The sequence below is a fragment of the Bacillus sp. S71 genome, from assembly GCF_016625265.1.
Lineage (GTDB): Bacteria > Bacillota > Bacilli > Bacillales > Bacillaceae_G > Bacillus_A > Bacillus_A cereus.
Genome location: NZ_JACVUW010000004.1, coordinates 345858 through 401405, shown reverse-complemented (window position 1 = coordinate 401405; position 55548 = coordinate 345858). Strand labels below are relative to the sequence as shown.

Below are 55548 nucleotides of genomic sequence, written 5' to 3'. Positions count from 1 at the left end.
CAAGACATAATAAATGAAACTACAAATTATTTTGTATTAGAAGAGATAGTGGAACCGAAGGCAGTTGAAAAGATGAAAGAAGTAGACGAAAAATCATATTACTATTTAAATACGAATCCACATTTTCTTATCATAAAAGCAACTAATAAATAGCTAGTAAAATAACTTTATTTTACTAGCTATTTACAGTTATACATTATATATTAGGAGACTTTAAAATGAATACGAAACGAAATAGAGTATTATATGCACTATTTACTATAGTTGTTATTATTTTAGGTCTTAGCTCAAGAAAGTTTTCTTTTGCACTACCACATCTATTAAATGATTACTTAGGCGATGCTTTATGGGCATTAATGATTTTCACTGGCTTTGGATTTTTGTTTCCTAAAACAGAGACGAAGAAATTGGCTTTTATTAGTTTAATGTTTTGCTACGGGATTGAAGTGAGCTAATTGTATCATGCGAAGTGGATAGATAGCATTCGTGCAACGACTTTAGGCGGACTCGTGTTGGGATACGGTTTTTTGTGGAGTGATTTAGTGGCTTATACAATTGGTGTTGGAGTGGGAATACTTTGTGAGTTTATGTTACGGAGGAAATAATCGATTTTAAAAAGGAGCCCTTTATGAAAAAAATAATATTAATTGGTTCTGGTGGTTCAGGAAAATCTACATTAGCAAGGCAGTTAGGGAATAAATTAAATATTAAGGTGCATCATCTTGATGCATTATTTTGGAAACCGAATTGGGAAGGTGTTCCGAGAGAAGAACAAATAACAGTTCAAAATAACTTAATTAAAGATGAGAAATGGATTATTGATGGGAATTATGGCGGGACGATGGGTATAAGACTGAATGCAGCTGATACAATTATCTTCCTTGATATTCATAGAACAATTTGTGTTTATAGGGCTTTTAAAAGAATTGTAAAATACCGAAATAAAACAAGACCAGATATGGGCGCGGGATGTGAAGAAAGATTTGATTTGCAATTTTTTAAATGGATATGGGAATATCCTAATGCTAAACGACCTACAATTTTAAAAGGGTTAGAGCAATTGCCCGAAGAGAAAAAGGTTATTGTTTTAAAATCTCCAAATGAGGTTCGGAAATTTTTAGAGCACATATAATAATAGAATGTAACACAAAAATTCTTTGTAGATCTTACCGATTAGTTTAATAAAACTAATCGTTTTTTATTATGAAAAATTTAACGCTTTTTGAAAATTGTATTTTGTAATGAGTATATGACTATAAGTTCATATAAAATGAACGTTTGGAGGAATAGAAAATGACTAACGATTTAATTCAACTAATCGATTCATTAATGGTCAATATTCCAGCTGGAGAGGTAGTATTAAGAGATGATCGAATAAAAAAAGAATGGCTAGTACAAATTCAACCATTTCTTCTTGCAAAGTATGCTGTAACAATGGAACAATATGATGCTATTACAAATAGTACATTAAATAATTTTGATAAAAATCATAAACCAGTTGTCAATATTTCATGGAACGATGCCATTGCGTTTTGTAATGTACTTTCAAAAAAAGCGGGATTAAAAGAATATTATTCTATTAGTGATGGTGGTCAAATTGTGAAATGTAATTTAGGTTCAAATGGCTACCGATTACCATCTGAGGCGGAGTGGCAATATGCATGTAAAGCAAGTACAACCGGATATGCATACGGGAAACTTCATGATATAGCGTGGTATAATGAAAATTCAAATGGAGAGATTCATGACGTTGGCCAAAAAGAACCGAATGTATGGGGACTTTATGATATGCTAGGGAACGTTTGGGAATGGTGTTATGATTTGTATGATGAAACAGTGTACGGATCATACCGCATTTTTCGTGGTGGTAGTTGGGCTGAAACAGCGAGAGGGTGCGGAGCTACTTGTCGTCGTCGAAGCCATCCTACATTTCATATAGATGATCTCGGTTTTAGACTCGCTAGGTCAATTTAGTAGGAACATGATACGAACAGCTAGGAAAAGAGTATGGAGAGAATCCGTACTTTTCCAACATAGAAATGATTTAACGTAAGGAGTGTTTATTATGGCGCGTGTTTTATTTATTAATGCTGGATCAGAAGGACATATAAATCCAACTTTACAGGTTGTAGATGAATTGATTTCTCGTGGTGAAGAGGTCGTTTATTTTTCAATAGAAGCTTTCAGGGAGCGGATTGAGAAGACAGGTGCTACTGTACGAACGATTGATGATCAAAAATTTATAAAAGCGTTTCTATCTGGAGGCAGAAATTATTTACAGGAAAGAATAAATGGCCTTCTACATACAGCGGATATTGTAATACCTAGCGTTTTAGAACAAATTGAAGGTGAACATTTTGATTACATAATTCATGATTCTATGTTTGGCTGTGGCCATTTAATTGCTCAAATCCTTAAACTTCCAGCCATAAATTCATGCACATCTTTTGCGCAGGATGAAAAATCCTTTGAGAAAATGTTAGGTCATCTATCAAAAAATATCCCAGTAGAAATTTATGATAAAATACAGAATGATTTTCAAAACTTAACGAAGGGAATTGCTGAAAAATATGGTGTTGAAATAAAATCATCGTATGAAGTTTTCTGTAATCCTGCACCCCTTACTATTGTATATACAATTAAGGAGTTCCAGCCTTTTGGTGATACGTTTGATGAAACATATAAATTTGTAGGACCATCTATCTCTGCACAAATGAAAAACAGAGACGTTGATTTTACTTCAATTGAAGAAAAAAGTCCGATTTATATTTCATTAGGTACTGTTTTTAATGAAGCGATTGACTTTTATAAACTGTGTATGAAGGCCTTTGAGAATAGTGAGCATACAATTGTTATGTCTATTGGTAATAAAACAAAAATAAGTGATCTAGGCGAAATTCCTAAAAACTTCATTGTGAAAAACTATGTACCCCAAACTGAGCTGCTTACATATACGAAACTATTTATTACACATGGCGGGATGAACAGTGCGCATGAAGGACTGTATAACGGGGTTCCGCTCGTTGTAATACCGCAAAGTGCAGATCAGCCAGTAGTCGCAAAGCAAGTGGAGAGTCTTGAGGCGGGAGTTCAGTTACATATGAAGGAATTAACTGAAGAGCAACTACGTGAAAATGTGGAACTAATTTTAAATAATCCTTCATATAAAGAAGTTGCTTTGAATTTGAAGGAATCTTTCCAAAAATCAGGTGGATATAAGGAAGCTGTTGATGAAATTTTTATATTTGTAGGTCAGTGAAAAAAATGAAATTCTACATTAGAAAAGCATCTAAATAGGATGCTTTTTATTTAACTTTATAATTCTTATTTTTAATATCTAGTATGGTTAAAACTAAGGCACTGAGAGATATAAGTATAAGAATAAAAGTTAACCAGTTAAATGTATTTTCAATTATGAAGTAAAGATGATAGATAAATATATTCAAATTGTATTTTAAAATGTTAGGACTTAGTTTTACATGTTAGTAATAATTTCACTATTTCTGCACAACTTCTGCACATACTCAGGTAATTTCTATGTCATGATATATTCATAAAGTGAAATATTTCACAAGAAAAATATAATTTCACTGCGGTGTATGCATAATTAACACATACATCGGTACAAGTTTGTCTCTTGTTATTCTTTTACATCAAAGCCCACATTCCACTACAAAGTATAACAAGAAGGAGACATGAACATGAATAATCGATTTTTAAAACAACTACAAAATATGAAAATGAACAAAAAAAGTTTAGGAGCTGTAGCATTAACAGCTGGAATTATTAGTACGACACTTATTCCTCAAAATGCTTATGCGCACGGTTTTGTTGAAAAGCCCGGTAGCCGATCCGCTTTATGTAGTTCAACTTATGGTGCGCTAAATGTAAACTGTGGAAGTGTTATGTATGAACCACAAAGTTTAGAAGCTCCAAAAGGGTTCCCACAAAGTGGTCCAGTAGATGGACAAATTGCTTCAGCAGGCGGAAAATTTGGTGGTATTTTAGATCAACAAACAGCAAATCGTTGGTTTAAAAATACAATCACTGGTGGGGAAAATACATTTACTTGGAAGTATACTGCGCCTCACTTAACGAGTAAGTGGCATTACTATATTACTAAAAAAGGATGGAATCCAAATAAAGCGCTAACAAGAGCAGATTTTGAACCAATTGGAACTGTACAACATGATGGTTCTGCAGCTTCAAATAATTTAACTCATAAAATCAATGTACCTACTGATCGTAGTGGATATCATGTGATTTTAGCAGTATGGGATGTAGCTGATACAGCAAATGCATTCTATAATGTAATTGATGTTAATCTTATTAATGATGTGAAACCAGACATAGAAGCGCCAAGTATTCCAAATGGACTTCAGACGCAAATAGTAACAGCAAATAGTGTAGAACTAACATGGAACGCTTCTACGGATAATGTAGGGGTAAAAGGATATCAAATCTTCCGTAACGGAGAGATGATTGATACAGTAATAGGCACTCATTTTATTGATAAGAAATTACAACCAAGCACAGAATACTCTTATACTGTAAAAGCAATTGACGCAGCTGGCAATGTATCGAAGGAAAGTACAGCGCTTACAGTAAAAACAACAGTTGAGATTCCTGATACAGAAGCACCAACACAACCAAAAGGATTACATAGTATGGGAACGACAGCGTCAAGTGTGGATTTAATGTGGAGTCCATCTGACGATAATATTGGTGTAGACCATTACGATATTTATAGAGAAACAGAAGGATCAATGAAAAAGATTGCAACATCCAATACAACTTCTTATATGGATAAAAATCTGCTCGCTAATACTACTTATAAATATGTAGTAAAAGCTGTTGATGTAGCTGGAAATGAATCCGTACAGAGTGATATATTCACAATTACTACAAAAACCGAAAGCGCTTCATATGAAGCGTGGGATGCAAAAAAAGCATATAAAAAGGGAGATAGAGTTCTACACGAAGGAAAAGTATATGAAGCAGTCCAGAGTTATCAAGGAAATGGTGATCCGAACTGGATTTATGCATTATCATTATGGAAAACAGTGTAAGCTTTACCTAAATATGAACTAAGAGATGATGGGCTTTGATTTCAAAAGAGAATCTTGAGAATTCACTTTTCTATTAATAATAAAGGGTAGTGTATGAATGCATAAGATTCATACACTACCCTTTTTATTATGATAACATTTTCGTCATAAGTATATGCGGAATGCCATCTTCCATAAATATATCAGAAGAAGTTTCATAACCTAATTTTTTATAAAATCCTTCAGCTTGTGTTTGCCCGTGTAGTTTCACTTTTTTAGCTTGTTCGTTACGAGCAATTTCTTCTAACGTTTGAATGATAACTTTACCTAATCCGTATGTACGATAATCTTTTAAAATGCAAATACGTTCTAATTTTCCGACGCCATCAACAAATCGTATACGCCCTGTACCTACAGGAAGCTCATTATAATAAACTAAAATATGTTTACATTGCTCTCCGATTTCATCGAATGTATCGAATTCATCTGCAAGAGGGACACCTTGTTCTTTTACAAATACTTCTTTTCGAATATGAAAGGCAGTTTCTAAAACAGCAAGTTCTGTTATAAGTTTGGATTGCAAAATGTTCAGTCCTTTCTAGTGTAATCAGCTTGTGTTTTCATAGTATATCATAATAAAGCGCTATTAAGAGAAGAACATACTAAAAAGCCAACTTTAAAAAGTTAGCTTTTATTACAATTCCTTTATCCCATTTTTAGCGCCGATAATTACTTTACTCGTCATACTTATAAACAACCCTGTTTCAACTACACCAGTAATCATTTTTAATTGAGTGTGTAAATGGGCAGGATTAGAAATATGATTAGGGAATATACAATCGATAATCATGTTATTGTTATCGGTTATATAGGTTTCATTATTTTTCAAACGTAATGTTGTTTGACATCCTAAAGACTGAATTTTATTTTCGGTTTGTTTCCATGAAAAAGGGATGATTTCAATAGGTAATGGAAAAGTACCTAAATGTGTTACAAGTTTCGATTCATCAGCAATGATAATTAGTTCTTTAGAGGAAGAGGCAACGATTTTTTCGCGAAGTAATGCACCGCCACCGCCTTTTATAAGTTGTAAATTTGAATCAATTTCATCCGCTCCATCAATTGTAAGATCTAGACTTTGTACGTCGTTTAACGAAATTAGGGGGATATTTAGTTGATGTGCTAATGCTTCAGTTTCTTTTGATGTCGGTACAGCTTGAAATGATAATCCTTCTTTTACACGCTCACCTAATTTTTGTATTGTCCAATATACAGTAGAACCTGTACCAAGCCCAATCTTCATGCCATCATTTACAAAGTTAGCGGCATATTCGCCAGCGAGCTGTTTTAAATTCATCGCTTTACTCCGCCGGACGCGGTCCGGCATCAAGACCTGAATTTTCAACTGTAAGTACCGGACGAACGACTATATCTTTATGTACACGCATTTGACAAGATAATCGTAAATGGTCTTCCATCCCTTTTTCCGTCATTGCATGTTTCTCATTCGCACTCGCTTCACAGAAATCACCTGCTAGTATTTCTACTCTACAAGTTGTGCAACGTGCATTCCCGCCACAACGATGAAGAATGTTGACACCGCTATCTTCAATTGCTAATACTAACTTCGTTCCTTCTTTTACATCAAATGTTCCCGCACCTTCAATTGTTAATTTTGGCAAATTTGTTCCTCCTCACGTAAAATTGTACATAACATATTTATGACCGCGAATTATTGAACATAAACATTATTTTTTTATATCCCCGTAACTTTTTTTAATGTTGAATCGTTTATTAAGTAAGCGCTGAAAAGGAGTGGTTATTTTGTGCACAAAAGTAACTCATGTTTTAAAGAACCGTATCGATATGAATCATTCAAATATAAACTTTTTAATTGAACAATATGGAGAGTTAAAAAGATATTGTACTTTTTTAACGAAAAACAAATGGGATGGGGAAGATCTCGCCCAAGAAACAGTGTGTAAAGTGCTTCAAAAATATAGAAATAAAGATATTTGTATGACACTCGTCTATAAAATAGCAAGAAATCGTTGGTTAGATCAGATGAAGTCTAAGTCTGTTCATGAAAAAATAAGAGAACAAATCACTTTTGAAGAACCACATGAGAACATTGCAGATTTGCATGAAATGGTAGGGAAAGTATTGTCTTCATTAAATGTACAGCAATCCGCAATTTTATTATTAAAAGATGTTTTTCAATATAGTATCGCTGATATTGCTAAAGTGTGTTCTGTATCAGAAGGTGCAGTGAAAGCTTCTTTATTTCGGAGTAGAAATAGGCTGAAAACTGTAAGTGAAGAAGGGGTCGAGATAGTCGAATTCACAGATGATATGGAAGTTGTAGTAACGTCTATTCGAGAAGAGAGACCGGAATTATTAACGAAACTGCTTCCGTCAATAGATTTTACTAAGTTACCATCTAAACAGCCAGTCTTATTATTTAATGTGAAACAACCTTCTTCCTACAGTTGTATGCTTTGCGCAGCATAACAAGTATTGGAGGGATTTAAAATGAATGCAATTCCATATGTAGTAGAACAAACAAAATTAGGAGAACGTTCCTATGATATATATTCAAGGTTATTAAAAGACCGCATTATTATTATCGGTTCAGAAATTAATGATCAAGTAGCGAGTAGTGTCGTAGCTCAATTATTATTTTTAGAAGCAGAAGATGCAGAGAAAGATATATTCTTATACATCAATAGCCCCGGCGGTTCAACGACAGCAGGTTTTGCAATATTAGATACGATGAATTTAATTAAACCAGATGTGCAAACGCTGTGCATGGGCTTTGCGGCATCATTTGGTGCATTGCTATTATTATCTGGAGCAAAAGGAAAACGGTTTGCGCTCCCTAACAGTGAAATTATGATTCATCAGCCGCTTGGTGGTGCACAAGGGCAAGCAACAGAAATTGAAATAACTGCGAAAAGAATATTAAAGTTAAAGCATGATATTAATAAAATGATTGCAGAAAAAACAGGCCAACCGATTGAAAGAGTAGCACATGATACAGAAAGAGATTATTTTATGACTGCAGAAGAAGCGAAGGAATATGGGATTGTAGACGATGTTGTTACGAAAAAATAAGATGAAAAAGGCTAGAGGACATATTAATTCTCTAGCCTTTTTATTAATCCTTTACCCATTCATCAACTAATGCTTGATTTTTTTTAATCCATTTTCGCGCAGCTTGTTCAGGATCTTTTGTTTTATTTAACATGACCATTAACGTACCGAGCTGTTCATCGTTCATTTTCCATTTATCAAAGTATTTTATAACATCTGGGTGATCTTTTTCGAAACCTTTACGAACGGAGTAATAAATGTCATCTTTTTCACCATATACTTTCTTAGGGTCTTTTAAATATTTCAAGTCAAATTCTGAAAAACCCCAATGCGGATTCCAAAGCGTAACAGCGATTGGTTTCTTTTTTGTATATGCTTTCTTTAGTTCACTCATCATCGCAGCTTCAGAGGATTGGACAAGTTTTAGTTTTATATCATATTCTTTCATTGCTTTATTCGTTAAATTCATAAGACTACTACCGGGTTCGATACCGACAATTTTATTATCTAGTTCATCTTTATGAGCATTTAAATCTTCGATACTGTTTATGTTTTTCATATAAGAAGGGACGACTAAACCTAGTCCAGTACCTTCGTACCATTTTGATTTTAAGACAATATCATCTTTATAACGATCGTTTAGCGGTTTATCTGTAACTGGTAGCCATACTTCTAAATTCGCATCAACATCGCCACGAGCAACACCAGTCCAAATTGCGGCTTTTTCTAAATACATAAGCTCAACTTTGTAGCCTTTTTCTTCTAATAAAACTTTCCACATGTTTGCAGTTGCAATATTTTCTTTCCAACTTGTTACACCAAGTTTAATTTTTCCTTTCGAATTTGCATTTGTTGCATTACATGAAGTGAAAATCATAGTAATAAATAATGCAAGGCATATAAACCAAATTTTCTTTCGCATCGAAAACCTCCTAAGTAACGTTTGCCTTATAAAATAAATGTATAAGTAAGCATTCTTATTATGAACGGAAACGAGAATTTTAAAGAAATCTTATGAATGTCATTTTTATGTAATATTTCTTTGTAAAATCGCAACACTATGTGAATAGATGGGTAGAAAAGGAGTAGTGACATGGATAATACAAAGGTGCGTGTTGAAAACGTAACAAAAGTATTCGGGAAACATCCGCAAAAAGCCCTTTCCTTATTGAAAGAAGGAAAAAGTAAATCGGAAATTTTAAAGGAGACAGGAATGAACGTTGGTGTGAAAAAAGCAACGTTTGAAGTATACTCTGGAGAAATTTTCGTTATTATGGGTTTGTCTGGTAGCGGGAAATCTACGCTAGTTCGTATGTTAAATCAATTGATTAAACCAACCGCAGGTCATATATACATAGATGGTGAAGACATCGCAACGATGGGAAAAGAAGAGTTACGGAGAGTAAGAAGAACGAAAATGAGTATGGTATTTCAGAAGTTCGCTCTATTTCCGCATCGTACGGTTATACAAAATGTTGCATATGGTTTAGAAATACAAGGAGTTCCGGTTGAAGAGCGAGAGAAAAAAGCGTTAGAATCGCTACAGTTAGTAGGGCTCGATCATCATAAAGATAATTATCCAAGTCAACTTAGTGGTGGTATGCAGCAGCGCGTTGGAATCGCAAGGGCACTAACGAATAATCCAGATGTATTACTAATGGACGAGTCATTTAGTGCATTAGATCCACTTATTCGAAAAGAAATGCAAGATGAATTGTTAGAGTTGCAAGATAAAATGGAAAAAACGATTATATTTATTACGCATGATTTAGATGAAGCGCTTCGAATTGGAGATCGTATCGCATTAATGAAAGATGGAGAAATCGTTCAAATTGGAACGCCAGAAGAAATTATGATGAGCCCCGCTAATGAATTTGTAGAAAAGTTTGTTGCGGACGTGAATTTAGGAAAAGTAATTACGGCGGAGTCTATTTTAAAACGACCAGAAACTTTATTAATTGATCGTGGACCTCGTGTAGCCCTTCAAATTATGAGGAATGCTGGTGTTTCAACTGTATATGTTGTAAACAAAAAGTATGAGTTTTTAGGTATATTAACTGCGGATGATGCGAGTAAGGCAGTACAAAAACAGTGGCCGATTGCTGATTTATTACTTAATGATATTCCGCATGTGTATTTAGATACTTTACTGGAAGAGACGTATGCAAAAATGGCGGAGATGAAATATCCGTTACCAGTAATCGATGAGAAGAAAAGGCTAAGAGGAATTATTAAACGTGAAAGTGTCATTCAAGCTCTTGCAGGAAACATTGAGGAAGAGGTGAAAGACGATGAATAGTATACCGCGTATTCCATTAGGGGAATGGGTAGACTCATTTGTTGCAAGTTTATATGAGCACTTTGAAGGCTTATTCCGAGGATTCTCTTATATTATTGGTGGATTCGTTGATTTACTCACTAATTTTTTAATAATAATTCCTGCCATATTGATGATTATTATCTTATGTTTCCTCATTTGGTACACAACGAGAAAACTATCTTTAGTCATTTTTACGCTTATTGGATTATTATTTATTTTGAATATTAACTACTGGGCACAAACGATGCAAACATTGGCACTCGTACTTACGTCAGTTATTATTTCAATTATTGTCGGAATTCCAATTGGTATATTAGCATCTCAAAATGAACGTTTCTCAAAATTTTTAAAACCAACATTAGATTTTATGCAAACAATGCCTGCATTTGTATACCTTATTCCAGCGATCACATTTTTCGGAGTAGGTGTAGTACCTGGAATTATTGCATCAGTAATCTTTGCAATGCCACCGACAATTCGTTTTACTGACTTAGGAATTAGACAAGTTCCAGAAGATTTAATTGAAGCAGCGAATGCATTTGGATCCACTGCATCACAAAAACTATTTAAAGTACAATTACCACTTGCAACCGGAACGATTATGGCTGGTGTGAACCAAAGTATTATGCTTTCGTTATCGATGGTTGTAACAGCGTCACTTGTAGGAGCTCCTGGACTTGGAGTTGATGTATATCGCTCGGTAACACAAGTTAATATCGGAATGGGATTTGAAGCTGGATTAGCTATCGTAGTAATCGCAATTATATTAGACCGAATTACACAAGGGTTCCATACGAAAAGAAAATAATGACCAAAAAACACACTTTTATACTACAAAGTGTGTTTTTTATTGCATCCAGTTTACATACGAACGATAACAGAACCTCCAGCTGGTGCACAAACTTGGTTTTGCTGTTGTTCCATGGATTTAATTAATTGATTATTTTCTTCGATTAATGAGATTAATTTAGCTAACTGACTTTCAAGGCTAGCGATGCGCTGCATCATATATTGTGAATCATGATGCAATGTATTCCTTACAGGATGGGGGGAATAAACATACTGTTGATTTATATTTGGATTCCAATGAGGATACATTTGAATCGTTCCTCCTTCAATAAATTACGGATCTTTCTTATAGTAAATGCCTATAAATATTTAATGGTTACTTGAAATTTTTTCATTATAAAAGGAGTATGTACAGAAAATGGAAAATATTATATATGAAGTTAAAGTGCATTATTTGAAAAGATTCAAGCGAGATAATGCGTATATTAATACATTTAAGTGAATGCATGTTGTTTAGGGAGAAATAATGGGAGGAGATGCAATTTTGGCTAAAAATAAAAAAAGAAATGATGCTTTGGTAATAGGTGTCGGTATAGGGGTTGTAATCGGTGTATTTCAAGGGCACTTTACAAATAATTTAGTAATCGGAATTGTGATTGGGATTATAATTGGGATTTTGTTTTTGAAGAAATAATGAGGTGTAAATTCATTTCAAAAATTGTTGTATCAAAAGAATGAAAATTCGGAATATGAAACCTGTTTTTCCTTTTTTTGTGCTATTATATATGAAAAGGAAGGTGATGGATATGTCAACAAACAATCAAATAGAACAAAACTGTTTCATTTGCGAAAAACATAAAGGAAATATTATAGTTCCAGGTGGAGCTATTTACGAAGATGAACTCGTTTACGTTGGACATGTCTACTGGGATAGTGAAGAAACATACTTAGGTTATGTAATGATAGATATAAAAAGACATGTACCTGGCCTTGCTGAACTAACAGATGAAGAAGCGAAAGCGTTCGGACTTATAACAAGTAGAGTAAGTAAAGCGCTAAAAGAAAGCGAAGGTGCAGAGCATATTTACACTTTTGTTTCAGGAAATGGTGTACCACATATGCATATGCACATTATTCCACGTTATCCCAATACACCAAAAGAATTTTGGTCACCAACCGAAGTAGCGAAATGGACTGGTGCACCATATGGTGATGAAGAAAAAATAAAAAAACTATGCGAAAGAATACGTAAGTATATGGTAAATGAGTATGCATAAAACAAATAATACACAATATTCATGGGTTGGAAATATAGAAATGTGTTTAGGAGAAATTTCAGTTAAGCAATATGGTGATATTGTACTTGGTAAATATGGCGGGAATATAAGTGCTGGAGCGAAAAAGAATGAAGATGGTGCATTAGTTTGGTCAAATGGTGAATGGGAATTTGCAGCTATATTAGATGGACATAATAGTGCAGAAAGTGTTGATTTAGTAGTAAATACAATCGAAAAAGAATATGAAAATATAAGAGTAATTTTGAATGAGCCAATTGATACAGTATTTCAGTCTGTTGAAAATCATATACTTACAATTTTTCAGTCATCTTCATTTAAGGAAAAGTGCAAAAGAATACAAGGTGAAACAGCTTGCTTACTATGTGTAAGAAAAGAAAATTATATATGGTGGCTTTCTATTGGTGATTGTTTAGTGTATGTATTTCATGAAGAGTTACATAAGTTAGGACAATATGCATTAAATCAACGTCATTTTTACGAATGGATTGGAAATGTAAACACATTTGATTTACCTGTTCCTTGTTATTCATCAGGTATTCGTGAATTACGTACTGGAAAGAACCGAATTGTAATGGTGACAGATGGAGTATTAGAATGCGGGGAACGCCGATTTGAAACGCCAGTAAATCTGTATAATAATATGAATAGAAATAATAAAAAACTTGAAGAAAGTGTTCATCATGTATTAGAGCACGTTCATCATCAATTCGGACGCGATAGTGCGACTATAATTAGTTGGGACGTTGAAAATAAAGAGAGTGCTACGTATCCGAGTGATCAGCCGGAGAAAAGGTAAAGGAGGAGGCCTTTCTGTTTCTTTTGAAACTAATTGTCTTATTGTTATGGATTATAATTTTATTCTTTTTAGAAAAAATTGTGAGGAAGAAGTTAAATATACCGAGACAAACTGGATGGAATAGTAAATATGTCAGCCAATCACATAAATGGGGGCAATGGATTATCATTATTTCTTATGTAGTACTTATGATGATAGGTTCAATTTTGAATCCAATATACATGACTTATATACCAATTTTCTTTTTTATGACGTTGTACATTTTTCAAGGATATATGCAGTGGAAATATGATAGGAAAGCAAAAGAATATATTATTTCGTTTGGAATTGTTCCGTTACTAATAATTACAGGTTTTATTTTGAATGTATTCTATAATACGTATTGGTGATGAATGGTCATACAAATAAAGGGTGAGAAAAATGATAAGACCACGTTTACGTGCTGAAATAATGATTGTAAACGACGAACATTCAAAAGTACTTGTACAATGTGATGAGAATGAATCATTTTACCGTTTTCCAGGTGGCTCTATTGAATTTGGTGAAACGTCAAAAGAAGCAATGATTCGAGAGTTAATAGAAGAATACGATTTGAAAGTTGATGTTCAAGAGTTAGCAATTGTAAATGAACACATTTTTGAGTGGGGCAACGAAAATGGTCATCATTGTACATTGATACATTGGGGGACTGTTGAAAAAATCATTACAAATGAAATAAGGCATAAAGAGCATGAGGATATTATATTAATTTGAAAAAGTCTAGAGGAATTACAGGAGAAGCCGACATATCCTGAAGGCATCATAAGTTATTTAGAAGGGGATAACCGTAATATAGTCCAATTTATTTCAAGTAATTAAATGAAATAATAGGAGGGGTGAAAATGGGAGCTTCTACTTTTTGGATTATAACTATTGTTTTTTGTATAGCTGTCTACTTTCTCGATAAGTTTTTAAGAAAAAAATTTAATATGCCCAAGGGTGGTTTTTGGGGATATAAGAAACATGTAAATAGTTTACATAAAAAATTGGAAATAGGACTACTTTTTATTTATTTAATAACTAGCTTTATATTTATCTTTAAATTTGAAAGTGTTAATATCGCTTATGTCATTTTTTCTTATTTAGGTGGGACGTTAATCTTAAGAGCATTGATGGAATGGAAGTATGATAAAGAATCGAAAGAATATATATTTTCGGTAATTGGGGTATTCACGTTTATTTTTATGACTTCGATACTATTTTACTTCTTTCCACCTGCTGTATAATAAAAATTTGATAGTACAAATAATGAAATAACTAATAAACAAGAAACCATTTACTACTAAATGGTTTCTTGTTTATTTAAGCATTTATTTTAGTTAATATAGATGTAATGAAATTAGTTTTATCCTCTGCATACTTATGTTTATCAGTAGGATTAGCTTGTGAAAGTTGAATCTTTAACTGTTCATACTGCATGCGTGCAGTTTTATTGTCTATTAAGTAATCACGAAATTGTAATTGTTCTATTAAATATGTATTCCCTTGTTCATACATATGAATTTGATGAGTTCTTGGTTCACCTTTATTAAAGTAGTATCTTTCGGGTAATACTTCTTTTCTATATTTATAGTTTAGTAGTTCTAACTTTTTAATACAATGTATACCGTCCGTATAATTTTCTAATTCAATTGCTATATCAATAATTGGCTTTGCACTTAAATATGGAATAGAAGTACTACCAATATGGTGTATCGCTAAAATATGTTCGCCAATTTGTTCCTCAATGATTTGTTTCTCTTTCATAAACTCAATTTCCCATTCTTCAGTCCACGGCACTAAAAACACTTCCCCATACGGTAAACCTAACATTTAATTAGCACCTCTTTCAAAATAGTTTTCAAAAAGTTTATTACATCTTCTTAAAGCTTCTCAAAACAAGGTATTCCCACAATCTCCAAGGAAGAATCTTCTTCGTAAAGATCATAAATTTTACACCTTTTCCAATAGGATATCGTAAAGTAGTACGCTTTTTTTCAGCAATTTCAACGATTTTATTAGCAACATCTATCGGATTACCAAATGTATCACTACCGCTATTAATATGTTTTTGTATTTTATCCATATATTCTTTGTAAGGAGATGTTGTATCAGATTGGTTTTCAGCTAGTTGTTTACCAACCTCCCATATATTTGTGTTGTAAGAACCAGGTTCAATTAAAGCGACATCTATTCCGAAAGGTTTTAATTCTAAGCGAAGCGATTCACTCCAGCCTTCTAATGCATATTTTGAAGATACATAAGGAGATAAACCAGGAAATCCAACTTGGCCGCTAATGCTGCTTATATTAATGATTTTTCCGCTTCTTTGTTCTCTCATATATGGTAAAACAAGCTGAGTGATTGATATAGCTCCAAAAAGGTTCGTTTCAAATTGCTTTCGATATTCGTCTACTGGGATTTCTTCTACAAAGCCCCCATTTGCATATCCTGCATTATTTATAAGGAGATCTATTCTATTAATTTCTTTTAAAAACAATTGGAAATTATGTATAGAATTTTGATCTGTTACATCTAATTGTTGAACTTTTATATTGTGCTGTAAGTTAAGTTGAGTAACTTGGGATAGTAAGGTTCCTTGTTTTTCAAGGTTTCGCATTGTAGCGATAACTAAATAATCTTTTTTTGCGAGTTCGAGTGTAGTTAATAGTCCAAATCCACTTGAGGCTCCAGTAACTATTGCGATTTTTTTATTCATTTTTCGCCAGCTTTCTTTTTCTTTTATCATAACGAGTTATGATAAGAAAATCTATTATTCTTACATTCAGTATGAAATGAATTTGTATGTAAAAAAGGAGATTATAGGGAATCAGCGTATATAGAGTAGTGTATATTAATATGATAATGAAATGAGGGAAGAAAAATGGTCCATGTAAAAGCTGTATTAGCAGATCAGCTATTAGCGAATGCAAATGATCCCAGTTGGTATATGCCATTTTCAGATGCAGTTAAGGATTTATCTGAGAGGGAAGCTTTCTGGAAACCGAATGAAGAGAGTAATAGTATAGCTGAAATCGTACAACATTTACTGTATTGGAACTCTACGTGGCAAACTAGGTATAAAGAATCAAATGTGAATGCAGTACCCGCTATAGGAGATAATAACAAAAGTTTTATGCTCTCAGATAATCAAACTTTCGATGAATTACGGGAAAAACTACTAGAAAAACTGTTACAATGGCAAAATCTCATAAATGAAGAAAAGGTTGAAAGTGATGTAGTGGGATTTCCTGTTTCTGCAAAGTGGTGGGAAGTGCTAGCGAATGTAACAACTCATAATGCATATCATATTGGTCAAATTATTTACATCCGAAAATTACAGAAGAGCTTTGATAATGAATAAAGTAACAATTCTCTTATTAAGGGAACAAAAGTGGACAAAACGAGACAAACGTCTCATTTTGTCCACTTTTTTATTGTTAAAAGATAGAGAAAACCTATTAAAACAAGGATTCGAAATTGGCACAATACTTGCAATATAAAAGACGAACAAGAAAATAGGAGGGCTGGACATGTTAAAAACAACTGAAAGTAAAGGGAATGAAATTACGAAAGAACAAGCTCGTTGGATGTACGAAAAAATGTTAGAAATTCGTAAGTTTGAAGATAAGGTGCATGAATTGTTCGCGCAAGGCGTTTTGCCAGGTTTCGTTCATTTATACGCAGGTGAAGAAGCGGTAGCAGTTGGTGTATGTGCCCACTTAACGGATAGTGACAGTATTACAAGTACACATAGAGGTCATGGACATTGTATCGCAAAAGGTTGTGATTTAAATGGTATGATGGCTGAACTTTTCGGGAAAGCGACAGGATTATGTAAAGGAAAAGGCGGTTCCATGCATATTGCCGATTTAGATAAAGGAATGCTAGGTGCGAATGGCATTGTAGGCGGCGGTTTCCCACTTGCTTGCGGTTCAGCATTAACAGCTAAATATAAAGGAACAAAAGATGTAAGTGTTTGCTTCTTCGGTGACGGAGCAAATAATGAAGGAACATTCCATGAAGGGGTTAATTTAGCGGCGATTTGGAAGTTACCAGTTATTTTTATTGCAGAAAATAACGGTTACGGTGAAGCAACTACATTTGAATATGCTTCAAGTTGTGATTCTATCGCTGATCGCGCAAAAGCTTATAATATTCCAGGTGTTCAAGTAGATGGAAAAGATCTTCTAGCTGTATATAAAGCTGCTGCAGAAGCAGTGGAACGTGCGCGTAATGGGGATGGTCCAACAATTATTGAATGTATGACATATCGTAATTATGGTCATTTCGAAGGTGAAGCGCAAACATATAAAACATCAGAAGAAAAAGAAGAACATTTAAATGAAAAAGATGCAATTGTGAATTTCCGTAAGCATTTAATTCATGAAGGTTTATTAACGGAATCTGAACTTGTTGATATGGAAAAAGCAGTAGATGATGCAGTACAAAGATCCATTGAATTTAGTGAAAATAGTCCATACCCAGACGATGAAGAATTATTAAAAGATGTATACGTTTCTTACAAATAAGAGGAGGGTGAAAAATTATGACTAGAACAGTAAGTATGTCAACTGCAATTAATGAAGCAATGAAAATCTCAATGCGTCGTGATGAAAATGTAATTTTAATAGGTGAAGACGTTGCAGGCGGTGCACAAGTTGATCACCTGCAAGATGATGAAGCTTGGGGCGGTGTGCTTGGTGTTACGAAAGGACTTGTACAAGAGTTTGGCCGAAATCGTATATTGGATACACCAATTTCTGAAGCGGGTTATATGGGAGCTGCGATGGCCGCTGCTGCAACTGGGTTACGTCCGATAGCTGAGTTAATGTTTAATGATTTTATCGGTAGTTGTCTTGACCAAGTATTAAACCAAGGTGCGAAATTCCGTTATATGTTTGGAGGTAAAGCAAAAGTACCCGTTACAGTACGTACGATGCATGGCGCTGGTTTTAGTGCAGCAGCTCAACATTCACAAAGTTTGTACGCATTATTTACGAGCATACCAGGTATTAAAGTTGTTGTTCCTTCCACACCGTATGATGCAAAAGGCTTATTATTAGCGGCAATTGAAGATGATGATCCAGTAATCTTCTTTGAGGATAAAACACTTTACAATATGAAAGGTGAAGTGCCAGAAGGATACTATACAATTCCATTAGGAAAAGCAGATATTAAACGGGAAGGTTCTGATGTAACAATTGTCGCAATCGGAAAGCAAGTTCATACAGCGCTTGCAGCTGCAAAGCAATTATCGAAAAAGGGGCTTGAAGTAGAAGTAATTGATCCACGATCTTTATCACCACTTGATGAAGATACTATTTTATCATCTGTTGAAAAAACAAATCGTCTTATCGTCATTGACGAAGCGAATCCTAGATGTAGTATTGCAACAGATATTGCGGCAATTGTAGCGGATAAAGGTTTTGATTTGTTAGATGCACCTATTAAACGAATTACAGCACCACATACACCTGTTCCGTTCTCACCACCACTTGAAAAGTTGTATTTGCCAACACCAGAAAAAGTAATTGAAACTGTATCAGAAATGATCGGAGACCAATCTTTATTACATGTGTAATAAAACGATGAGAAGGGAGAGAGAGACATGGCTGTAGAAGTTGTAATGCCGAAGTTAGGTATGGCGATGAAAGAAGGTATTATTACGAGCTGGAATATTAAAGCAGGCGATAATGTAGCAAAAGGAGAACTAATTGCTAGTATTAATTCAGAAAAAATTGAAACGGAAATTGAAGCGCCAGCTGATGGTACGGTACTTGATATAGCTGTAAGTGAAGATGAAGGAGTGCCGCCTGGTACTGTAATTTGCTACATCGGTAAACCGAATGAAAAGGTAGAAATGCAGGAAAGCACACATGTTGTAGAAGAAAAAACATCTAATATAGAAGTACAAAATGTACAAAATCAAGAAGCAAATGAGAAAGAAGTATCGAAGCAAAGAATTAAAATTTCACCTGTAGCCAAGAAAATTGCAAAGTCTGAAAATCTGGATATCAAGGCATTAGTTGGTACAGGTCCTGGCGGAAGGATTACAAAGGCAGATGTATTAAAAGTACTTGAGGTAAGAGTAAACGTTCCGGAAATATCTGAACGAGAAGAAAGTAAAGCGATTCCTGTTACTGGTATGCGTAAAGCAATCGCAAATCGTATGCACGCAAGCTTACAAAATAGCGCACAATTAACGTTAACGATGAAAGTAGATGTAACAGATTTAGTTGCTTTACATAAAGAAATAGCGGAAGTTGTACAAAAAAGATATGATAATAAATTAACTATTACGGATTTCGTCTCGCATGCTGTTGTATTAGCACTTGGAGAGCATAAAGAAATGAACAGCGCTTATATAGATGATGCAATTCATCAATTTGAACATGTGCATTTAGGCATGGCAGTCGCATTAGAAAAAGGGTTAGTCGTTCCAGCTATTCGCTTTGCAAATAATTTATCTTTAGTAGAGTTGTCTAAAGAGATTAAGAATGTGGCACAAAAGGCACGAGCAGGTAGCTTAAGTAGTGATGATATGCACGGAACGACATTTACAATTAGTAATTTAGGTAGCTTTGGTATTGAATATTTCACACCGGTATTAAATACACCTGAAACTGGTATTTTAGGTGTAGGTGCAATTGAACATGTCCCTGTATTTAAAGGGAAAAAATTAAGAAAAGGAAGTATGTTACCTTTAAGTTTAACATTCGATCATCGTGTATTAGACGGTGCACCAGCAGCTGCATTTTTACGCACAATTAAACATTATTTAGAAGAACCTATAACAATTCTTTTATAAAGAGAAGGTGAGAGAATGAGTAAATTAGTTGTTATTGGGGGCGGACCTGCTGGCTATGTAGCAGCAATTACTGCGGCTCAAAATGGCAAAGATGTCACTCTTATTGATGAAGCTGACCTTGGCGGAACATGTTTAAATGTTGGGTGTATGCCGACGAAATCACTGTTAGAAAGTGCTGAAGTACATGACATTGTGAGAAAAGCGAATGATTATGGGGTTACGCTTAATACAGGAAGTATATCAATTGATTGGGATCAAATACAGGCGAGGAAATCACAAATCGTAATGCAACTCGTCCAAGGAATACAATATTTAATGAAGAAAAATAAAATTAAAGTTGTAAAAGGAAAAGCGAAATTCGAAACGGATCATCGTATGCGAGTTGTACAAGGAAATAAAGAAGAAGTAGTTGATGGAGAGAGCTTTATTATCGCAGCTGGTTCCGAACCTACAGAATTACCATTCGCTCCGTTTGATGGGAAATGGATTTTAAATAGTAGCCATGCCATGTCTCTTGAGAGTGTACCATCTTCATTGTTAATCGTTGGTGGTGGTGTAATAGGATGCGAGTTTGCAAGCATTTATAGTAGACTTGGCACAAAAGTATCGATAGTTGAAATGGCACCGCAATTAATACCTGGTGAAGATGAAGATATCGCGAATACTTTAAGAGAGAAATTAGAAAAAGATGGGGTGAAAATTTTTACGGGAGCAGTTTTAAAAGGTTTAAATAACTATAAGAAGCAAGCTTCATTTGAATACGAGGGAATTACTCATGAAGTAACTTCAGAATTTGTTCTTGTTTCTGTAGGAAGAAAACCACGAGTGCAACAATTAGGATTAGAAAAGGCAGGGGTTCAGTTTTCAAATAAAGGGATTGCTGTGAATGAACATATGCAAACGAACGTATCGCATATTTACGCAGCTGGTGATGTGATCGGTGGAATTCAGCTTGCTCATGTTGCCTTCCATGAAGGAACGACAGCAGCATTACACGCAAGCGGAGAAGACGTGAAAGTAAATTATCACGCTGTGCCCCGTTGTATATACACAGCTCCAGAAATAGCTAGTGTCGGGTTAAGTGAAAAAGGTGCAAGAGAACAATATGGTGATATTCTCATCGGAGAATTTCCTTTTACAGCGAACGGAAAAGCTCTTATTTTAGGAGAACAAGTAGGTAAAGTAAAAGTCATTGTAGAACCTAAATACCAAGAAATTGTAGGGATTTCTATTATCGGTCCTCATGCAACTGAACTTATTGGTCAAGGAACCATAATGATTCATACAGAAGTTACCGCTGATATAATGAGAGATTATATTGCAGCACACCCTACTTTATCAGAAGCAATTCATGAAGCGTTAATGCAAGCGGTAGGACATGCTGTACATGCTTAAATGGAAATATAATAAACCACTATTCTCTAAACAAATAAGAGAATAGTGGTTTGATTTTTTATTAATAGAATATCCTATTATTTTTTAATTTCAATCGCTGAAGTAATATCGTTCCAATCAGGAGCTAAATTAGCAGTTTTACCATACCAATCAGCGTGTTTAAATATAACACCTTTTCCTAATCCTTGTGTAGAAGTATGCTCCCAAAGTGTCGTTGAATAACTTGCAGAAGGTGACGCTGTACTTACAGAAGAAATTCTGTCATTCCAGCTAGATGGTAAGTTTTTAAAGCCGCTGCTCCAGTAAATATATTGGCCACCTTTATCTTTATGTTCATAAAAATCAGTACTACCAGCACCGCTACCTAAAGGATAAATATTATTTTTAATTGCTTTTTTATCCTTTTCAATATACGCATCTAATGTTTCGCGGCTAGTAAAACCATAAGCTAGCCAATCTCCATTTTCATTTTGCTCTGGTAATACCATAGTAATTTGGATATCTTTCTTATCCTGATCACTTAATTTTGCAAATGAATTAACATTTTGTTCATCCACTTTTAAATAATCAAATGACTTAATTGTGTTACTTTTTTCTTCAGCACTTACCGCACCTAGTCCTCCAGTTAGTGCAAAACCCGCTACTAATGTCCCTGCTACTAATTTCTTCAACATATAACCATCCCTTTTTGTTTGAATTTTTGTACAGGTGAATCTTGTACAGCTAAAATGTATTCTAATTTTATACTTTTGTAAATATTCTGAAGTTTTAGAAATAATAGGCGGAATATTTACATTTTTACATTATTTCTTTAGAAAAAATGGTTATTGGAATGATATAATAAGTGGATGTATTGCTTTTACTGGATGTAAAGATATTTTAGGAGAGGTGTCATTGAAATATTTTACAAGAGAATGGTATAAAAAAATGCAAGTTTTAGAATTTGTAAGTTTTATAGAGTCTGTAAAAGAATGGTCGGAAATGGATATACAAAGTTTAAAGGAAGAAATAGAGGAAAGGAAAATAGATTTATTAAAATTCCTTCCTGAATCGATATACTCAATTATACAAAACATCACAATTAATTCAGAATATCCATCAGGTGAACTGAAAAAACGTATGCAAGAGTGGACAACAGATTATGAGAAAAGAATGGCACAATTAGATCAATCATACGTAGAATATTTTAATTCCATTGAGAAAAAACTTCCGTCAAATGTCGCTCAGTTACACAAGACATCACTACACGATAGTGTAATTAAAGTAATAAAGAGAGAATCAGAAGATACTTTGTCTATCGTATTAGATTGCAGTGGTACTTTTAGTGAATTTGATAAACTTGAAGTAACCTTTATAGGAGTAACACAGTGTTCTATGCCGGAAAACTTTGACAGTGCTTGGTGGTTATATCATGAAATAGCTCTTACTGAAGATGGTTTTGAACTAGGTGTTTTATTTGACTCTCCATTTAGAGAAGTGACGATTTGCGCAGCAGATGTATTACTTGTGAAGAAATAATGTTGTATGGAGTATTACAAACGTTTGACATAATAAAAAAATAAAGTTATTGTAGATACATGAAGTCTACAATAGGAGCTGTACTATGAAATATTCTAAAGCTACAAATTATGCTCTTCATACAATGCTTTTTCTGGCAAAGGCCACACCAAATAAGTTAGTTAGTGTTCACCAATTAGCAGAAATGCAAAATGTTTCACCAACGTACTTGTCTAAAATACTAACTAAGTTGACGAAGGAAGGGATGATACACTCATCATCTGGTCCAAAGGGCGGTTACTCGCTTAGTAAGAATTGGGAAGATATTTCATTTTTAGATATTATACATGCAATTGAAGGCAAAACATCATTGTTTGACTGTTGTTTACATGACAAACCTGGATGTTTAATTAATGAGGCAATGCTCGCAGCAGAAGAGAAAATGGAAGAAGAGTTAAGAAATCAAAAAATCGTAGATCTTGCGAAAAAAATAAAAGTGGATTTTTAATCTGCTTTTATTTTTAAATTAATTAAGGATAAAAAGGCTCTTTAATATCTTTGATTGTAGTTAGAAAATGATATGAAGAAGGAGAGAAGATGATGAATAATTTTTGGAATGATCGATATAAATCAGATGAATATTTTTACGGGGAAGAACCTAATACATTTATTAAAGAACAAGCATTTCGTTTAGCAAATCACAATAAAGTAATAGCATTTGCGGAGGGAGAAGGTAGAAATGCTGTATTTCTAGCAAGACAAGGGAACGAAGTAACAGCTATTGATTATTCGGAAGATGGATTAGAAAAGACAAAAAAATTGGCAGAGAAGCATAACGTAAACGTGCATACAAAAAAAGTAGATTTATTAGCTGATAGTTTGCCAGAAAATGAATATGATGCGGCAATTATGGTATTTGGACATTTTCATGATGATTATAAAAAAATGATATTAGATAAAATGATACAAACGATAAAACCTGGTGGATTAATTATGTTTGAAGTTTACTCAAAAAAACAAATAAACAATTGTACTGGTGGACCAAAAGATGTTGATATGCTGTATGATCCAATTGATATCCTTACTTGGTGTGAAGAACATAAGGTAATTCATTTCTTTAATGGAGAACAAGAGCGAGTTGAAGGGAAAGGGCACACTGGTTTAGCTGATGTTATTCAAGTTGTTATTAGAAAATTAATATAAGTGTTAAATGTATGAATGTAAAAAGACCAGTCGTATAAGACTGGTCTTTCTATTTAGATACTAAATTATCAAGCTTCCAATATGTATTTGTTAACGGCGCAGCTTTGCTATCTATGTATAAATACATATTATTTAAATCTTTTGGTGAAGTTTTCAGTTCAAATACAACGTCAATAGTTAAAGAGAATTCGTGTGGAACATTTTTATAGTGCTCGTCATCTATCGGATGAGCTTCACCTTCATATTTCTCACCAGTTTTTTCATCTTGTATGAAATATTTTATTTCCGAAAGATCAATAGTTTGTCCATCGTCTCGAACATTATTAATCATAACACGAGTAGTAAGGCGCCGCTCTTTGTCTATTTTTTCAAACTTTGCATTCTCAACTGTCGCTCTATAGTATTCATTTTTAACTATTTCTCCATAGTGCATTGCATTCTTTTCGAGAGCGCTCTTTTCTTGTTTTGATGTAGTATTGCTATTACATCCTGTTAATATTCCTGTAAATAATAATGCTGTACAAGTTACTTTAATTAAAGAGTTCATAGTAATTCCTTTCTGTATTAAAAAGTAAAACATAGGAATAATTTTACAACAATAAGGAAATAAGTAGAAGCCTTTTAGTAAAATATGCAAATGTACATTTATTCGGTGTTTGAGTTAATAAAATGGAAAAAGGGGGGGAACCTGCATAAAAACGGAAGGAAAAGGATTGAAAATATTGTGAAACGGAAGAAACGTGCATATAATTAACATAAAGTTTAAATTTCTGAATCTTCAATAACGGTGGTGATAACATGTTTACTGAAGAACGTCGAGAGAGAATCTTAGAACTACTTAATACAGATGGAAGAGTAATCGCAAAGGAACTTGCGGAAAGATTTGATATGTCTATTGATTCTATAAGAAGAGATTTGTCTATTATGGAGAAGGAAGGGTTATTAAAAAGAACCCATGGGGGTGCAATTGAACTTGCACGAGTGAGAAACTTAGCTGTGGAACCAGCTAAGCGTTATAGTGATAGTTCAATATATGAGGACACAATCGCAAGAGTTGCAGCATCTTATATACAAGAAGGTGATTCGATTTTTATTGGTGGGGCTTCCGTTCATAATGCGATGCTGAAATATTTACCGGAAATATCATTTACGGTTATTACGAATTCTATAGAAATAGCTGGTTATCTACGAGAATATAAGAATATTGATACGTATTTAATTGGCGGAAAAGTAAAACCTTCAGGGAATATTACTGATACACTTGCTTCTGAATTGATAAGTAGATTTTCTATTGATCTTTATTTCTCTACAGGTGGAGGCATTTCATTACAAGGTATTAGTACTGCAACACCTGAAGTTGCTTATTTTAGTAAAAGAGTAAGTGAAATTGCTAGAAAAAATATTTGTTTAGCCCCGCATAATAAACTTGGAATAGATTGTTTTATAAGAGGAGAGTCTCTAAAAGAAATTGACCTTATTATAACTGACGAAGAGGCTAGTAAAGAAACTGTTCAGGAATTTGAGAAACAAGGTAAACAAGTTGTAATAGCGCCATTATATTCATTTGAAAGGAGTTTGACATGATTGTAAAAGAGCAAGAGTTTCATATAAATGGATTAACTTATACAATTCGTTCGGCAGCTGAGAAAGATGCTGACCAGTTATCGAAAATTAGAGTTCAGATTGATGGAGAAACTGAAAATATGGATAGAGATGCTGGAGAGGGATTTATAGATAATCTAGGATTTCAAAAAATAATAAAAACAGATAGTGAAGAGACGAAGAATCTCTTTTTGGTTGCAGAAGTGCACAATCGAATCGTTGGATTTTCAAGGTGTGAAGGATCAAATTTTAAGAGATTATCTCATAAAGTGGAGTTTGGCGTTTGCATTTTAAAAGAGTTTTGGGGATATAAAATGGGTAAGAGCCTATTACAACAATCTATTAAATGGGCTGACGAAAATGCAGTAAATAAAATATCTTTACAAGTATTAGAGACAAACGAGAAAGCTATTCATCTTTATAAAAAATTAGGTTTTGAAGTAGAAGGCGTTTTGAAAAATGACAAAAGACTATCGGACGGAAAGTATTATAATACGGTAGTGATGGGAAGGTTTACTGATACTTTTCATAAAAGAGGTGAAGAAGTATGTTTTACAGAAGGAAGTACTATGTAGTGAAAAATGAATTCATAGAAGTATTTAATGATCATTTCAATAACACGAACTTACCTAATCAATTAAAGCATGGTTCTAAGCTAATAGGACGCTGGATGAAAGATAATAAGAATGGTACGTCTGAAGTATTTGCCATATGGGAATATGATAGTTATGAACAGTATAAAGAAATAGAATCGAAAATTAGAAGTGACGAGAGGCATATTAGAAGAATACATGAATGGTATGAAAACCATGGCGGGAAAGAATATGTTTTACAGGAGTACATAGTAGAGATGAAAAATGAAGAGTTAGTATGTACTGTAAAGTAATAGAGGGGTGAGGGATAATAGGAATGAAAACAAAATTATATTTTAGTTTAGCATCCACTATTTTATTTGCAATAGCCGTGATTGTTTTCTTTATAAACGGTAATCCACAAAAGTGGTTTTGGTTATGTATTTTCTTTGCTTCCATTATACAAAATATAGTGCTACTAAAAAAGAATAAAGAAGTGCATTAAGATATTCAAATTATTAACATATTTGTGTCGTCTTTCTAGTTTTATTGAAAACGCTTTTATTCAGTTTTATAATAAAAGTATGTTTTTACAGATCTCCAAAACAATGAATAGGGAGATGATACAATGTTAGCTTCACCGTTTTACTTACATACATGGAAAAAGTTTATTAATGAAGGTGTTCTTGATTCAAATCGCATAAATCAAAGAATTTCAGAATCGTGGCATCGATGTAAACAGGCTAATGTTAATCCTCACATGAATAAAGGTCAGAAAGTTTTGTCTTCTAATATTTTTCGAGAACAAAAGAAAAAGAGTGAAATCTTCCTAGATATCGCAATCCCTCAAATACAAAATATGAGAAAAACCATTGATGAACTACAAATGATGGCATTATTAATCGATCCAGATGGTTATGTTCTATCGTTAAGTGGAAATAAACAAACGTTAAAGCGAGCGAAACATATTAATTTTATTGAAGGTGTAAAATGGACGGAAGCAGCTGTGGGGACAAACGCAATAGGAACAGCGCTAGAAATTGAAGAAGCTATTATGATAAGTGGTACTGAACATTACTCCGTGGCATCTCATAGCTGGAGTTGTGCGGCTGCTCCCATTCATAATGATGACGGGAAATTAATTGGTGTTCTAGATTTCTCCTGTCCAATTGAATTTTCGCATCCATATATGCTCGGTATGGTAACTTCAATTGCACATGCGATAGAACGTGAATGTAGCATAAGAGTTCATCAAAATGAATTACACTTAATTCATCGTTTTTTAGATGTCATTGATAGTGATGAACAAGTAGTTATTTGTAATCATCGTGATGTTATCGTTTCTGCGAGTAAGAGCGTTCGTGAACGAATAAATAATTGGTCAAGAATGAAACTTGAAGAGTTAATGCACCATGGATTAGAAACTAAATTAGAGATACCAGTATATAGTAATGAAAGAATGATTGGGAAATGTATGTATTTAAAGGAAAACAAACAAATGAATACATATTCTGCTCTCACATTTATAAAAGGAATTACTTTTCCAGGAGTTACTGGGACAAGCAAAGCATTTCAACACACACTAGAAGAAATTAAGCTTGTTTCACCGACTGAGGCTAGTGTGTATGTATGTGGTGAGACAGGAGTGGGAAAGGAATATGTCGCGAGAGCGATTCATGAAAATAGTCCAAGAAAAGACGGGCCCTTTATAGCTGTTAACTGCGGTTCTTTGCCTAAAGAATTAATGGAAAGTGAATTGTTCGGTTATGCTGAAGGTGCGTTTACAGGTGCGCGACGTCAAGGGTATAAAGGGAAATTTGAACAAGCGAATGGAGGAACATTATTTTTAGATGAAATTGGTGAAGTACCACCAGAGATGCAAGTAGCATTATTGCGTGTTTTACAAGAACGTACAATAACTCCAATAGGAAGTTCAAAAGAGGTACCAGTAAATATTCGTATTATTACTGCCACACATAAAGATTTACTACGGTTAGTAGAAGAAGGGAAATTCCGTCAAGATTTATATTATCGTTTGCACGTTTATCCGTTATATGTTCCATCGTTAATAGAAAGAAAAGAGGATATCCCATATTTTATACAACACTTTTGCGAACGGAAGAATTGGAATGTTGTATTTCCGAAGAGTATTTGTAATCAATTTTTACAACATACATGGCCCGGAAATATTCGAGAACTAGTAAATGCATTAGAACGCATTTACATTTTGTCGCAAGGACGGGAAATATGCGAAAAACAAGTCGCTTTTTTGATACAAACAATGATGGGAAATCAACAACAACTTGAGTTACAAGTTGAAAATAAAACCGAACATACATTGAATTTTCGCGAAAAAATACAGCGTGATAGCATGATTGAAGCATTACAAAAGACAAACGGAAATGTTTCATTAGCTACAAAACTATTAGATGTACCCCGTAGTACATTTTATAAACGAATGCAAAAATATAAGTTATAAAGTAGATTTTTGTAATCTACTTTTTCTTTGTGGGCTCATGTTCTGTCGGAATGTGCGCTTACCGGGGAAATAATAGAATTGTTAGAAGGGAAATTTCCTAATGGGGGTTAGTGTGTGAAGTACATTGAAATTGGAATCGGGAATAGGTGGTTCGTTCGAACGGAAACTGAAAATAAAGATGGAACTGAATTTGAAGAACGAGGAATTATAAAACCTATTTATTTTGAGTCTTTATACATACGTATTTGGTTTCGGAAAACTTGTTTTATTTTTGATACGAAAGAGGGGTTTAAGAAAGATAAGAAGAGGAGGGTTGAATATAAATTTATAGTTGGAATTGTCAGTAGACTGGATAAAGAAGAAGTGGGCTAACATACGTAGTTATATTGGACAGGAAATTCTTTTGACTTATATCAAATTCATGAAAAGCACATTTACTAAATATAAATTGTTAATAAAACCACTAAAAATTATTATCAAGACCTAAAAGCTAAAAATCTTTAAAAAATAAAGGTGAGCGCATATTAGTCATGTATAATATGTACTCACCTTTATTTTCTTGTTCAAAGCACCCGTTAGTCACTCATGGAACATGGAATAAAGTGTGGTATTGATTTAAAATAAAGTTTGATAATTTATAAAAAAGATTGATAAAACCCTGTATTAATATAAGGTTTTTTTTGCCCCTTAAATTTCAGTTGTATTGTTCAATTAAAGGGCCAGATTGTTGAGGAAACAGGAATAATAAGAATACTCAAAAGATTGTTTGTGAAGTGTTACACTTAAACTAACGGGCAGTTTAGCTTAAGTACATTTTTTCACAAATTTAAATGGGGAAATTTCCCCATTTTTTATACCAGCTTAACGTTGATTCGGGAATATTGAACTTCGCTACCTGCTAATTGAATTCTACTTCATCTGGAGACCTTTAAATTAAAATGTTTCCTTTCTTCTGATAGACTTATTAAATTTCGAAAACAATCAATTCAATCATCTTTTCGTATAGAAAAACTTATTAAGAAACATGCACTAGAAAAAATATAAATCATATATAGGAGATATCCCGTTTGAATGCTTGAGGAGGATATTATGAAACCTATGTTACCTAGTGAAAAATATTTCGGTAATTTAGAACTAGTTTATGCATTTTATGGGGCTATGCCTACAGGTGTTACTGTTTCAGAAACCGGTCGTATTTTCATTTGCTTTCCGAAATGGGGAGACGATGTTAAATTTACGGTGGCGGAAATTTTTGAGGATAAATTGCAGCCTTATCCTAATTTACAAACCAATTTGGTTAACCCCGAGAATATCCCAATGACTTTCATCAGTGTCCAAAGTGTAGTTGCTGATGGAAGGGGAACGCTTTGGATATTAGATACAGCGGCACCCAATTTTTCTGAACCTATTAAAGGGGGGGCAAAATTAGTCGCTGTTGATTTAGAAACCAATACAATAAGAAAAGTATATACCTTTACAGAAGATGTTGTCCTGCCTACAACTTATCTGAATGATGTCCGTTTTGATTTTCGTGTTGGAAAAGCAGGTTATGCCTATATAACGGATTCTTCTTCAAGAGGACCAGGAGCTATTATCGTCGTAGATTTATCAAATGGAAACGCGTTTAGACGGTTAAATGGAGCAAATTCAACTTCACCCGATCCCTATTTTTTACCGAAAGTAGAAGGTCAAATTTTAATGAATCGAAACAAAGACGGTTCAACTTCTCCATTTAGATTGGCGTCTGATAGTCTTGCGATTTCTCCTGATGGAAAGATATTATTTTTTGCTCCACTAACCAGTCGGCATTTGTTCTCGATCTCAACAGAAGCCCTGAGAGACAGAACGATATCGGACATGAATTTACCTTATCATGTGGAGTATTGGGGAGAAAAAGGTGCGTCTGATGGAATGATCACTGATGCAAAGGGAACTGTTTATGCTGGAGATTATGAAAACAACAGTATCCGTAAGATATTGCCAAATGGCATAATGGAAACTATTGCACATGATCCGAGAATTTTGTGGCCGGATACTTTTTCAATTGGTCCGGATCAATATTTGTATGTCATTGTGAACCAATTACATCGACAGCCTAGATTTCATTATGGAAAAGACTTACGACAGAAACCTTATAGTTTACTTCGTATCAAAATTGATGAATTTCCTGCTCCGACCTTTTCATAATAAAAATAGTCAATTAATTGTTTTCATTGATAGAAAATGATCAAGCTTTTTTATAAAACCAAAACATAAACCTGCTGGATAAGAATCCATTTTGATCAATCTTTTTCAAAATGGATTCTTTTTATTTACCATAGAATACGGGTTAACACGATATTTTTAATCAAACTTTATTTTAAAATTACGAAGAAACTCATGAATGTTTTAAAAAATATGGTGAAGTAGTAATACCCGAACTTATGAGTGAAATTAATGAAAAGTTAAAATGGGATGTTGTTAGTTATGTAGATCATAAGGAGTATGCTTTATGGCCACTACTAAAATATTTTAAAAAGATAATTAAACAAGATTCACAAGAATGGAAAACGCGAGGTTTAGAACTGTATAAATTATCTAGTGTAGCAGATATAAAGGGGAGTAATTTTCTTATCCTTTCTATATAGAAATTGCTATTGGTATTATTATACAATAGGTGTCAGAAAATACAGTTGTTTATTATTGGAGTGGGAGAGAATTATATGTCGATGTCGCTATATTATAAAAAAATCCGTGAGCAATTAGGCCATGAACTAATTCTAATACCGAGTGTAGCTGCTGTTATAAAGAATGGGCAGGGAGATATTTTGTTTCAATATCCTGGCGGGGAATACTGGAGTTTGCCAGCTGGAGCAATTGAGCCTGGAGAAACTCCAGAAGAAGCGGTAGTTCGTGAAGTGTGGGAAGAAACGGGTTTGAAAGTGCAAGTGAAAAAACAAAAAGGGGTATTTGGAGGGGAAAGGTTCCGTCATATATATCCGAATGGCGATCAAGTAGAATATATTGTTGTTGTGTTTGAATGTGAAATTACTAGTGGAAAACTGAAATCGATAGATGGTGAATCTTTAAAACTACAATATTTCTCATTTTCTGAAAAGCCTACTTTAGCGCTACCATACCCAGATAATATATTTTTATAGATGTAAAATAACACACCTTACTTATTGAAGGTGTGCTATTTATATAACCCGGTCGTATACATCTCCGTTAACGTATACACAATTTCCTCTAAGTTAATCTTTTTATCATTTTGCGTAATAGTCCAAAGAAACGATTCATTCATCGCGAACCAACCGCGTGCTACAATCTCTTTATTTAAATTAGGTTGTGCTAATCCACTTTCTTGAGAGTAAGTAATATCTTGTTTAATACTTGTTATAAAACGTTCCCGAATCTCATCCCATTTTTGCCGTATTTCTCTTGATAATCCTATCGCTTCCTCTACAACTTGCAAAATAGCGCGTTCTTCATCTGCTAATTGCAGGAATGCTCTAACTTGATTTTGGATCATTATACGTGCTTCCTCTTTTGTTTGTGGAGAAAAAGAGCGCTCAGCAATATTATAAAATTGATTCATAACATCTTCCATTAAACTAATTAGGAGATCATCTTTGTTTTTGAAGTATACATATGCTGTTCCATAACCAGTTTCTGCATGTTTAATAATTTGTGTAATTGTCGTTTTTTGAAATCCATTATTTATAAAAATAGTGTAACCAGAGTGTAATAGTTTCTTCTTCGTTTCTAAGGAGCGGTGTTTTCTTGATGAAAGAGTAGAGTTTTTCAAAGAATCACCTCTTTATACTGAAATATCTGAAAATATAACTGTATTGTAAAAGAAGTTCATATATAAAGTCAACTGACACAATATCATTGACGTTGTATCAATTAAGGTGATATATTTCAATTAGTTAGAATAAAAAGAAAATTAAGAGAAGGTGACACCATGTATAAAGAACCATTTCAACCAACTTATGAGTATGCGCTTGAATGTGATAAACATGATGAACTGAAAGATTTTCAAACTGAATTCTATAAAAAAGAAGGTACTATATATTTAGATGGAAACTCATTAGGGCTACTTTCAAAAAGAGCAGAGAAATCATTACTTACGTTGCTAGAATCTTGGAAAGAGTATGGCATTGACGGCTGGACAGAAGGTGAGCACCCGTGGTTTTTCCTTTCAGAGAAATTAGGTAAACTTACAGCCCCTCTTATTGGAGCTTTACCCGAAGAAACTATTGTAACCGGTTCTACGACTACGAATATACACCAAGTTATTGCGACGTTTTATGAACCAAAAGGAATACGTACAAAAATACTTGCGGATGAATTAACTTTCCCGTCAGATATTTATGCACTTCAAAGTCAAATTCGTCTAAAAGGATTAGACCCAAATGAGCATCTAGTAAGAGTGAAAAGCCGAGATGGTAGAACACTTTCTGAAGAAGATATTATTTATGCGATGGAAGATGATATCGCTTTAATTTTATTACCTTCTGTTTTATATAGAAGTGGTCAAATTCTGGATATGAAACGTTTAACAACGGAAGCTCATAAACGCGGCATTCATATCGGATTTGATTTATGCCATTCAATAGGATCTATTCCGCATCATTTCAAAGATTGGGATGTCGATTTTGCTGTTTGGTGCAATTATAAATATTTAAATGCAGGACCGGGTGGCGTTGCAGGAATTTATGTGAATAATAAACATTTTAATAGACTACCAGGGTTGTCTGGATGGTTTAGTTCTAGAAAAGATAAGCAGTTTGATATGGAGCATACATTAACAGCTGCTGATCATGCAGGTGCTTATCAAATTGGTACACCGCACGTTTTAAGTACAGCACCATTAATTGGTTCACTTGAAATTTTCAAAGATGCTGGTATTGAACGTTTACGTGAGAAATCTTTACATATTACGAGATACATGCTGAATTTAATTGGACATGAATTAAAAGATTTCGAATTTACAATTGGAAATCCATTAGAGGATGAAAAACGAGGCGGGCACATTTATTTAGAGCATGCAGAAGCAGCACGTATATGTAAAGCACTAAAAGCAAATGGAGTAATTCCAGATTTTAGGGCGCCAAATGGGGTGAGACTTGCGCCGGTCGCTTTATATAACACATACGAAGAAGTGTGGAAATCTGTACAAATATTAAAGAAAATTATGAAAAATGAAGAGTATAAGCAGTTTGAAAATAAGCGAGAGGTTGTGGCATAAATATGAAAACATCAGAGTGGATTGATATTTCACAACCGCTAAATAATAATATTGCAACGTGGCCAGGAGACACACCGTTCTCGTATGAAGTTTCATGGTCAAAAGAAGAAAGTGGCTCAGTAAATGTCGGAAAGTTAACGATGAGTATTCATACAGGCACTCATATTGATGCACCATTTCATTTTGATAATGATGGAAAGAAAGTATTAGATTTAGATGTTCAAGTTTATGTTGGCCCAGCACGGATTATTGACGTTTCTAATCTTGAAAGCATCGGGAAAAAGGAATTAGAAAGCTTTCATTTAGAAGGTGTAGAACGATTATTATTACGTACATCTTCACATGGAAAAGCTGAAGAATTTCCAGAGGTGATCCCTCATTTACGTGCAGACATAGCGTCGTTTCTTTCAGAGAAAGGTATTCGTTTAATCGGAGTAGATGTACCATCAGTTGATCCGCTAGATGATAAAGAATTAGCAGCGCATCATCAATTATTTAAACATGGAATTCATATTTTAGAAAATGTCGTACTAGATCATGTAGCAGACGGTGATTATGAACTTATTGCATTACCACTTGCATTAACTGATGCAGATGGAAGTCCAGTTCGAGCCGTTATTAGACCAATATAAGTAGAATCATATAAAAGGGGCGTTTGGCTAATATGAAAGAAAATGAAAAAGTAATTATGGAAAAAGGGATTCATACGGATTTTAAAGAGAATATGACGTATGGGGAGTATTTACAATTAGATAGTTTACTATCTTCTCAAAAAAGATTATCGGACCATCATGATGAAATGTTATTTATCGTTATTCACCAAGCAAGTGAGCTTTGGATGAAGCTCATTTTACATGAGCTAAATGCGGCGATTGAATCTATTAAACAAGATAAATTACAACCAGCTTTTAAAATGTTAGCACGTGTATCAAAAATTCAGTCTCAAATTATTCAATCTTGGGATATTCTTGCGACATTAACACCATCAGAATATATTGAGTTTCGTGATTCACTCGGTCAAGCTTCAGGTTTTCAATCGTATCAATATCGTATGATTGAGTATGCACTTGGCTATAAAACGCCACACGCATTAAAAATTTATGAAAAGGATCCAGAATTACATGCACGACTTCATAAAGCGCTACATGCACCAAGTCTATATGATGTCGCGATTCAAGCATTAGTAAAAGAAGGATTCCCTATTCATAAAGATGTGTTAAACCGTGATATTACGCAGCCTTATGAAGAAGATGCAACAGTAGAAGCAGCATGGTTGGAAGTGTATGCGGATGTGAAAAAATATTGGAATTTATATCAGCTTGCTGAAAAATTGATTGATATTGAAGACTGGCTACAACAATGGCGTTTCCGTCATATGAAAACAGTAGAAAGAATTATTGGACATAAAATGGGAACAGGTGGATCCTCCGGTGTTTCTTATTTAAAACGAGTACTTGATCAACAATTCTTCCCAGAGCTTTGGAATGTTCGTACGAAATTATAAAAACAAACCTGTCAGTTCATTATGGCTGACAGGTTTATTTTTATTTGAGCACAATTATGTTTAAAATGAAGGAACAAGATATAATAAATGGAGTAACTATATAAATGGAGGTAAAGTTTTTGGATTTCAAGCAACTAGAAAATAAATTCGAAAAGAAAAAAGTGAATACATTTCTTGTTTATCAAAAAGGGGAATTAACAACTGAGTACTATAAAACACCTGAATGTGCAAATAACTTATATAAAATAAATTCGATTACAAAAAGTATTGTATCTTTATTAATTGGTATTGCTCTTGATAAGAGCTATATAAATGATATACATACACCGATTACAGAGTGGATTGAAAATGTACCTGGGGAAAAACATGATTTGACGCTTTATCACTTATTAACAATGACTACTGGTGAGGATTGGAAAGAGTTTGGAAATGGAGTAGTATTCCCAAATGACTTTGTAGAATCAGAGAACTGGGTGCAGTACATATTAGAAAAGCCAATAATTGAAGAACCCGCTACAAAAATGAATTATAATTCAGGTTCTTCTCATTTACTGAGCTATATTATTCAAGAAGCTACTGGAATGTCGACAGAGCGGTTTGCAAAGAAATATTTATTTGATCCATTAGAAATTAACGAATACGAGTGGCAACAAGATCCGCAAGGTATATATGTCGGCGGCTTCGGTATGAAAATGAAATCTACCGATTTATTAAAATTAGGAAAGTTATGTTTGCAAAATGGATATTGGAATGAAAAAGAAATTGTATCAGCGAAATGGTTAGAAGAGTCAAGTAGGGCTCTATTTGAAACATATGAACATGTCGGTGCATATGGATATCACTGGTGGGTATTACATAACGGAAGATTTCACATACCGTATTGTATATATTTTGCTATGGGATACGGCGGACAATACATCGTTATCATTCCTCAGTTAGAAATAGTAGCTATTATAAGTAGTCATATGCCAAAACGTGGGCTTGTTCCATTAAAACTATTTATTGAGCATGTACAGGGAAATTCTAATTATATATAAGAAAAGGAGGGAATGTATGAAGGATGAAAAAATTTTATCTTTATTTAGATTATGTTTAAGTCTTCTAGTGTGTAGCGCCATTGTTACGCAATTCATAATTAGGGCACAAGTGAAGCCGTTTAATCCAGTTAACTTTTTTAGTTTCTTCACCATTGAAAGTAATATTTTAGTTGCATGTATTCTCCTTTTAAGCAGTATCGGAACAGCTACATTTGGTCGCTCAGAACAGTTTAGTATACTTCGTGGTGCGGCAACGGTATACATACTTACGACAGGACTCGTTTATTTTTTGTTACTAAGAGGGTTAGAAGAGTCACTTCAAACGGCAATACCATGGGTAAATACTGTGCTACATTATATCATGCCGATTGCAATGCTTTTAGATTGGATTTTAAATCCACCTATTAAGAAAATCACTTGGAAACAAGCTACAAGTTGGCTCTTATTCCCGTGTTTTTACGTTGTATATAGCTTAATACGTGGTCCAATCGTGAATTGGTATCCATATCCGTTTTTAGATCCGAGAATAGGTGGATATGGTAAAGTACTTTTATATAGCATAGGGATAGCTGTAGTAATTGGCGCTATTTGTATATTGGTAAGATTTTTAGGGAATCGAAACTTTAGGAAAGAATTTTAGAAATGCAAGGAACCCCACTGTTTCCATTTTTAACAGTGGGGTTTCATTTTATCCCGCATTAACGGGCAGCCCGATTGGTGAGGGCTGATTAAAGTTTCACTTTATCTACTCGTCTTCTGAAACGACAACTTTATAAATTTCTCCGTCTTCGTTTCAAATTCTACATCAACAAAAACACCATATTCTTTTCCATCTTCACGTAACCACAATTTAAATTTTTCAACAGTTATTTGAACTGTTTTTGGTTTTCTACCTATATGAAGATAGTCAATAATTTCTGCTTTTGGGTATTGTTCTTTCGTCTTTTCTACGGCAAGTTTACCCCATTTGGCATACGGCGGCTGCGCATGAACAATTGATGAGCCTGTATATATATTTGAACATGTTGTTAGGAACAGAATGACGAGTGCGACACGTTTTAACGATTTCTTCATGATGAACTCCTTTCATCCTTTTTTTATATTGTTTACATATTTTTTCAACGATATTAGTTTGGATTTTTTTGTCTTCTTTACATAAAAGCGAGGCTTTTACAAAACATAACCAAGAAATCATTTCCGTAATTAAGGAGGGAAAATTATGCGCCAAAAAGCTATTTTTAAAATAGCAGTTTTACTTGCGTTCATAGGACTGTCTTTAATGGTCAGTAGTATACAACTAAAGAATGTAGAAGCTTTTTCTAATCAAGTTATTCAAAGAGGAGCATCTGGCGAAGATGTCATTGAACTGCAATCTCGTTTGAAATATAACGGATTTTATACGGGAAAAGTGGATGGTGTTTTCGGATGGGGTACATACTGGGCACTTCGGAATTTTCAAGAGAAATTCGGATTACCCGTTGATGGTTTAGCTGGAGCTAAAACGAAGCAAATGCTCGTGAAGGCAACGAAGTATGACAAGTCAACTGCTAATAAAGGGACGACAACGAATAAAGGAAATAGCGGCGGAACTGCACAAGAGAATAAACCACCTCAAAATAAAGGGACAAATGTTCCGAACGGTTATTCTCAAAATGATATTCAGCTTATGGCAAACGCAGTATACGGAGAATCACGTGGTGAACCGTATTTAGGACAAGTTGCAGTAGCTGCCGTTATTTTGAATCGTGTTACAAGTGCGTCATTCCCAAATACTGTTTCAGGTGTAATCTTTGAGCCTAGAGCATTTACAGCGGTAGCCGATGGACAAATATATTTAACGCCAAATGAAACAGCAAAAAAAGCAGTTTTAGATGCGATTAACGGATGGGATCCAACAGGAAATGCTTTATATTATTTCAATCCAGATACTGCGACTAGTAAATGGATTTGGACTCGTCCACAAATTAAAAAAATCGGTAAACATATTTTCTGTAAATAGAGCGGAGGTGGGACAATGTTACGAGGTATTATCATTGTATTATTAACAGTCGGTGTAGTAGGAACAGGCTATTGGGGCTATAAAGAGCACCAAGAGAAAAATGCGGTTTTAATTCGAGCGGAAAATAGCTACCAACGTGCATTCCATGATTTAGCATACGAAGTCGATTTATTACACGATAAAATTGGCACAACACTTGCGATGAATTCACGATCATCTTTATCACCTGCATTAGCGGATGTATGGCGTTTAACATCTGAAGCTCGCTCAGATGTAGGACAACTTCCTTTAACATTAATGCCATTTAATAAAACGGAAGAATTTTTAGCGAATATCGGTGATTTCAGTTACCGTGCAGCCATTCGTGATTTAGAAAAAGAGCCGTTAAATGAGCAAGAATATAAAACGCTACAAACTTTATATTCAAATGCAGGAAATATACAAGATGAACTAAGAAAAGTACAACATCTTGTTTTGAAAAATAATTTACGCTGGATGGATGTAGAAATGGCACTTGCATCAAATCGTGATCCAGCAGATAACACAATTATTGATGGATTGAAAACTGTAGAGAAAAACGTAACATCATATTCTTCTACAAACTTCGGACCGACCTTTACAAGTGCGCAAAAAAATAAAAAAGGCGGATTTGAAGCGGAAGGAAAGGCAATTTCTAAAGATGAAGCGGCGAAAATTGCCAAATCGTTTTTGAATTTAAAAGGAAATGAAAAAGTAGATGTAGAGAAAAGTGGAAAAGGTGCGAAAGAATCCTTCTATAGTGTGAAAATTAAAGATGAAGCAACGAACAATGAGTTCTATATGGATATTACCGGAAAAGGCGGATATCCAATTTGGGTTATGAATAACCGCGAAATTAAAGAACAGAAAGTTAGTTTAAACGATGCAGGTAGTAAAGGTTTAAAATTTTTAAAGGACCATAAGTTTAATAATATGGAGCTTTATGATAGCTCACAATATGATAATGTTGGTGTATTTACGTATGTAGTAAATGAAAATGGAGTACGAATTTATCCAGAAGCAATCCAAATGAAAATTGCTTTAGATGACGGTTCTATCGTAGGGTTCTCCGCAAAAGAATATTTAGCGTCACATCAAAAACGAACAGTTCCATCGGCAAAGCTAACTGCAGCAGAAGCAAGAAAGAAAATCAATCCGGATGTAAAAGTAATGGAAGAACGTAAAGCTGTAGTAGTTAATGATTTGCATAATGAAGTACTTTGCTATGAATTTGTAGGTACTTTAGGAAAAGATACGTACCAAATATTCATTAATGCTAATAGCGGGGTCGAGGAAAAGGTAAAGAAAATGCAAGCTGTTGAAAAAATTTATGATTAAACCTTAAAAGTGAAGTGGTGAAAATAATGAAAACTCTAATATATATATTAATGCTTTGCTTCGTTATAACTGGATGCAGTATTGGAACAAAAGAAAACCCAAACGAAAAGCCGGAACAAAAAAATGTTTCAATGAAAAATGTTAATTATACGAATAAATCAAATAAACCAAATGAAAAAGCGGCAGATCATTTAGCATCTTTAGCAGCAAGTGTGCCAGGTGTGAATGATGCGACAGCGGTCGTTGTTGGAAAGTATGCTATTGTAGGTATAGACGTAAAAGCAAAACTTGATCGAACTCGTGTTGAATCAATTAAATATTCTGTTGCAGAAAGTTTAAAAAATGACCCTGACGGTGCTAATGCAGTCGTTGTAGCAGATGTTGATACGTATGAACGCCTCAAACAAATCGGAAAGCAAATTAAAAAAGGAAAAACAGGTGAAGGTATACTAGATGAATTAGCGGCTATTGTGGGACGAGTAATGCCACAAGTTCCAAATGATATGATTGAAAATCGAGAAACGAATCCAATTAAAGATAATGATAAACAATTACCAAAAGATGAAGAACAAGAGTTAAGAAAAGAACAGGATGATCAATCAAATAATCATTTGAATAAATGAAATTAGCCTCGTACTTAATTGTGCGAGGTTTTTAAGCGTAATATTAAATATTCAGTTTATTTTTAAGGGAATATATGGTTTAATTATGATGGGAGGGACAACTGTTATGATGAAAAAAAGCGCATGTATATTGTTTAGTTTATGCTTAGGTTTCAGTATGACAGCGTGTGAAAAGAGAAAAGAAGCGAAAAATCAAACAGCAACTTCCTCTACTGTGATGGAAAGGCAACAGAAAGAATCTATCAATATAAATCATTTCTCGAACATAAATGAAGGAATGACTTATACAGAAGTGAAAGATTTAATTGGTTTTGAAGGGGATTTACTTATAGAAGAAGGGGTAGAACATTCTACACAAATTAAACAAATTTTTGCTTGGAAAGGAAACGATCCAAATTCATTTGTTGAAATTACCTTTTTAGATGGAAGAGTGCATTCAAAAGCACAGCAAGGTATAAGTTAATAAGCTAAAAAATGGGAGAGTTTAGCATGAACATACACACAGGGGAAATTCAATTAGTTCCGTATAAGGAGAAATATAAAGAAGTTATACAAACATTTACTTTACCAAGTGAACAAGTTCAGTTTACAGCAGATCCAAGCGCATTACTGGAAAAAGCAAAAAGTGATCGTACAAAAAATGTGATTGTTATTTTAGATTACAATAGGGTACCGGTGGGTCTTTTCGCATTGGAAACGGGAGATAGAGTAAAGGAGTTCACAGATAATGAGGATGCTTTACTTTTAACGTCATTTTCTATTAATCACAATAGACAAAGAAAAGGATTCGCTAAAAAGTCATTGTTATTATTAGAAGAGTTTGTAAAACGCTATTTTCCAATAAAAAATGAAGTTGTACTTGCTGTGAATGAAAGAAATATTCCTGCACAAAATTTATATGCAAAAGTGGGCTTCGAGGATAAAGGTTTTAGAAGAATGGGACCAATTGGCCAACAAATAATAATGCATTTACCTATAATGAAATAATGAGATAGAAAACTTACTCTTGAATATTCACGTAGTAGGTTTTTTTATTTTAACAATATATAATATATGTATATAAAATGAAACAGAAATGAAGGATATAAAAAATGAATCAAGATAGAAAATGGAATATCGTTGGGGGAAGAGTGATTAAAACTGGGATTGCAGTTTTTCTTACAGTGTTAGTTTGTGAATTTTTTAACATTCCAACTATTTTTGCTGTAATAACAGCAATTGTTACTATTGAACCAACTGCAACAGACTCAATAAAAAAAGGACTTATTCGCTTTCCGGCCTCAACAATTGGATCGGCATATGCTATGACTTTCACATTTTTCCTAGGTCACCAAGCAATTTCTTATGCATTAGCTGCAATGTTTACGATCGTAACATGTCAAAAACTAAGGTTACACGCGGGAACTTTAGTCGCAACTTTAACTGCTGTAGCTATGATTCCAATTACAGCAGATCATTATTTTACTGCATTTTTAATTCGTTTAGCTACTACATCTACTGGTATTATAGTATCTACTTTAGTGAATTTTTTCATTTTCCCACCCCACTACACGAAAACGATTTTTGGATGTACAGAGGATCTATTCGCTAAAACAGCAAATATTATGGAAGAATGGATTACTACATTAGTTGCAGGAAAAGGTATGAAAAAGGAGACTGCTCAGGATTTATCTAAATTGACTGTATTATTGCATAAGGCGATACAATTTGTTCAATATGAGCAGAAAGATTGGAAATATCATCAACATACAAAGAAGGAAATGAGAAGCTTTTTAATGATGCAGAAGCAACTTCATATATTACAGCAAATCATTTACCATATAGATAATTTAGCTCGGGTATCAATTGAGACTTGTGACTGGTCACAAAGTGAAAGAGAAATATTACAACGAACAATTCATTCTATAATTGCTATATTGAGAAACCATTGTAATGAAATTGATGAGGAACATTTCAAACTTATTGCTGAATTAGATAAGCAATTTTGGAGTTATAAAAATGATTTAAAAGATTTTAAACCAAATCATTATCATCACCATTTTTTAAGTGAATCTATTGTTTTATTTGAGGTATTATCTATTCATGATATGTTAGAAGAATTAAAACAAATATCCGAGAAATATGAGTTGGAAAATCGATTCAATTGATAAGTTCATTTTATTGTGGGGGGGATAATATGACACTTTATATTGCATTACTAAGAGGAATCAATGTCGGTGGCCATAAAGTAATCAAAATGGCTGATTTAAAACGAGTGTTTGAATCAATAGGGTTAAAACAAGTGAAAACATATATACAAAGTGGTAATATCGTGTTCGAATCTGAGGAAGGTATAAACTTTCTAAAGGACCGAATACAATCTGAACTAAAAAAAGAATTTGATTTCGATGTTCCAGTCATGCTAAGAACACATGATGAATTTATAAATATTATTAAACAATGCCCGTATGAAGTTCATTCATTGTTAGAAGGAGAAAGTGTTCATATTGCTTTTTTAGCTAATGAACTTTCTGAAGAAGAGAGTAGTCAATTGCTTACATTTAAAAGTGAACTTGAAGATTGCTATATAGATGAGAAGGTCGTTTATTTATTGTTCAAATATAGCATTCGAAATTCTAAATTAATGAACCAGTTTCAGAAGTTACATACACCAGCTACAGTTAGGAATTGGCGGACTGTGAATAAATTAAAAGCAATTGTAGAGAGTATGTAAATATAAAAAGATGAGGTTTTCTACATGTAGAAAACCTCATCTTTTTACTTATATTGTTTTGCAACTATAAGTTCGACAATAGGATAAATAAAGAATGAAGAGCAAATTGCGATGAACAGAGGGAGGTTTTTAACGCCATCTAAATTAACCCCCATAGAAAATCCTTCGGAGAAGATTAATAAAAGGAACATTACAACTACAAGCACAAAATACGCAATTTTAAAGCTTTTATATGTAATTTGTTGGCCCATTTCATCTTGACTTTCTTCTGATACACCGTGGGGATCTCCCCAAGTAATGTGATTAATTAAATTACTAAGTATTAACGAAAGAGCAAAAATCGTACCACCCAAAATAGAACCTTCAGTTATGTATTTATATGTGCCATGTACTAGTATTGCAATTAATGCTAAAACAATGATTATAAAAATAGTTTTTTTAGTATTCAATAAATAATTGCCCCCTCGATTGTAAAAAACTCTTTACAAATATAAGTATAAAATTGGAAAAGTGTCATGTCAAATACTTTTTACACACAATATGTAAGTATGCAATATTTTGTTTTTATGATAAATAAAAAATTACAATACATTTGAATGTAAAAGAATGGGCTCGCATATATTTGGAAGGGATGTCAGATTAATTTAGGGGGTAGTTATGTCTATACTTTTAAAAGCTGGTGCAGATGCAGGAAACAACGGTTTGAAGTTAATGGTGAAAGGGCAAGACCCTATTTTTATTCCGAGTATTTATTCTTTATATATAGGTGAGCCTACAGGACTCTTAGATGAGGTAGATGTTTCATTATCTGAATTAGAAAACCACATTGATGTGACTATAAGTTCGCCATCGTTAATGCTAAATAATGTACGATACATCGTTGGAGAAAAAGTCATTCAAGATCAATTAAAAGGTACTGAGGTAGAGAAGAAATCGAATAAGTCAACAGATGAGTTAATGGTTATTACAATACTATCAGGTTTGGCGGTAAGCGCTATGCGTCAAAGTCCAACTTCTAGCCATATTAATATTCGTTATGATTTATCTGTCGCTCTTCCTATGCAGCTTATTACACAAGAAATAGCTGCTGAAAATGCAAAACGTTATATGGGAAATCATAAGGTTATTTTCCATTATCCGAACGGACGCGATGTGACAATTAATGTTTCAATTGAGTATTGTAAATGCCTGCCTGAGGGTGCTTCAGGGACGTGGGGCATTGTATACGATGAAGAAGGAAATGTTGTGAAACATAAAATAGAATGTGAGCAAAATCAAGTTTCTGAAATTGATTTTGTAGATAAAACTCTACTCTCTTTTGATATTGGTGCAGGGACGACAGAAGAAGTTGTTTCATTAGGGGTAAATTTCCGTCCGCAACTAAGTAAAGGTTTATCTTATGGTGTAAAAGAGACGTTACTACAAATCATTACGAGATGGAACCGGAAGTATCCAACTAAGACGATTGATAGTATTACAGAATTCAATCAAATTTATTTAAATGATAAGCATCCGAGAAATACCTTATTAGTTGAGGAATCACAGCCAGCGCTATTAGGTTTAGCAGCGCGTGTCGCAACAGATATTATAAATAAAATTGATGATATGAAAGACGATCCATACGTGTTTATTTATGGCGGGGGTGCAGTAATTATTAAAAATAGTTTAAAAATGATTTTAAAGCAAAAAGGACGACTCAAAAATGTAATCTTTGTAGATAATCCGTTATTTACAAATGCACGAGGATTATTAGTATATACTTGTTCGCCAAAATATAGAGAGCATAAGCAAAAAGAGTTAGGATTTACAAACTTAACGATAAGTTAGTTGGTGGAAGTATGCGATCTAGGCGATATAAACGTGGTGATCGAGTAAAAATCAATATTCATAAATCGGTATCACCTGAAATGCTTGCGTGGCTGAATAAACAATCAAATCCAACTAATTTCTTCTTTTTTGCTGCGCAGCAATTATTTAAACAAGTAGGAGATATTGACGTTTCAAAAGCTTTACCAAGTAGCCATGTTTTCTCATTATATGTGGAGCCTTCATCCTTATTAAAAGTCGAAGTAAACCCTTTTAAAAACATGACACTAGAAGCAAATACATCCACCGAAAATGCAAAAAAAAAATTATGGGAATCTGTTGATCAATTAGATTGTCCATTTTTTTAAACATAGAAAAATATAAGAAGTCCCATCACTATACATACGAATACAGTGATGGGTTTTTGTTTGTAAATGGAAGAGGGCACAATACAATTTGTGCCCCCTTCTGTTAATTATTTGTTTGTCTAAATTTCAGATGTATGTTTAGAAACCGCAGTAATTATGCTTTCCCAATCATTTGGATGATTTTCATGACCTGCCCCTTTAAGAGTTAATAGTACTGAGCTTGGAATTTCATCAATTAGTGCGAGGCCATGTTCAAATGGGAGTGCTGTATCGTCTGTTCCATGAATAACCAATGTTGGTGCTTGTATGGAGTGAAGTACACCTTCATATGCATCATCACCTTGAAGTAAAGCGTGATTAAACATACTTAATAAATTGTTTGCGCGTTCTATTTCTTGTTTTACTTGTGTATAAACTCTATTTTCATCAAATATTCGTTCTGATCCACATAATAGACGAGATCCTGAAACTAAATACTCTGCCACATCATTTTTATTTGTCCAATCAATACTTGCGCTCTTTACATGATGTGTTAAAATCCTTTCATCCATTGGGGGTAAATCGCGAGTATTATTATCAGATCCTATTACACTAGTCGCTAGTAAAGTTAGCGTCAAAATTCTTTCGGGATGTTTTACAGCGGCAATTTGAGCAATCATACCACCTAATGACATACCAAAAAAATGGGCTTTATCAATATGATAAGCGTCTAATACCCCGATTGCATCTTCAGCCATATCTGTTACTGAATAATTTGAAGTGCCAGGTTCATATGTAACAGAGCGTCCAACATCGCGATTATCAAAGCGAATAACAAATTTTCCTGTGTTCGCCAACTGTTCACAAAATTCTTCATCCCAATATATCATTGAACAAGTAGCTCCCATAATTAATAAAATAGCGGGATCATTAGAGTTACCGAAGCTTTCTGTACATATATCAATACCGTTTATTTTAAATATCTTTTCACTCATAAAGTTAGCCCCATTTCTTTTGAATTTAATTAATAATACAGTTTTGAATAATTCTAAGATGTGTGTAAGATTCTTTTTGAAATTCATCCCGCTATTTGCCGGGCAGTAAGAGCCCGATTGGTGAGGAATGATTAAAGTTTTACTTTATAATGCTTTTTGCATAATTACCCCCAAAAATAAGTATATGGTAATTCAAGGCAAAAAATTTTGAGAAATAATTGTATGTTATTAAAATAAACAGTAAGGAGGAGAGGAAATGAAAGCAATTGTTATTGATCGATATGGCAGTGTTGAAGAATTAAAAGAAAGACAAGTTTTAAAACCGGTTGTTAAGAATAATGAGGTATTAATACGTATTCATGCAACATCTGTTAATCCAGTTGATTGGAAAATAAGAAAAGGTGACTTACAAGAACAGTTACGCTTTTCATTTCCAATCACTTTAGGATTAGATGTAGCTGGAGTTATTGAAGAAGTTGGAGAAGATGTAGAGTGTTTCAATATAGGAGATAAAGTGTTTACGAAACCTGAAAATATAGGAAGCGGCTCTTATGCTGAATTCATTGCAGTACAATTAGATTTAGTATCACATATGCCTAATAATATTAGTTACGAAGAAGCAGCTTCTATTCCTCTTGCAGGACTTACAGCGTGGCAAAGTCTTGTAGATTACGCAAAAATAAAAGAAAATGACCGTGTATTCATTCATGCCGGAGCTGGTGGCGTTGGAAGTTTGGCAATCCAAATCGCAAAATCATTTGGAGCTTTTGTTGCAACGACTGCTAGTAGAAAAAATAAAGAATTTTTACAGTCTTTAGGAGCGGATCTCGTTATTGATTATAAAAAAGATAAATTTGAAGAACTAGTATCAGATTTTGATATTGTGTTAGATACAATAGGTGGCGAAGTGCAAGAAAAAAGTTTTCGAATTATTAAACCTGGTGGTGTTCTAGTTTCCATTGTTCATGAACCACTACAAAAAGTAGAAGGAATAAAATCAGGATTTTTATGGCTAAAACCAAATGGAAAACAATTAGAAGAATTATCAGCTTTAATTGTAAACGGGAAAATCAAACCAATCATAAGTAAAGTGGTGCCATTTAATGAAGCAGGAGTTCGAGAAGCTCATATTTTGAGTGAAGGACAACATGTTAGAGGAAAGATTGTAGTTAAAGTGGAATGATAATCAAGATTACAGCTTATAGAGTAACTAGATTTGAATAACGAAAAAGCTCAACAATAAATAATATCCCATACTATACATTTTCATTTGCAGGTATTATTTATTGTTGGCTATTGTGATATTACTTCTAATAAATACTGTTTCGTATTGTATCGTGTAATTTCTCTAATCCAATTTCCATATCTTTCTCGTTTAACATTGAATAGCTAATTCTTAATTGGTTATCATTTGTTTCGTAATTTAATAGACAAGCTGTTCCTGGTAAAAAAGAGACATCTACTTCATTTGCTTTTTGTAATAAGGTAAAGGGATCTATCGAATCAGGCAGTGTCACCCATAAATTAAAACCGCCATTTGGTATTTCAAAGTTTAGTTCTTTTAATGGCGATAATATATCAATTGTTAAATCACGTCTCATTTGTAAAGCTGTTCGTAATTTTTCTAAATGATTTTTCATACGTTCCGCACGTAAAAACGGTAGAAGTGCCTTTTGTGTTAATAAAGGACTACCGATATCCATTGAACCTTTCACTGCATATAGCCACTCAAAAATAGGGCCATCGGCAATAAGTGCTGCAATACGCAATCCTGGTGCTAACGTTTTACTAAATCCTTTTATATATATTACGTGGCCATCCTTATCAAAACTTTTGATTGGAGGTGGTACTACAGCATCTTCAAAATATATTTCTCCGAAAGAATCATCTTCAATGATAAAAAATTGATATAGCTCCGCTAGTTCTATAAGTTCCATTCTTCGTTCTTTACTCATTACTGTACCTGTCGGGTTTTGGAAGGTCGGATTCGTATACAATAAAACGGGATTTTTACTTTGACAAATATCATCAATTAAGTCGGAGCAAACTCCATGATTATCAAGAGAAACAGGAATGATTTGAACACCTTTATTGATGAAAACATCAAGCGCGGCACTGTAACACGGACTTTCTACTAATACAGTATCTCCAGGTTTTAATAATGTTTGAGCAATTAAATCAATTCCTTGTTGTGCTCCGCTTGTAATTAATAATTGAGATGGGTCCGTCACTAATTTCTGGTGTTCATTTAAGTAATTTGCTATTTCAACTCGCAATTCATAATCGCCTTGAACTGGCCCATAAGTTGCTAACAACATCGGATTTTTATCCAGCAATTTATGCATTTCATCTGCCAAAAATGGATTTGGTAACAGACGAGGATACAGAATTGCTTGTGAAAAATTATAATATTTAAGGTGCTTATTCATTGCATATTGAGAACGCATAACATTAATCGTTTTCGTTTGTTGCCATTTATACGGAATTGGTTTGAAATCTTTCTTTACCCGTTTATATATGTAAGCACCTTTTCCTTGTTCGATGCGTATATACCCTTTCGTTTCTAACTGTTTATACGCTTTACGAACTGTTAATACATTGATTTGTAAATCTGTGGCCATACAACGTAAAGAAGGAAGAGATTCACCATGTGAAAGCATACCACTTTGTATTCTGTCAACAATTTGCATATATATTTGCTTGTAATACGGTATGTTTGTTTCTTTACGCAACACAATCTTCATAGGTTCACCTATTTTTCTTTTTAATTTAATTAAAGCGAAAAATATATAGGGAATCAACTACAACTTGAAGTAACTGTTATATGTACCGATACACTGTTATACACCATAGCCTCTATACTCATTTTAAGAGTAAAAAGGAGGAAGTAAAATGGTCATTTTTAATTACATTTTAGTATGTATTATTTTCGGGACAACATTTTTAACGATTAAAATTGGAATTGAAGCAGGGGCGCCACCGTTGTTTTCAGCAGGAATTCGCTTCTTTTTAGCGGGTATAATCCTTATGATTATTTTTAAATTAAAGCGAAAAGAAATTATGCCACATATATTTTCAAAACGTATTATGTATGCTGGATTTTGTTTAACATTTATGACATTCGCAAGTTTATATTGGTCAGAACAATATATTTCTTCGGGATTAGCTGCTGTTCTTTCTGCTACGGGACCAATGATGATTTTATTAATACAAGCAAAGAGGAATAGGGAGAAATTACAAAAGGAACAACTCGTTGCTTTAGTTATTGCACTAATAGGTGTTATATTTGTTTCTTTACCAGGAATGCATCAACAAGTAAGTTTCATATGGAGTATTGCTTGTATTGTTTTAGTTATAGGAGAGTTATTTTACGGAATAGGCTCTATTCGTTCAAAAGAAATACTTTCAGATTTATCAAATGTATCACCATTTCTTATTAACGGAATTCAAATGTTTTATGGAGGGATTTTACTACTAATCGCATCTATTATTGTAGAACAACCAAATGTAACTGTATTAACTTCATGGAGTGTACAATGGCCTATTTTATATCTCATATTTATCGGATCGATCGGTGGACACGGATTATATTACTGGCTCTTATCAAAAACAAACCCAGTATTTCCATCGACGTGGTTGTATGTATCACCATTAATAGCAATTATCGTAGGGTATATCGTATTAGGAGAACCCTTAAATCCTACAATGGGAATGGGGGCTTGTTTCATTTTGATAGGTGTATTTTTAGCAAACCGTACAACAATTGGAGCTTATTTTAAGCAAGGGAAGCTATTAAAGAAGGAGCTTTAAATAGAAACGACTGAAGTGTTTTGAGAACTTAAATAGATGACACAAAAAACATGCTATTACTAATTTGTAGCATGTTTTTCTTATTGGAGCCGTTACCGTAATTTTCCTGTATAATAACGAACAGTGTTCGTTATGTTATAAATAGAACAAGTAATTCAAAAACATGTAAGGTGTGATTAATGATGGAAAGAACGAAAAATACGAAAAAAAGAATTGCCATTATAGGCGCTGGACCAGGAGGATTAACATTAGCTCGTATATTACAACAACATGGTTTAAAAAGTGTGGTGTATGAAAGAGAAACATCCCCAATGAGTCGTCAACAAGGAGGTTCATTAGATATCCATCATGATTCTGGTCAAGAAGCGCTAAAAGAAGCAGGATTGTTAGAGAAATTTTATGAATTTGCTAGATATGAGGGAGAAGATTTTCGCTTATTTGATAAAAGTGGAAAAATATATTTAGATGAAGAAGCAGATTCAGCTGGCGGAGATCGTCCTGAAATTGATCGTGGTACTTTGCGTGAGTTGCTTTTAAACTCTGTTGATTCAGAATGTATACATTGGGGATATAATTTAATAAAAGCCGTTTCTCTAGAAAATGGTATGCATAAACTTCATTTTGAAAATGGACATGTAGATATTGTGGATTTAGTTGTAGCGGCAGATGGTGCTTTTTCACAAATTCGCCAACTTGTCACAGATTCGGCACCGCAATATACTGGAATTAGTATGATTGAATTGAATTTGCAAAATGTCACGGAAAATCATCCGGGAATAGCGGAGTTTAATCGACGTGGTAAAGTCTTTGCACTTTCGGATCAAAAAGGTATTTTGGCACAGTTAAATGGAGATGACAGTATTCGAGTATACTTAAGTTTTAGAACTAATAAAGAATGGCTTGATAATTGTGGGATTCCATTTGAAAATGTAGAAGAAGCAAAGAGTCAACTTCTACAATATTTTGAGGACTGGGATGAAACTCTTAAAAATTATATTAGATGTGCAGATGGTGCAATTTTTCCTAGACGAATTTATATGTTACCTGTGGGGCTAACTTGGAATAGTACACCTGGTGTTACTTTAATTGGTGATGCTGCTCATTTAATGTCTCCATTTGCTGGAGAAGGTGTGAACCTAGCTATGCGTGATGCAGCAGAACTTGCACTAGCTATTGTAAAGTATGACGATTTGAACGAAGCAATCAAAACTTATGAAGGAAAAATGTACGATTATTCTTCACAATCTGCTGCTATCTCAAATGATAACCTTGAAATTTGTTTTTCAGAAGATGCTGCTATTAAAATGTACAATCTTATGAATCAACTTCATGGACAACAATAAAACTGGATGTAATTAAGGAGAACTATGGAAGAGAAAACAAATACAACGAATAGCCGTCGTTCGCGACCAGCAAAAGAACCATTGAGTAAAGAAATCATTGTGAAAACCGCATATAACCTCCTGGAGTCTGAAGGAATATCAGGTCTTAGTATGAGAAAAATTGCAAAAGTGCTAGATACAGGACCATCTTCTTTATATGTTTATGTTAAAAATGCTGATGAATTAAGAGCGTTTGTATTAGATTATGGTCTAGGAAAGATTGAAGAAATAGATGTCAAAAATGAAACATGGAAAAAAGAATTATTTGAACTTGTATATTCGTATTTCAGAATTTTGTTCAATTCCCCTGGAATGGCAGAATTGGCTTTAATGACAATTCCAATTGGACCAAATTCGTTAGCTCTTACCGAACAGATTTTGCACCAATTACACCTAGGAGGAGTAAATGCGAAATCATCAGCATGGGGAGTAGATATTCTACTGTTATATGCTGCTTCAGTCGCCTTTGAACAAACAGCACGTAAAGAAAAGGGAACTACACTTGACGCAATTCGTGCTTCGTACGAAACATTAGATGTAGTAAAGTATCCGATAATTGTAAGCTTAAAAGATGATATGTTGTCTGGTGGAGAAGAAAGGTTCCGCTGGGGATTAGAAGTTGTACTTCAAGGTATTTTACATGCACAATAATAAGGATTTTAAAATCGAGAATTAATGGCGATATTTATATAAAATAAAAAACACACTATGTCTTTAAAATATAGTGTGTTTTTTATAATTAATTCACTTTTTTAATAAAGCCTTTATAATGACGTTTTACAAGCTGGCTTTCTAACGTCTTCATAGTTTCTAGTGCTACACCGACAATGATAAGTAAGCTTGTACCACCAATTTGAGCAGAAGGTGGTAACGTAGCAATTTTCGTGAATACGAGCGGTAATATAGAAATTGCACCTAAGAAAATTGCACCAATAAATGTTAAACGGTATAAAATTTTAGTTACATATTGTTCAGTTGCTTTACCAGGACGAATCCCAGGAACATATCCATTTTGCTTTTTCAAATTCTCAGCCATTTGTTCAGGATTTACTTGAATAAATGCGTAGAAGTATGTGAAAGCAACAATAAGACCGACATAAAGTGTCATTCCAATTGGATGTGCGAAATCAAGATTTGCAACTAACCATTTTGATACGCTTGAATCAGGGAAGAGCTGCGCAATTGTACGCGGCGTCATTAAAAATGCAGAAGCAAAGATAACTGGTATAACACCAGCACTATTTACTTTAAGCGGTAAATGAGTGTTTTTTGCTCCTTGATATTGATTGTTTCCTGAAACAGCTTTTGCATATTGGATCGGTATTTTACGTACAGCTTGTTGAATGTAAATAACACCAACAACTATCGCTAAAATTACGAGTCCAATTAAAACAATTTTTATTATGTGCATAAATAGCTGATCGCCAGCATTTTGGAATTGTTGTAAATAAATTTGATTTGCAACATTTGGAATCGCGGCAACGAGACCTGCGAAGATAATCATCGAAATACCATTACCAACTCCGTTAGCGGTAATTTGTTCGCCTAACCAAAGTAAAAATGCAGTACCTGCAGTTAAAACTGTCGCAATAAATAAGTATGTAGTCCAGCTTTGATCTGTTATTAATTGTCCACCTGCTATATTATTAAAGCCATAAGACATTCCGATGGCCTGTATGAATGCGAGAATGATTGTAAAGTATCGAGTGAATTGAGCTGATTTCTTACGGCCCATTTCTCCTTGCTTTGCCCATTCCGAAAACTTAGGTATAACATCCATTTGTAGTAATTGTACTATGATGGAAGCTGTAATATATGGTGTAATACCTACAGCAAAGATTGAGAAATGTTGCAATGCTCCTCCACCAAATACGTTTAACATACCTAGAACGTTAGCTTGATCTTGTACTTTTAATACCTCTGCGTTAGTATGAGGAACTGGAATAAACGTGCCAATTCGAAAAACGATTAACATCGCTAGTGTAAAAAGGATTTTCCTTCTTATCTCAGCTACTCTCATGAAATTTGAAATCGTACGAAACATTATGTCGCCTCCTATATTTTTATCAGTAAAAAACTGATTATTATACCCTATGAAGTAACCACAAACCTCCTTCCGCACTAAATTCATTTGACAAATGGATTTTCATACACTTTGTAGTTTTCACGGATATAAAAATATAAGGTGTTATATAAGCGACCTTTACACTTTACGTAATCATTCAATACCCATAATATATCGAATAAATTAACAAATGTACATACATACGCATTAAAAATGAATAAATAGGGCCATTTTTTACATTTATTTAATGATAAATTGATAGGAGATTATTATTCAAGATTGTTATACATGTTATAAAAATAAAAGCGAGCCATTATGATTTATAACTAATATTCATTCAAATGTGTCAGCTAATAGTGTCTCCCAATCTTTAAAGGATAATTTATCATTTATATGTTTTAGTGCGTTAGGTACAAAAATATGACAAATAAGTTCTAAGCTATTACCATCTGGATCAATAAAATAAACAGATGCATTACCTTGATGTGGACGGACAAATGGTTCAATAGATTCATTACTCCCAAACGGAACAGCTTTAATTTGAAGTGAGTGTAACCAATGTAATGATTCTTTTAAATCCTCATAGGAAACTCTAAATGCAATATGACGTAAAGAAGGATGATATTTTGTTTCGTATTCAGAGCCCGCCCATAATCCCAGCCAACTTTTCCCGTCCTCAATCCAAAAGAATGCTGTTGATTCATCGCTCCAGGCTAACTTCAACCTTAGTTTTTCATAAAATTCGATAGATTGTTGTAAATTACTCACTGGTAAATGCGCTTCGTATATTCCTTTAATCAATTAAAATCCTCCACCTTTTTATTTTCTTACAATTAATATATCGATTTAAAAAGAATGTAAAATCAAATAAAAGTATGAAAGTACATACTACTTTAGTAGTAATAGTAATCAATTATATTTCAATTCAAATTCATCGCCCGCTGATTAAAGTTTCACTTTATGTGATTAGAAAATTCTTTTTGTTTAAGAAGGAATAAATATTAAAGAAAGCTAAATAAACAGTGTACGTATTTATAGGGGAGAAGATGTAAATGAAAGTTGTTATAAAAAAATTACCACCATTAGAAGTAGCGTATATAAGACGAACTGGTAGCTACTTTGAACCGCAAGATCATTGGGGAAAGTTACTGAACTGGTCAATTGAAAATAAACTGTATCCACCAGAGCAATCATTTATCGGAATATCATTAGATAATCCTGAACTTGTTGCAAGTCATAAGTGCCGGCATGATGCATGTGTTACGATTCCTGAAAACTTCGATAAAGAAAAGTATCATGATGTGCAATTTAAAAGATTAGATGGAGGTACATATGGTCTATACCAGTTCTATGATGAACCTCATAAATTAAGTGAAGCGTATCAATACATGTATGCAGAGTGGCTACCAAATAGTGAGTATGATGCAGATTATGATAGAGATAATTTAGAGTTTTGCTTAAATAATGTTGCTGAAGATTTAGAAGGAAAGTTAAAGGTTGATTTATTTGTGCCAATTAAAAACATACAAAAAACAAATAACTTCATTTGTGGCTTTAAAATGAAATTGGAATAGTAGTGAAAGAAAATCTGTTTTCGAAGATAATATTTTTAGCGTAGAAATTTAAGTATGAAGGTTGCAATGAAAGGAGAATCCGCATGGATACATTTGTAAATGAAAAGTTTTATGAAACGAGAAATCAATTAGTTGAGGAAATTTCTTTGTTGAGTGATGCTCAATTTAATAGGAAACCAGATA

At 33.7% G+C, this 55548-nt stretch carries 67 protein-coding genes and 2 pseudogenes (2 of these 69 running past the window's edge); 53 read left to right on the top strand and 16 right to left on the bottom strand.

What is annotated here, in order from left to right; genetic code table 11:
• From IBT51_RS12305 to IBT51_RS12280, 6 genes and pseudogenes are all read left to right on the top strand, one after another.
• Nucleotides 1–153, top strand: the end of a protein-coding gene (locus tag IBT51_RS12305) for a class I SAM-dependent methyltransferase (protein WP_000655266.1). The gene continues 555 nt to the left of window position 1, outside the view; the window shows 153 of its 708 coding nt (coding positions 556–708); its start codon lies off the left edge, out of view; it ends in the stop codon at nt 151–153.
• A 65-nt stretch (nt 154–218) separates the two neighbouring features.
• Nucleotides 219–605 (top strand): annotated as a pseudogene (locus tag IBT51_RS12300) (ribosomal maturation YjgA family protein).
• Nucleotides 606–628: 23 nt separating this feature from the next.
• Nucleotides 629–1132, top strand: a complete 504-nt coding sequence (locus IBT51_RS12295) for a DNA topology modulation protein (RefSeq protein WP_000720562.1) — start codon at nt 629–631, stop codon at nt 1130–1132.
• A gap of 161 nt (nt 1133–1293) precedes the next feature.
• Nucleotides 1294–1974 carry a formylglycine-generating enzyme family protein gene (locus IBT51_RS12290; RefSeq protein ID WP_069355740.1) on the top strand — a complete coding sequence of 227 codons (681 nt, stop codon included), beginning with the start codon at nt 1294–1296 and terminating at the stop codon, nt 1972–1974.
• A gap of 91 nt (nt 1975–2065) precedes the next feature.
• The gene (locus tag IBT51_RS12285) at nt 2066–3259 is read left to right on the top strand and encodes a macrolide family glycosyltransferase (RefSeq protein WP_069355739.1); all 1194 of its coding nucleotides are present in this window, start codon (nt 2066–2068) and stop codon (nt 3257–3259) included.
• Between the two features lie 442 nt (nt 3260–3701).
• Complete coding sequence (locus IBT51_RS12280) at nt 3702–5069, top strand: lytic polysaccharide monooxygenase (RefSeq protein WP_161114674.1); 1368 nt, start codon at nt 3702–3704, stop codon at nt 5067–5069.
• A gap of 127 nt (nt 5070–5196) precedes the next feature.
• Here IBT51_RS12280 and IBT51_RS12275 read toward each other — a convergent pair whose 3' ends face one another.
• From IBT51_RS12275 to IBT51_RS12265, 3 genes are all read right to left on the bottom strand, one after another.
• Nucleotides 5197–5631 (bottom strand): GNAT family N-acetyltransferase, encoded by a 435-nt coding sequence (locus IBT51_RS12275; RefSeq protein WP_069355738.1) that lies wholly within the window; start codon nt 5629–5631, stop codon nt 5197–5199.
• Between the two features lie 111 nt (nt 5632–5742).
• A complete protein-coding gene (rpiA, locus tag IBT51_RS12270) occupies nt 5743–6405 on the bottom strand; it encodes a ribose 5-phosphate isomerase A (protein ID WP_001049982.1) in 663 nt (220 codons plus the stop codon).
• Nucleotides 6406–6409: 4 nt separating this feature from the next.
• Nucleotides 6410–6730, bottom strand: coding sequence for a 2Fe-2S iron-sulfur cluster-binding protein (locus IBT51_RS12265; RefSeq protein ID WP_200458269.1), 321 nt, complete (start codon nt 6728–6730; stop codon nt 6410–6412).
• Between the two features lie 142 nt (nt 6731–6872).
• Here IBT51_RS12265 and IBT51_RS12260 point away from each other — a divergent pair, with 142 nt between their 5' ends.
• On the top strand, nt 6873–7559 hold the full coding sequence (locus tag IBT51_RS12260; protein WP_000337521.1) for an RNA polymerase subunit sigma-70: 687 nt from the start codon (nt 6873–6875) through the stop codon (nt 7557–7559).
• Between the two features lie 21 nt (nt 7560–7580).
• Nucleotides 7581–8162 (top strand): ATP-dependent Clp endopeptidase proteolytic subunit ClpP, encoded by a 582-nt coding sequence (gene clpP, locus IBT51_RS12255; protein WP_000991612.1) that lies wholly within the window; start codon nt 7581–7583, stop codon nt 8160–8162.
• Between the two features lie 43 nt (nt 8163–8205).
• Here clpP and IBT51_RS12250 read toward each other — a convergent pair whose 3' ends face one another.
• Nucleotides 8206–9063 (bottom strand): glycine betaine ABC transporter substrate-binding protein, encoded by an 858-nt coding sequence (locus IBT51_RS12250; RefSeq protein ID WP_069355737.1) that lies wholly within the window; start codon nt 9061–9063, stop codon nt 8206–8208.
• 171 nt (nt 9064–9234) lie between these two features.
• On the opposite strand from IBT51_RS12250, the gene IBT51_RS12245 reads away from it, so the two are divergent.
• Both IBT51_RS12245 and IBT51_RS12240 read left to right on the top strand, forming a co-directional pair.
• Nucleotides 9235–10440: a quaternary amine ABC transporter ATP-binding protein gene (locus tag IBT51_RS12245; protein WP_000370603.1), complete on the top strand. Its 1206-nt coding sequence runs from the start codon at nt 9235–9237 to the stop codon at nt 10438–10440.
• A complete protein-coding gene (locus tag IBT51_RS12240) occupies nt 10433–11269 on the top strand; it encodes an ABC transporter permease (protein WP_001084752.1) in 837 nt (278 codons plus the stop codon). Before IBT51_RS12245 ends, IBT51_RS12240 begins: the two co-directional genes overlap by 8 nt.
• A gap of 53 nt (nt 11270–11322) precedes the next feature.
• On the opposite strand, the gene IBT51_RS12235 is transcribed toward IBT51_RS12240, so the two are convergent.
• A complete protein-coding gene (locus tag IBT51_RS12235) occupies nt 11323–11559 on the bottom strand; it encodes a hypothetical protein (RefSeq protein WP_053564245.1) in 237 nt (78 codons plus the stop codon).
• Nucleotides 11560–11776: 217 nt separating this feature from the next.
• Between IBT51_RS12235 and IBT51_RS12230 the strand changes: the two genes are divergently transcribed.
• The 6 genes and pseudogenes from IBT51_RS12230 to IBT51_RS12205 all read left to right on the top strand — a co-directional run bounded on the left by IBT51_RS12230 (nt 11777) and on the right by IBT51_RS12205 (nt 14609).
• Nucleotides 11777–11944, top strand: coding sequence for a glycine zipper domain-containing protein (locus IBT51_RS12230; RefSeq protein WP_071732122.1), 168 nt, complete (start codon nt 11777–11779; stop codon nt 11942–11944).
• Nucleotides 11945–12035: 91 nt separating this feature from the next.
• The gene (locus IBT51_RS12225; RefSeq protein WP_176545646.1) at nt 12036–12527 is read left to right on the top strand and encodes an HIT family protein; all 492 of its coding nucleotides are present in this window, start codon (nt 12036–12038) and stop codon (nt 12525–12527) included.
• Entirely contained in the window at nt 12520–13344 is an 825-nt protein-coding gene (locus IBT51_RS12220; protein WP_141544875.1) for a PP2C family serine/threonine-protein phosphatase, read from the top strand. Before IBT51_RS12225 ends, IBT51_RS12220 begins: the two co-directional genes overlap by 8 nt.
• Before the next feature lie 23 nt (nt 13345–13367).
• The gene (locus IBT51_RS12215; RefSeq protein WP_000767735.1) at nt 13368–13733 is read left to right on the top strand and encodes a DUF4181 domain-containing protein; all 366 of its coding nucleotides are present in this window, start codon (nt 13368–13370) and stop codon (nt 13731–13733) included.
• 31 nt (nt 13734–13764) lie between these two features.
• Nucleotides 13765–14202 (top strand): annotated as a pseudogene (locus IBT51_RS12210) (NUDIX domain-containing protein).
• A gap of 23 nt (nt 14203–14225) precedes the next feature.
• Nucleotides 14226–14609 (top strand): DUF4181 domain-containing protein, encoded by a 384-nt coding sequence (locus tag IBT51_RS12205; RefSeq protein WP_069355735.1) that lies wholly within the window; start codon nt 14226–14228, stop codon nt 14607–14609.
• Between the two features lie 76 nt (nt 14610–14685).
• Here the strand turns inward: IBT51_RS12205 and IBT51_RS12200 are convergent, their stop codons facing one another.
• Nucleotides 14686–15195 (bottom strand): GrpB family protein, encoded by a 510-nt coding sequence (locus IBT51_RS12200; protein ID WP_000901177.1) that lies wholly within the window; start codon nt 15193–15195, stop codon nt 14686–14688.
• A gap of 40 nt (nt 15196–15235) precedes the next feature.
• A complete protein-coding gene (locus IBT51_RS12195) occupies nt 15236–16081 on the bottom strand; it encodes an oxidoreductase (protein WP_069355733.1) in 846 nt (281 codons plus the stop codon).
• A gap of 165 nt (nt 16082–16246) precedes the next feature.
• Between IBT51_RS12195 and IBT51_RS12190 the strand changes: the two genes are divergently transcribed.
• From IBT51_RS12190 to lpdA, 6 genes are read left to right on the top strand one after another with little or no spacing between them, the layout of a single operon-like run.
• Nucleotides 16247–16726, top strand: coding sequence for a DinB family protein (locus IBT51_RS12190; RefSeq protein ID WP_000233778.1), 480 nt, complete (start codon nt 16247–16249; stop codon nt 16724–16726).
• Nucleotides 16719–16865: a hypothetical protein gene (locus IBT51_RS12185; protein WP_162900592.1), complete on the top strand. Its 147-nt coding sequence runs from the start codon at nt 16719–16721 to the stop codon at nt 16863–16865. Before IBT51_RS12190 ends, IBT51_RS12185 begins: the two co-directional genes overlap by 8 nt.
• Nucleotides 16866–16895: 30 nt before the next feature.
• Nucleotides 16896–17894, top strand: a complete 999-nt coding sequence (gene acoA, locus IBT51_RS12180) for an acetoin:2,6-dichlorophenolindophenol oxidoreductase subunit alpha (RefSeq protein ID WP_000921275.1) — start codon at nt 16896–16898, stop codon at nt 17892–17894.
• Between the two features lie 17 nt (nt 17895–17911).
• On the top strand, nt 17912–18946 hold the full coding sequence (gene acoB / locus IBT51_RS12175) for an acetoin:2,6-dichlorophenolindophenol oxidoreductase subunit beta (RefSeq protein WP_000198898.1): 1035 nt from the start codon (nt 17912–17914) through the stop codon (nt 18944–18946).
• Nucleotides 18947–18973: 27 nt separating this feature from the next.
• Entirely contained in the window at nt 18974–20173 is a 1200-nt protein-coding gene (locus IBT51_RS12170; protein ID WP_069355731.1) for a dihydrolipoamide acetyltransferase family protein, read from the top strand.
• A 15-nt stretch (nt 20174–20188) separates the two neighbouring features.
• Nucleotides 20189–21568: a dihydrolipoyl dehydrogenase gene (gene lpdA, locus IBT51_RS12165; protein ID WP_161114676.1), complete on the top strand. Its 1380-nt coding sequence runs from the start codon at nt 20189–20191 to the stop codon at nt 21566–21568.
• Nucleotides 21569–21645: 77 nt separating this feature from the next.
• Here the strand turns inward: lpdA and IBT51_RS12160 are convergent, their stop codons facing one another.
• Entirely contained in the window at nt 21646–22242 is a 597-nt protein-coding gene (locus tag IBT51_RS12160) for a hypothetical protein (protein WP_000914435.1), read from the bottom strand.
• 220 nt (nt 22243–22462) lie between these two features.
• Between IBT51_RS12160 and IBT51_RS12155 the strand changes: the two genes are divergently transcribed.
• The 3 genes from IBT51_RS12155 (at nt 22463) to IBT51_RS12145 (ending at nt 24268) form a co-directional block, all read left to right on the top strand.
• Nucleotides 22463–23086, top strand: a complete 624-nt coding sequence (locus IBT51_RS12155) for a DUF4085 domain-containing protein (RefSeq protein ID WP_069355729.1) — start codon at nt 22463–22465, stop codon at nt 23084–23086.
• A gap of 85 nt (nt 23087–23171) precedes the next feature.
• On the top strand, nt 23172–23573 hold the full coding sequence (locus IBT51_RS12150) for an Rrf2 family transcriptional regulator (protein ID WP_000877649.1): 402 nt from the start codon (nt 23172–23174) through the stop codon (nt 23571–23573).
• A gap of 89 nt (nt 23574–23662) precedes the next feature.
• Nucleotides 23663–24268, top strand: coding sequence for a class I SAM-dependent methyltransferase (locus IBT51_RS12145; protein ID WP_141241045.1), 606 nt, complete (start codon nt 23663–23665; stop codon nt 24266–24268).
• 49 nt (nt 24269–24317) lie between these two features.
• Here the strand turns inward: IBT51_RS12145 and IBT51_RS12140 are convergent, their stop codons facing one another.
• Nucleotides 24318–24815 carry a hypothetical protein gene (locus IBT51_RS12140; protein ID WP_088023590.1) on the bottom strand — a complete coding sequence of 166 codons (498 nt, stop codon included), beginning with the start codon at nt 24813–24815 and terminating at the stop codon, nt 24318–24320.
• Nucleotides 24816–25066: 251 nt separating this feature from the next.
• On the opposite strand from IBT51_RS12140, the gene IBT51_RS12135 reads away from it, so the two are divergent.
• The 8 genes from IBT51_RS12135 (at nt 25067) to IBT51_RS12100 (ending at nt 32061) form a co-directional block, all read left to right on the top strand.
• The gene (locus tag IBT51_RS12135) at nt 25067–25852 is read left to right on the top strand and encodes a DeoR/GlpR family DNA-binding transcription regulator (protein ID WP_088023584.1); all 786 of its coding nucleotides are present in this window, start codon (nt 25067–25069) and stop codon (nt 25850–25852) included.
• On the top strand, nt 25849–26445 hold the full coding sequence (locus IBT51_RS12130; RefSeq protein ID WP_000635672.1) for a GNAT family N-acetyltransferase: 597 nt from the start codon (nt 25849–25851) through the stop codon (nt 26443–26445). Before IBT51_RS12135 ends, IBT51_RS12130 begins: the two co-directional genes overlap by 4 nt.
• Nucleotides 26418–26756, top strand: a complete 339-nt coding sequence (locus IBT51_RS12125) for an NIPSNAP family protein (protein ID WP_000499988.1) — start codon at nt 26418–26420, stop codon at nt 26754–26756. The genes IBT51_RS12130 and IBT51_RS12125 overlap by 28 nt, the downstream gene beginning before the upstream one ends.
• A gap of 314 nt (nt 26757–27070) precedes the next feature.
• A complete protein-coding gene (locus IBT51_RS12120; RefSeq protein ID WP_200458270.1) occupies nt 27071–28921 on the top strand; it encodes a sigma-54-dependent Fis family transcriptional regulator in 1851 nt (616 codons plus the stop codon).
• Nucleotides 28922–29035: 114 nt separating this feature from the next.
• Nucleotides 29036–29293, top strand: a complete 258-nt coding sequence (locus tag IBT51_RS12115) for a DUF3977 family protein (RefSeq protein ID WP_000873841.1) — start codon at nt 29036–29038, stop codon at nt 29291–29293.
• A gap of 717 nt (nt 29294–30010) precedes the next feature.
• On the top strand, nt 30011–31108 hold the full coding sequence (locus IBT51_RS12110; protein WP_069355723.1) for an L-dopachrome tautomerase-related protein: 1098 nt from the start codon (nt 30011–30013) through the stop codon (nt 31106–31108).
• 236 nt (nt 31109–31344) lie between these two features.
• The gene (locus tag IBT51_RS12105; RefSeq protein ID WP_001289827.1) at nt 31345–31548 is read left to right on the top strand and encodes a hypothetical protein; all 204 of its coding nucleotides are present in this window, start codon (nt 31345–31347) and stop codon (nt 31546–31548) included.
• A 75-nt stretch (nt 31549–31623) separates the two neighbouring features.
• Nucleotides 31624–32061, top strand: a complete 438-nt coding sequence (locus tag IBT51_RS12100; protein ID WP_000062938.1) for an NUDIX hydrolase — start codon at nt 31624–31626, stop codon at nt 32059–32061.
• A 35-nt stretch (nt 32062–32096) separates the two neighbouring features.
• Here the strand turns inward: IBT51_RS12100 and IBT51_RS12095 are convergent, their stop codons facing one another.
• Entirely contained in the window at nt 32097–32708 is a 612-nt protein-coding gene (locus tag IBT51_RS12095; protein WP_000798537.1) for a TetR/AcrR family transcriptional regulator, read from the bottom strand.
• Between the two features lie 159 nt (nt 32709–32867).
• Between IBT51_RS12095 and kynU the strand changes: the two genes are divergently transcribed.
• The 5 genes from kynU (at nt 32868) to IBT51_RS12070 (ending at nt 37335) form a co-directional block, all read left to right on the top strand.
• Nucleotides 32868–34154 (top strand): kynureninase, encoded by a 1287-nt coding sequence (gene kynU, locus IBT51_RS12090; protein ID WP_200458271.1) that lies wholly within the window; start codon nt 32868–32870, stop codon nt 34152–34154.
• A 2-nt stretch (nt 34155–34156) separates the two neighbouring features.
• Nucleotides 34157–34786, top strand: coding sequence for an arylformamidase (gene kynB, locus IBT51_RS12085; protein ID WP_000858074.1), 630 nt, complete (start codon nt 34157–34159; stop codon nt 34784–34786).
• A gap of 32 nt (nt 34787–34818) precedes the next feature.
• On the top strand, nt 34819–35658 hold the full coding sequence (kynA, locus tag IBT51_RS12080) for a tryptophan 2,3-dioxygenase (protein WP_000661957.1): 840 nt from the start codon (nt 34819–34821) through the stop codon (nt 35656–35658).
• 119 nt (nt 35659–35777) lie between these two features.
• Nucleotides 35778–36695 (top strand): serine hydrolase domain-containing protein, encoded by a 918-nt coding sequence (locus IBT51_RS12075; protein ID WP_029442518.1) that lies wholly within the window; start codon nt 35778–35780, stop codon nt 36693–36695.
• A 16-nt stretch (nt 36696–36711) separates the two neighbouring features.
• Complete coding sequence (locus tag IBT51_RS12070) at nt 36712–37335, top strand: Pr6Pr family membrane protein (RefSeq protein ID WP_200458272.1); 624 nt, start codon at nt 36712–36714, stop codon at nt 37333–37335.
• Between the two features lie 101 nt (nt 37336–37436).
• Here the strand turns inward: IBT51_RS12070 and IBT51_RS12065 are convergent, their stop codons facing one another.
• Nucleotides 37437–37769, bottom strand: a complete 333-nt coding sequence (locus IBT51_RS12065; protein ID WP_000749154.1) for a DUF3889 domain-containing protein — start codon at nt 37767–37769, stop codon at nt 37437–37439.
• A gap of 145 nt (nt 37770–37914) precedes the next feature.
• On the opposite strand from IBT51_RS12065, the gene sleB reads away from it, so the two are divergent.
• The 7 genes from sleB to IBT51_RS12030 all read left to right on the top strand — a co-directional run bounded on the left by sleB (nt 37915) and on the right by IBT51_RS12030 (nt 43386).
• Nucleotides 37915–38694 carry a spore cortex-lytic enzyme gene (gene sleB / locus IBT51_RS12060; RefSeq protein ID WP_001249053.1) on the top strand — a complete coding sequence of 260 codons (780 nt, stop codon included), beginning with the start codon at nt 37915–37917 and terminating at the stop codon, nt 38692–38694.
• Nucleotides 38695–38709: 15 nt separating this feature from the next.
• A complete protein-coding gene (ypeB, locus tag IBT51_RS12055; protein WP_000943728.1) occupies nt 38710–40050 on the top strand; it encodes a germination protein YpeB in 1341 nt (446 codons plus the stop codon).
• 26 nt (nt 40051–40076) lie between these two features.
• The gene (locus IBT51_RS12050; protein WP_000854060.1) at nt 40077–40673 is read left to right on the top strand and encodes a YhcN/YlaJ family sporulation lipoprotein; all 597 of its coding nucleotides are present in this window, start codon (nt 40077–40079) and stop codon (nt 40671–40673) included.
• 106 nt (nt 40674–40779) lie between these two features.
• A complete protein-coding gene (locus IBT51_RS12045) occupies nt 40780–41136 on the top strand; it encodes a hypothetical protein (RefSeq protein WP_075718757.1) in 357 nt (118 codons plus the stop codon).
• An 11-nt stretch (nt 41137–41147) separates the two neighbouring features.
• Nucleotides 41148–41660: a GNAT family N-acetyltransferase gene (locus tag IBT51_RS12040; RefSeq protein WP_141435877.1), complete on the top strand. Its 513-nt coding sequence runs from the start codon at nt 41148–41150 to the stop codon at nt 41658–41660.
• Between the two features lie 104 nt (nt 41661–41764).
• Nucleotides 41765–42820, top strand: coding sequence for an aromatic acid exporter family protein (locus tag IBT51_RS12035; protein ID WP_200458273.1), 1056 nt, complete (start codon nt 41765–41767; stop codon nt 42818–42820).
• A 29-nt stretch (nt 42821–42849) separates the two neighbouring features.
• Nucleotides 42850–43386 carry a DUF1697 domain-containing protein gene (locus IBT51_RS12030; RefSeq protein WP_075718761.1) on the top strand — a complete coding sequence of 179 codons (537 nt, stop codon included), beginning with the start codon at nt 42850–42852 and terminating at the stop codon, nt 43384–43386.
• A 44-nt stretch (nt 43387–43430) separates the two neighbouring features.
• Here the strand turns inward: IBT51_RS12030 and IBT51_RS12025 are convergent, their stop codons facing one another.
• Entirely contained in the window at nt 43431–43835 is a 405-nt protein-coding gene (locus tag IBT51_RS12025) for a hypothetical protein (protein ID WP_075718763.1), read from the bottom strand.
• A 208-nt stretch (nt 43836–44043) separates the two neighbouring features.
• Between IBT51_RS12025 and IBT51_RS12020 the strand changes: the two genes are divergently transcribed.
• Nucleotides 44044–45213: a ParM/StbA family protein gene (locus IBT51_RS12020; RefSeq protein ID WP_000025622.1), complete on the top strand. Its 1170-nt coding sequence runs from the start codon at nt 44044–44046 to the stop codon at nt 45211–45213.
• A gap of 11 nt (nt 45214–45224) precedes the next feature.
• Nucleotides 45225–45560 (top strand): hypothetical protein, encoded by a 336-nt coding sequence (locus tag IBT51_RS12015; protein ID WP_001257761.1) that lies wholly within the window; start codon nt 45225–45227, stop codon nt 45558–45560.
• A gap of 119 nt (nt 45561–45679) precedes the next feature.
• On the opposite strand, the gene mleBCA is transcribed toward IBT51_RS12015, so the two are convergent.
• Nucleotides 45680–46534: a BCA family alpha/beta fold macrolide esterase gene (gene mleBCA / locus IBT51_RS12010; protein WP_075718767.1), complete on the bottom strand. Its 855-nt coding sequence runs from the start codon at nt 46532–46534 to the stop codon at nt 45680–45682.
• Nucleotides 46535–46790: 256 nt separating this feature from the next.
• On the opposite strand from mleBCA, the gene IBT51_RS12005 reads away from it, so the two are divergent.
• Nucleotides 46791–47717, top strand: coding sequence for an NADP-dependent oxidoreductase (locus tag IBT51_RS12005; RefSeq protein WP_000644577.1), 927 nt, complete (start codon nt 46791–46793; stop codon nt 47715–47717).
• A gap of 127 nt (nt 47718–47844) precedes the next feature.
• Here IBT51_RS12005 and pdxR read toward each other — a convergent pair whose 3' ends face one another.
• The gene (gene pdxR, locus IBT51_RS12000) at nt 47845–49278 is read right to left on the bottom strand and encodes a MocR-like pyridoxine biosynthesis transcription factor PdxR (protein WP_078400584.1); all 1434 of its coding nucleotides are present in this window, start codon (nt 49276–49278) and stop codon (nt 47845–47847) included.
• A gap of 148 nt (nt 49279–49426) precedes the next feature.
• On the opposite strand from pdxR, the gene IBT51_RS11995 reads away from it, so the two are divergent.
• From IBT51_RS11995 to IBT51_RS11985, 3 genes are all read left to right on the top strand, one after another.
• Nucleotides 49427–50344: a DMT family transporter gene (locus IBT51_RS11995; protein ID WP_000234338.1), complete on the top strand. Its 918-nt coding sequence runs from the start codon at nt 49427–49429 to the stop codon at nt 50342–50344.
• Between the two features lie 179 nt (nt 50345–50523).
• Entirely contained in the window at nt 50524–51687 is a 1164-nt protein-coding gene (locus IBT51_RS11990) for an FAD-dependent oxidoreductase (protein ID WP_075718771.1), read from the top strand.
• A 24-nt stretch (nt 51688–51711) separates the two neighbouring features.
• Nucleotides 51712–52377 carry a TetR/AcrR family transcriptional regulator gene (locus IBT51_RS11985; protein ID WP_200458274.1) on the top strand — a complete coding sequence of 222 codons (666 nt, stop codon included), beginning with the start codon at nt 51712–51714 and terminating at the stop codon, nt 52375–52377.
• Between the two features lie 88 nt (nt 52378–52465).
• On the opposite strand, the gene secY is transcribed toward IBT51_RS11985, so the two are convergent.
• Both secY and IBT51_RS11975 read right to left on the bottom strand, forming a co-directional pair.
• The gene (gene secY, locus IBT51_RS11980) at nt 52466–53770 is read right to left on the bottom strand and encodes a preprotein translocase subunit SecY (protein WP_000490135.1); all 1305 of its coding nucleotides are present in this window, start codon (nt 53768–53770) and stop codon (nt 52466–52468) included.
• A 354-nt stretch (nt 53771–54124) separates the two neighbouring features.
• A complete protein-coding gene (locus IBT51_RS11975; protein WP_075720547.1) occupies nt 54125–54592 on the bottom strand; it encodes a VOC family protein in 468 nt (155 codons plus the stop codon).
• Between the two features lie 251 nt (nt 54593–54843).
• Between IBT51_RS11975 and IBT51_RS11970 the strand changes: the two genes are divergently transcribed.
• Nucleotides 54844–55365 carry an AraC family transcriptional regulator gene (locus IBT51_RS11970; RefSeq protein ID WP_088023978.1) on the top strand — a complete coding sequence of 174 codons (522 nt, stop codon included), beginning with the start codon at nt 54844–54846 and terminating at the stop codon, nt 55363–55365.
• Nucleotides 55366–55448: 83 nt separating this feature from the next.
• On the top strand, nt 55449–55548 hold the start of the coding sequence (locus IBT51_RS11965) for a DinB family protein (protein ID WP_200458275.1). The gene runs 416 nt beyond the window's last position; the window shows 100 of its 516 coding nt (coding positions 1–100); the start codon lies at nt 55449–55451; the stop codon falls past the right edge of the window.

What these genes read in the sequence shown, in the direction of transcription:
- IBT51_RS12295 (WP_000720562.1), top strand. Translation starts at nt 629, where the DNA reads ATGAAAAAAATAATATTAATTGGTTCTGGTGGTTCAGGAAAATCTACA.
- IBT51_RS12290 (WP_069355740.1), top strand. Translation starts at nt 1,294, where the DNA reads ATGACTAACGATTTAATTCAACTAATCGATTCATTAATGGTCAATATT.
- IBT51_RS12285 (WP_069355739.1), top strand. Translation starts at nt 2,066, where the DNA reads ATGGCGCGTGTTTTATTTATTAATGCTGGATCAGAAGGACATATAAAT.
- IBT51_RS12280 (WP_161114674.1), top strand. Translation starts at nt 3,702, where the DNA reads ATGAATAATCGATTTTTAAAACAACTACAAAATATGAAAATGAACAAA.
- rpiA (WP_001049982.1), bottom strand. Translation starts at nt 6,405, where the DNA reads ATGAATTTAAAACAGCTCGCTGGCGAATATGCCGCTAACTTTGTAAAT.
- clpP (WP_000991612.1), top strand. Translation starts at nt 7,581, where the DNA reads ATGAATGCAATTCCATATGTAGTAGAACAAACAAAATTAGGAGAACGT.
- IBT51_RS12250 (WP_069355737.1), bottom strand. Translation starts at nt 9,063, where the DNA reads ATGCGAAAGAAAATTTGGTTTATATGCCTTGCATTATTTATTACTATG.
- IBT51_RS12245 (WP_000370603.1), top strand. Translation starts at nt 9,235, where the DNA reads ATGGATAATACAAAGGTGCGTGTTGAAAACGTAACAAAAGTATTCGGG.
- IBT51_RS12240 (WP_001084752.1), top strand. Translation starts at nt 10,433, where the DNA reads ATGAATAGTATACCGCGTATTCCATTAGGGGAATGGGTAGACTCATTT.
- IBT51_RS12235 (WP_053564245.1), bottom strand. Translation starts at nt 11,559, where the DNA reads ATGTATCCTCATTGGAATCCAAATATAAATCAACAGTATGTTTATTCC.
- IBT51_RS12230 (WP_071732122.1), top strand. Translation starts at nt 11,777, where the DNA reads ATGGGAGGAGATGCAATTTTGGCTAAAAATAAAAAAAGAAATGATGCT.
- IBT51_RS12225 (WP_176545646.1), top strand. Translation starts at nt 12,036, where the DNA reads ATGAAAAGGAAGGTGATGGATATGTCAACAAACAATCAAATAGAACAA.
- IBT51_RS12220 (WP_141544875.1), top strand. Translation starts at nt 12,520, where the DNA reads ATGCATAAAACAAATAATACACAATATTCATGGGTTGGAAATATAGAA.
- IBT51_RS12205 (WP_069355735.1), top strand. Translation starts at nt 14,226, where the DNA reads ATGGGAGCTTCTACTTTTTGGATTATAACTATTGTTTTTTGTATAGCT.
- IBT51_RS12200 (WP_000901177.1), bottom strand. Translation starts at nt 15,195, where the DNA reads ATGTTAGGTTTACCGTATGGGGAAGTGTTTTTAGTGCCGTGGACTGAA.
- IBT51_RS12195 (WP_069355733.1), bottom strand. Translation starts at nt 16,081, where the DNA reads ATGAATAAAAAAATCGCAATAGTTACTGGAGCCTCAAGTGGATTTGGA.
- IBT51_RS12190 (WP_000233778.1), top strand. Translation starts at nt 16,247, where the DNA reads ATGGTCCATGTAAAAGCTGTATTAGCAGATCAGCTATTAGCGAATGCA.
- IBT51_RS12185 (WP_162900592.1), top strand. Translation starts at nt 16,719, where the DNA reads ATGAATAAAGTAACAATTCTCTTATTAAGGGAACAAAAGTGGACAAAA.
- acoA (WP_000921275.1), top strand. Translation starts at nt 16,896, where the DNA reads ATGTTAAAAACAACTGAAAGTAAAGGGAATGAAATTACGAAAGAACAA.
- acoB (WP_000198898.1), top strand. Translation starts at nt 17,912, where the DNA reads ATGACTAGAACAGTAAGTATGTCAACTGCAATTAATGAAGCAATGAAA.
- IBT51_RS12170 (WP_069355731.1), top strand. Translation starts at nt 18,974, where the DNA reads ATGGCTGTAGAAGTTGTAATGCCGAAGTTAGGTATGGCGATGAAAGAA.
- lpdA (WP_161114676.1), top strand. Translation starts at nt 20,189, where the DNA reads ATGAGTAAATTAGTTGTTATTGGGGGCGGACCTGCTGGCTATGTAGCA.
- IBT51_RS12160 (WP_000914435.1), bottom strand. Translation starts at nt 22,242, where the DNA reads ATGTTGAAGAAATTAGTAGCAGGGACATTAGTAGCGGGTTTTGCACTA.
- IBT51_RS12150 (WP_000877649.1), top strand. Translation starts at nt 23,172, where the DNA reads ATGAAATATTCTAAAGCTACAAATTATGCTCTTCATACAATGCTTTTT.
- IBT51_RS12145 (WP_141241045.1), top strand. Translation starts at nt 23,663, where the DNA reads ATGATGAATAATTTTTGGAATGATCGATATAAATCAGATGAATATTTT.
- IBT51_RS12140 (WP_088023590.1), bottom strand. Translation starts at nt 24,815, where the DNA reads ATGAACTCTTTAATTAAAGTAACTTGTACAGCATTATTATTTACAGGA.
- IBT51_RS12135 (WP_088023584.1), top strand. Translation starts at nt 25,067, where the DNA reads ATGTTTACTGAAGAACGTCGAGAGAGAATCTTAGAACTACTTAATACA.
- IBT51_RS12130 (WP_000635672.1), top strand. Translation starts at nt 25,849, where the DNA reads ATGATTGTAAAAGAGCAAGAGTTTCATATAAATGGATTAACTTATACA.
- IBT51_RS12125 (WP_000499988.1), top strand. Translation starts at nt 26,418, where the DNA reads ATGTTTTACAGAAGGAAGTACTATGTAGTGAAAAATGAATTCATAGAA.
- IBT51_RS12120 (WP_200458270.1), top strand. Translation starts at nt 27,071, where the DNA reads ATGTTAGCTTCACCGTTTTACTTACATACATGGAAAAAGTTTATTAAT.
- IBT51_RS12110 (WP_069355723.1), top strand. Translation starts at nt 30,011, where the DNA reads ATGAAACCTATGTTACCTAGTGAAAAATATTTCGGTAATTTAGAACTA.
- IBT51_RS12105 (WP_001289827.1), top strand. Translation starts at nt 31,345, where the DNA reads ATGAGTGAAATTAATGAAAAGTTAAAATGGGATGTTGTTAGTTATGTA.
- IBT51_RS12100 (WP_000062938.1), top strand. Translation starts at nt 31,624, where the DNA reads ATGTCGATGTCGCTATATTATAAAAAAATCCGTGAGCAATTAGGCCAT.
- kynU (WP_200458271.1), top strand. Translation starts at nt 32,868, where the DNA reads ATGTATAAAGAACCATTTCAACCAACTTATGAGTATGCGCTTGAATGT.
- kynB (WP_000858074.1), top strand. Translation starts at nt 34,157, where the DNA reads ATGAAAACATCAGAGTGGATTGATATTTCACAACCGCTAAATAATAAT.
- kynA (WP_000661957.1), top strand. Translation starts at nt 34,819, where the DNA reads ATGAAAGAAAATGAAAAAGTAATTATGGAAAAAGGGATTCATACGGAT.
- IBT51_RS12070 (WP_200458272.1), top strand. Translation starts at nt 36,712, where the DNA reads ATGAAGGATGAAAAAATTTTATCTTTATTTAGATTATGTTTAAGTCTT.
- IBT51_RS12065 (WP_000749154.1), bottom strand. Translation starts at nt 37,769, where the DNA reads ATGAAGAAATCGTTAAAACGTGTCGCACTCGTCATTCTGTTCCTAACA.
- sleB (WP_001249053.1), top strand. Translation starts at nt 37,915, where the DNA reads ATGCGCCAAAAAGCTATTTTTAAAATAGCAGTTTTACTTGCGTTCATA.
- ypeB (WP_000943728.1), top strand. Translation starts at nt 38,710, where the DNA reads ATGTTACGAGGTATTATCATTGTATTATTAACAGTCGGTGTAGTAGGA.
- IBT51_RS12050 (WP_000854060.1), top strand. Translation starts at nt 40,077, where the DNA reads ATGAAAACTCTAATATATATATTAATGCTTTGCTTCGTTATAACTGGA.
- IBT51_RS12045 (WP_075718757.1), top strand. Translation starts at nt 40,780, where the DNA reads ATGATGAAAAAAAGCGCATGTATATTGTTTAGTTTATGCTTAGGTTTC.
- IBT51_RS12040 (WP_141435877.1), top strand. Translation starts at nt 41,148, where the DNA reads ATGGGAGAGTTTAGCATGAACATACACACAGGGGAAATTCAATTAGTT.
- IBT51_RS12035 (WP_200458273.1), top strand. Translation starts at nt 41,765, where the DNA reads ATGAATCAAGATAGAAAATGGAATATCGTTGGGGGAAGAGTGATTAAA.
- IBT51_RS12030 (WP_075718761.1), top strand. Translation starts at nt 42,850, where the DNA reads ATGACACTTTATATTGCATTACTAAGAGGAATCAATGTCGGTGGCCAT.
- IBT51_RS12020 (WP_000025622.1), top strand. Translation starts at nt 44,044, where the DNA reads ATGTCTATACTTTTAAAAGCTGGTGCAGATGCAGGAAACAACGGTTTG.
- IBT51_RS12015 (WP_001257761.1), top strand. Translation starts at nt 45,225, where the DNA reads ATGCGATCTAGGCGATATAAACGTGGTGATCGAGTAAAAATCAATATT.
- mleBCA (WP_075718767.1), bottom strand. Translation starts at nt 46,534, where the DNA reads ATGAGTGAAAAGATATTTAAAATAAACGGTATTGATATATGTACAGAA.
- IBT51_RS12005 (WP_000644577.1), top strand. Translation starts at nt 46,791, where the DNA reads ATGAAAGCAATTGTTATTGATCGATATGGCAGTGTTGAAGAATTAAAA.
- pdxR (WP_078400584.1), bottom strand. Translation starts at nt 49,278, where the DNA reads ATGAAGATTGTGTTGCGTAAAGAAACAAACATACCGTATTACAAGCAA.
- IBT51_RS11995 (WP_000234338.1), top strand. Translation starts at nt 49,427, where the DNA reads ATGGTCATTTTTAATTACATTTTAGTATGTATTATTTTCGGGACAACA.
- IBT51_RS11990 (WP_075718771.1), top strand. Translation starts at nt 50,524, where the DNA reads ATGATGGAAAGAACGAAAAATACGAAAAAAAGAATTGCCATTATAGGC.
- IBT51_RS11985 (WP_200458274.1), top strand. Translation starts at nt 51,712, where the DNA reads ATGGAAGAGAAAACAAATACAACGAATAGCCGTCGTTCGCGACCAGCA.
- secY (WP_000490135.1), bottom strand. Translation starts at nt 53,770, where the DNA reads ATGTTTCGTACGATTTCAAATTTCATGAGAGTAGCTGAGATAAGAAGG.
- IBT51_RS11970 (WP_088023978.1), top strand. Translation starts at nt 54,844, where the DNA reads ATGAAAGTTGTTATAAAAAAATTACCACCATTAGAAGTAGCGTATATA.